Annotated in this window: 48 protein-coding genes (2 of these 48 only partly in view); 30 read left to right on the forward strand and 18 right to left on the reverse strand. The window is 44.1% G+C overall.

Annotated elements, in window-relative coordinates:
* A protein-coding gene (locus tag RDV49_RS03975) for a Cof-type HAD-IIB family hydrolase (RefSeq protein WP_003008677.1) crosses the window boundary here: on the reverse strand, positions 1-728 show its 5' portion. It extends 82 nt beyond the left edge of the window; 728 of the gene's 810 nt are visible here — the first part of the coding sequence; its start codon is at positions 726-728; its stop codon lies beyond the left edge, outside the window.
* Positions 729-740: 12 nt separating this feature from the next.
* Positions 741-1,484 carry a DeoR/GlpR family DNA-binding transcription regulator gene (locus tag RDV49_RS03980; protein ID WP_003008675.1) on the reverse strand — a complete coding sequence of 248 codons (744 nt, stop codon included), beginning with the start codon at positions 1,482-1,484 and terminating at the stop codon, positions 741-743.
* A 176-nt stretch (positions 1,485-1,660) separates the two neighbouring features.
* Between RDV49_RS03980 and RDV49_RS03985 the strand changes: the two genes are divergently transcribed.
* The 10 genes from RDV49_RS03985 to RDV49_RS04030 all read left to right on the forward strand — a co-directional run bounded on the left by RDV49_RS03985 (position 1,661) and on the right by RDV49_RS04030 (position 16,641).
* Complete coding sequence (locus RDV49_RS03985; RefSeq protein ID WP_310744365.1) at positions 1,661-2,230, forward strand: sugar O-acetyltransferase; 570 nt, start codon at positions 1,661-1,663, stop codon at positions 2,228-2,230.
* Positions 2,227-2,991: a nucleoside phosphorylase gene (locus tag RDV49_RS03990; RefSeq protein ID WP_003008671.1), complete on the forward strand. Its 765-nt coding sequence runs from the start codon at positions 2,227-2,229 to the stop codon at positions 2,989-2,991. Before RDV49_RS03985 ends, RDV49_RS03990 begins: the two co-directional genes overlap by 4 nt.
* 31 nt (positions 2,992-3,022) lie before the next feature.
* Complete coding sequence (locus tag RDV49_RS03995) at positions 3,023-4,405, forward strand: TrkH family potassium uptake protein (RefSeq protein ID WP_003008669.1); 1,383 nt, start codon at positions 3,023-3,025, stop codon at positions 4,403-4,405.
* Between the two features lie 9 nt (positions 4,406-4,414).
* Positions 4,415-5,080: a potassium channel family protein gene (locus RDV49_RS04000; RefSeq protein WP_003008667.1), complete on the forward strand. Its 666-nt coding sequence runs from the start codon at positions 4,415-4,417 to the stop codon at positions 5,078-5,080.
* Between the two features lie 122 nt (positions 5,081-5,202).
* Positions 5,203-5,961 (forward strand): CPBP family intramembrane glutamic endopeptidase, encoded by a 759-nt coding sequence (locus RDV49_RS04005; protein ID WP_003008666.1) that lies wholly within the window; start codon positions 5,203-5,205, stop codon positions 5,959-5,961.
* A gap of 147 nt (positions 5,962-6,108) precedes the next feature.
* Entirely contained in the window at positions 6,109-8,340 is a 2,232-nt protein-coding gene (locus RDV49_RS04010) for a glycoside hydrolase family 31 protein (protein WP_003008663.1), read from the forward strand.
* A 68-nt stretch (positions 8,341-8,408) separates the two neighbouring features.
* Positions 8,409-10,016 (forward strand): alpha-glucosidase, encoded by a 1,608-nt coding sequence (locus RDV49_RS04015; protein ID WP_003008661.1) that lies wholly within the window; start codon positions 8,409-8,411, stop codon positions 10,014-10,016.
* Between the two features lie 317 nt (positions 10,017-10,333).
* Positions 10,334-12,583: a 5-methyltetrahydropteroyltriglutamate--homocysteine S-methyltransferase gene (gene metE, locus RDV49_RS04020; protein WP_037608079.1), complete on the forward strand. Its 2,250-nt coding sequence runs from the start codon at positions 10,334-10,336 to the stop codon at positions 12,581-12,583.
* 113 nt (positions 12,584-12,696) lie between these two features.
* Positions 12,697-13,572, forward strand: a complete 876-nt coding sequence (gene metF, locus RDV49_RS04025) for a methylenetetrahydrofolate reductase [NAD(P)H] (RefSeq protein ID WP_003008657.1) — start codon at positions 12,697-12,699, stop codon at positions 13,570-13,572.
* 132 nt (positions 13,573-13,704) lie between these two features.
* Positions 13,705-16,641, forward strand: a complete 2,937-nt coding sequence (locus RDV49_RS04030; protein ID WP_037608076.1) for an ATP-binding protein — start codon at positions 13,705-13,707, stop codon at positions 16,639-16,641.
* 140 nt (positions 16,642-16,781) lie between these two features.
* Here the strand turns inward: RDV49_RS04030 and hutG are convergent, their stop codons facing one another.
* The 8 genes from hutG to hutU form a co-directional block, all read right to left on the reverse strand.
* Positions 16,782-17,774, reverse strand: a complete 993-nt coding sequence (hutG, locus tag RDV49_RS04035) for a formimidoylglutamase (RefSeq protein WP_003008653.1) — start codon at positions 17,772-17,774, stop codon at positions 16,782-16,784.
* A gap of 82 nt (positions 17,775-17,856) precedes the next feature.
* Complete coding sequence (hutH, locus tag RDV49_RS04040; RefSeq protein ID WP_003008651.1) at positions 17,857-19,398, reverse strand: histidine ammonia-lyase; 1,542 nt, start codon at positions 19,396-19,398, stop codon at positions 17,857-17,859.
* 215 nt (positions 19,399-19,613) lie between these two features.
* Positions 19,614-20,957 carry an APC family permease gene (locus RDV49_RS04045; protein ID WP_003008649.1) on the reverse strand — a complete coding sequence of 448 codons (1,344 nt, stop codon included), beginning with the start codon at positions 20,955-20,957 and terminating at the stop codon, positions 19,614-19,616.
* Between the two features lie 21 nt (positions 20,958-20,978).
* Entirely contained in the window at positions 20,979-21,557 is a 579-nt protein-coding gene (locus RDV49_RS04050; protein WP_003008647.1) for a HutD/Ves family protein, read from the reverse strand.
* 15 nt (positions 21,558-21,572) lie between these two features.
* The gene (locus RDV49_RS04055; RefSeq protein ID WP_003008645.1) at positions 21,573-23,246 is read right to left on the reverse strand and encodes a formate--tetrahydrofolate ligase; all 1,674 of its coding nucleotides are present in this window, start codon (positions 23,244-23,246) and stop codon (positions 21,573-21,575) included.
* 35 nt (positions 23,247-23,281) lie between these two features.
* The gene (locus RDV49_RS04060) at positions 23,282-23,911 is read right to left on the reverse strand and encodes a cyclodeaminase/cyclohydrolase family protein (RefSeq protein WP_003008643.1); all 630 of its coding nucleotides are present in this window, start codon (positions 23,909-23,911) and stop codon (positions 23,282-23,284) included.
* A gap of 12 nt (positions 23,912-23,923) precedes the next feature.
* On the reverse strand, positions 23,924-24,823 hold the full coding sequence (gene ftcD, locus RDV49_RS04065; protein ID WP_003008641.1) for a glutamate formimidoyltransferase: 900 nt from the start codon (positions 24,821-24,823) through the stop codon (positions 23,924-23,926).
* A gap of 82 nt (positions 24,824-24,905) precedes the next feature.
* Complete coding sequence (gene hutU / locus RDV49_RS04070) at positions 24,906-26,936, reverse strand: urocanate hydratase (RefSeq protein WP_003008639.1); 2,031 nt, start codon at positions 26,934-26,936, stop codon at positions 24,906-24,908.
* 199 nt (positions 26,937-27,135) lie between these two features.
* Here hutU and hutI point away from each other — a divergent pair, with 199 nt between their 5' ends.
* The 3 genes from hutI (at position 27,136) to RDV49_RS04085 (ending at position 33,558) form a co-directional block, all read left to right on the forward strand.
* Positions 27,136-28,383 (forward strand): imidazolonepropionase, encoded by a 1,248-nt coding sequence (gene hutI / locus RDV49_RS04075; RefSeq protein WP_037608072.1) that lies wholly within the window; start codon positions 27,136-27,138, stop codon positions 28,381-28,383.
* A gap of 291 nt (positions 28,384-28,674) precedes the next feature.
* Positions 28,675-31,059 (forward strand): phosphoketolase family protein, encoded by a 2,385-nt coding sequence (locus tag RDV49_RS04080; protein WP_003008634.1) that lies wholly within the window; start codon positions 28,675-28,677, stop codon positions 31,057-31,059.
* A gap of 390 nt (positions 31,060-31,449) precedes the next feature.
* Entirely contained in the window at positions 31,450-33,558 is a 2,109-nt protein-coding gene (locus RDV49_RS04085) for a surface-anchored 5'-nucleotidase (RefSeq protein ID WP_037608069.1), read from the forward strand.
* A 66-nt stretch (positions 33,559-33,624) separates the two neighbouring features.
* On the opposite strand, the gene RDV49_RS04090 is transcribed toward RDV49_RS04085, so the two are convergent.
* Genes RDV49_RS04090 through RDV49_RS04100 form a run of 3 tightly spaced genes read right to left on the reverse strand, consistent with a single transcriptional unit; the run spans position 33,625 to position 35,954 of the window.
* A complete protein-coding gene (locus RDV49_RS04090) occupies positions 33,625-34,032 on the reverse strand; it encodes a hypothetical protein (RefSeq protein WP_003008629.1) in 408 nt (135 codons plus the stop codon).
* Positions 34,013-34,915, reverse strand: coding sequence for a phosphodiester glycosidase family protein (locus tag RDV49_RS04095; RefSeq protein WP_003008628.1), 903 nt, complete (start codon positions 34,913-34,915; stop codon positions 34,013-34,015). The genes RDV49_RS04090 and RDV49_RS04095 overlap by 20 nt, the downstream gene beginning before the upstream one ends.
* Positions 34,902-35,954 carry a bifunctional glycosyltransferase family 2/GtrA family protein gene (locus tag RDV49_RS04100; RefSeq protein ID WP_003008625.1) on the reverse strand — a complete coding sequence of 351 codons (1,053 nt, stop codon included), beginning with the start codon at positions 35,952-35,954 and terminating at the stop codon, positions 34,902-34,904. Before RDV49_RS04100 ends, RDV49_RS04095 begins: the two co-directional genes overlap by 14 nt.
* Positions 35,955-36,257: 303 nt before the next feature.
* On the opposite strand from RDV49_RS04100, the gene rpsF reads away from it, so the two are divergent.
* The 4 genes from rpsF (at position 36,258) to RDV49_RS04120 (ending at position 38,126) form a co-directional block, all read left to right on the forward strand.
* On the forward strand, positions 36,258-36,548 hold the full coding sequence (gene rpsF / locus RDV49_RS04105; RefSeq protein ID WP_003005040.1) for a 30S ribosomal protein S6: 291 nt from the start codon (positions 36,258-36,260) through the stop codon (positions 36,546-36,548).
* Positions 36,549-36,568: 20 nt separating this feature from the next.
* The gene (locus RDV49_RS04110) at positions 36,569-37,066 is read left to right on the forward strand and encodes a single-stranded DNA-binding protein (protein ID WP_003008622.1); all 498 of its coding nucleotides are present in this window, start codon (positions 36,569-36,571) and stop codon (positions 37,064-37,066) included.
* 41 nt (positions 37,067-37,107) lie between these two features.
* The gene (gene rpsR / locus RDV49_RS04115) at positions 37,108-37,347 is read left to right on the forward strand and encodes a 30S ribosomal protein S18 (protein ID WP_000068664.1); all 240 of its coding nucleotides are present in this window, start codon (positions 37,108-37,110) and stop codon (positions 37,345-37,347) included.
* Between the two features lie 257 nt (positions 37,348-37,604).
* Positions 37,605-38,126, forward strand: a complete 522-nt coding sequence (locus RDV49_RS04120; protein WP_003008620.1) for a GNAT family N-acetyltransferase — start codon at positions 37,605-37,607, stop codon at positions 38,124-38,126.
* A 34-nt stretch (positions 38,127-38,160) separates the two neighbouring features.
* Here RDV49_RS04120 and RDV49_RS04125 read toward each other — a convergent pair whose 3' ends face one another.
* Together RDV49_RS04125 and RDV49_RS04130 are read right to left on the reverse strand one after the other, a co-directional pair.
* Positions 38,161-38,838: a DUF1129 domain-containing protein gene (locus RDV49_RS04125; protein WP_003008618.1), complete on the reverse strand. Its 678-nt coding sequence runs from the start codon at positions 38,836-38,838 to the stop codon at positions 38,161-38,163.
* Positions 38,839-38,865: 27 nt separating this feature from the next.
* Positions 38,866-39,810: a magnesium transporter CorA family protein gene (locus tag RDV49_RS04130; RefSeq protein WP_003005422.1), complete on the reverse strand. Its 945-nt coding sequence runs from the start codon at positions 39,808-39,810 to the stop codon at positions 38,866-38,868.
* A 121-nt stretch (positions 39,811-39,931) separates the two neighbouring features.
* Between RDV49_RS04130 and uvrA the strand changes: the two genes are divergently transcribed.
* The 7 genes from uvrA (at position 39,932) to nusB (ending at position 47,552) form a co-directional block, all read left to right on the forward strand.
* Positions 39,932-42,757 (forward strand): excinuclease ABC subunit UvrA, encoded by a 2,826-nt coding sequence (gene uvrA / locus RDV49_RS04135; RefSeq protein WP_003008614.1) that lies wholly within the window; start codon positions 39,932-39,934, stop codon positions 42,755-42,757.
* Complete coding sequence (locus RDV49_RS04140) at positions 42,754-43,821, forward strand: M24 family metallopeptidase (protein ID WP_003008612.1); 1,068 nt, start codon at positions 42,754-42,756, stop codon at positions 43,819-43,821. The genes uvrA and RDV49_RS04140 overlap by 4 nt, the downstream gene beginning before the upstream one ends.
* Before the next feature lie 56 nt (positions 43,822-43,877).
* Positions 43,878-44,861: a TIM44-like domain-containing protein gene (locus tag RDV49_RS04145; protein WP_003008610.1), complete on the forward strand. Its 984-nt coding sequence runs from the start codon at positions 43,878-43,880 to the stop codon at positions 44,859-44,861.
* 8 nt (positions 44,862-44,869) lie between these two features.
* Entirely contained in the window at positions 44,870-45,976 is a 1,107-nt protein-coding gene (locus tag RDV49_RS04150; RefSeq protein WP_003008607.1) for an SPFH domain-containing protein, read from the forward strand.
* Between the two features lie 165 nt (positions 45,977-46,141).
* On the forward strand, positions 46,142-46,702 hold the full coding sequence (gene efp / locus RDV49_RS04155) for an elongation factor P (protein WP_003005479.1): 561 nt from the start codon (positions 46,142-46,144) through the stop codon (positions 46,700-46,702).
* A gap of 36 nt (positions 46,703-46,738) precedes the next feature.
* Complete coding sequence (locus RDV49_RS04160; RefSeq protein WP_003005404.1) at positions 46,739-47,128, forward strand: Asp23/Gls24 family envelope stress response protein; 390 nt, start codon at positions 46,739-46,741, stop codon at positions 47,126-47,128.
* Positions 47,121-47,552 carry a transcription antitermination factor NusB gene (gene nusB, locus RDV49_RS04165; RefSeq protein WP_003008602.1) on the forward strand — a complete coding sequence of 144 codons (432 nt, stop codon included), beginning with the start codon at positions 47,121-47,123 and terminating at the stop codon, positions 47,550-47,552. The genes RDV49_RS04160 and nusB overlap by 8 nt, the downstream gene beginning before the upstream one ends.
* A 234-nt stretch (positions 47,553-47,786) precedes the next feature.
* On the opposite strand, the gene RDV49_RS04170 is transcribed toward nusB, so the two are convergent.
* Positions 47,787-48,752: a LacI family DNA-binding transcriptional regulator gene (locus RDV49_RS04170; protein ID WP_003008599.1), complete on the reverse strand. Its 966-nt coding sequence runs from the start codon at positions 48,750-48,752 to the stop codon at positions 47,787-47,789.
* On the reverse strand, positions 48,733-50,187 hold the full coding sequence (locus RDV49_RS04175) for a sucrose-6-phosphate hydrolase (protein ID WP_003008597.1): 1,455 nt from the start codon (positions 50,185-50,187) through the stop codon (positions 48,733-48,735). The genes RDV49_RS04170 and RDV49_RS04175 overlap by 20 nt, the downstream gene beginning before the upstream one ends.
* A gap of 377 nt (positions 50,188-50,564) precedes the next feature.
* On the opposite strand from RDV49_RS04175, the gene RDV49_RS04180 reads away from it, so the two are divergent.
* The 5 genes from RDV49_RS04180 (at position 50,565) to RDV49_RS04200 (ending at position 55,494) form a co-directional block, all read left to right on the forward strand.
* The gene (locus RDV49_RS04180; protein WP_003008594.1) at positions 50,565-52,484 is read left to right on the forward strand and encodes a sucrose-specific PTS transporter subunit IIBC; all 1,920 of its coding nucleotides are present in this window, start codon (positions 50,565-50,567) and stop codon (positions 52,482-52,484) included.
* A 159-nt stretch (positions 52,485-52,643) separates the two neighbouring features.
* Positions 52,644-53,543, forward strand: a complete 900-nt coding sequence (gene scrK / locus RDV49_RS04185; protein WP_003008590.1) for a fructokinase ScrK — start codon at positions 52,644-52,646, stop codon at positions 53,541-53,543.
* Positions 53,544-53,638: 95 nt separating this feature from the next.
* Positions 53,639-54,049, forward strand: a complete 411-nt coding sequence (locus RDV49_RS04190) for a peptide deformylase (protein ID WP_003008588.1) — start codon at positions 53,639-53,641, stop codon at positions 54,047-54,049.
* A gap of 219 nt (positions 54,050-54,268) precedes the next feature.
* A complete protein-coding gene (locus tag RDV49_RS04195; protein ID WP_037608065.1) occupies positions 54,269-54,784 on the forward strand; it encodes a phosphatase PAP2 family protein in 516 nt (171 codons plus the stop codon).
* 83 nt (positions 54,785-54,867) lie between these two features.
* Positions 54,868-55,494: a GNAT family N-acetyltransferase gene (locus tag RDV49_RS04200; RefSeq protein WP_003008580.1), complete on the forward strand. Its 627-nt coding sequence runs from the start codon at positions 54,868-54,870 to the stop codon at positions 55,492-55,494.
* Positions 55,495-55,515: 21 nt separating this feature from the next.
* Here the strand turns inward: RDV49_RS04200 and queG are convergent, their stop codons facing one another.
* Positions 55,516-56,655, reverse strand: a complete 1,140-nt coding sequence (queG, locus tag RDV49_RS04205; RefSeq protein ID WP_037608062.1) for a tRNA epoxyqueuosine(34) reductase QueG — start codon at positions 56,653-56,655, stop codon at positions 55,516-55,518.
* Between the two features lie 115 nt (positions 56,656-56,770).
* Here queG and manA point away from each other — a divergent pair, with 115 nt between their 5' ends.
* Positions 56,771-57,671, forward strand: partial view of a mannose-6-phosphate isomerase, class I gene (gene manA, locus RDV49_RS04210; protein WP_037608060.1) — the 5' portion only. It continues 44 nt past the right edge of the window; the window shows 901 of its 945 coding nt (coding positions 1-901); it begins with the start codon at positions 56,771-56,773; its stop codon lies off the right edge, out of view.

The following is a 57,671-nucleotide window of genomic DNA, read 5'->3' on the forward strand; positions in this document are numbered from 1 at the left end:
ACCTCTTGAGGAGCGTTGCCCATAGCGACACCGATGCCTGCTTTTTTGAGCATAGGAAGGTCATTGAAGTTGTCCCCCAGGGTGAGGACTTCTTCTAAGCTTAAGTGGTAGTGATTGGCAAGCTCAACCAGAGCATCCTCTTTAGAGACGTGCTTAGCCGTAACTTCTAGGTAGTTGGCTTTGGAGAGATAAAAGGCGGTAGAAGGGAAGTCGTTGGTAGAAATAGTGTGATAGAGGGCTTGGATCTCTTCTGCATTTCCAATTAAGAGCAATTTGTGGAGGGGCTTTGTCGTATCCAGCAAAGGATCCAATAGGGGGAGAATATGAGGTTTTTCCCCTGTAATCCGGGCCTCCTCTTGGCTCCATTGGTCGAGATGATCGGTCATCCAGTCTTTTCCACTATAGAGGTTGATCGAAACTTGAGGGAAGTGTTGGTTGGCCCAGTCGATAAAGTTCCGGGCCTCCGTCTTGTCCAAGGGATGCTCGAAAAGAACTTGTTCTCCTTTTTGAATCAAGGCCCCGTTGTAGCAGGCCATAGGACAGTCTTCTATGTCGAGCTCTTTGGCAATGGGTGCCATCCCTTTTGGAGAGCGAGCAGAGGCCAGCACGAAAGGAATCTTTTCACGCTTTAAATCCGGGATCAATGATGCTAACTGTGGATCGATCTGATGGTGGTCATTTAAGATGGTGCCATCGATATCGCTGATGATGAGACGAATGTGAGACATAAAGATTACCTCCTAATAGAGAATAGTGGTTTCGTTGCCGACTTGTTTAAGGATTTCCGGGCTTGGTTTTTGGTCGGTAATCCAATAATCAAATTGCTTGAGACGAGCAAGATAGTAGTTGGCATTTTGGGAGAACTTGCTGCTTTCTGCCACAAGGATCTTGGTACGAGTTCGTTCAAAGACGAGAGACTTGACTGCAACGTCTTCAGCATCTTCAAAGGTGACTTCGCCATTGGCTAAGCTACTTGCTCCAAAAAAAGCGAGATCAAAGCGAAGATTGTCCAGTATTTGTGCTTGATTCGCGTCATAGTAGAAGCGGTTTTTAGGGTAGAATTTCCCTCCTAAAAGATGAAAGTCAACCTGGGAATGGCTACTGAGCTGGATGGCATTGTCAAGGGAATGCGAATAGACTGTGACTTCCTTATTAAGCAAGCCAGCAAGCAGGGTCATCGAGGTGGAAACGTCGAGAAAGATCACTTGTCCATCTTGGATCAATTGCAGGGCCTTTTGAGCCATGGTAGTCTTTTCCTTGTTAGCCTTTTGACTACGGTCTAGATAAGAAGGGCCAGGTTCTTTGTTTAAGGGAAGGAGCCCACCGTGGGTCCTGCGGACCAGCTGGCGTTGGCTAAGGAGAGCGAAGTCTCGACGGATGGTATCTTTTGAGACCTTGAAATAGTCGACCATTTCTTTAGCCGATAGCTGTTTTCGCTCTTCTAAGAGTTCTAATATTTTTTCGAGTCGTTGTTCCTGATACATGAGCTCGCTCCTTGTTTCTGTTCTTGCCTATATTCTACATCATTTATTAAGTTAATAAAAGTGTTTTTAATTGTTTTTAAGTATTTGTGATTTTTTTCTTACAAAGCCTTATTCTGACGTTTGTTTTAAAGGGGGAATTCTGCTATAATATGTCAAAATAACGTGGAGGTTTCCTTATGGCCAGTGAATATGAAAAAATGATTGCGGGTGACTATTATAGACCTGCGGACCCTGAATTACGGGCTTTAGCCCAAGCCTCTCGGGAGAAACAAGAAGCTTTTAACCAAGAGGTGGATCCTAAAAAAGGGGCAGCTATCATCAAAGAGTGGTTTGGATCAACCGGTGAAAACCTCTATCTCAATCGTCAGGTTCTTGTGGATTATGGGGTCAATATCCATCTGGGAGAAAATTTCTATGCCAATTACAATTTGACCATGTTGGATATCTGTCCCATTACGATTGGAAAGAATGCTATGATTGGTCCCAATTGCCAATTTTTGACGCCCTTGCACCCGCTGGATCCAGATGAGCGCAGTTCTGGTCTGGAGTATGGCGCACCGATTAGGATAGGGGACAATTTCTGGGCAGGAGGAGGCGTCACCATTCTTCCTGGTGTGACACTGGGCGACAATGTGGTCGCTGGCGCAGGAGCAGTGGTCACAAAATCCTTTGGAGACAATGTGGTCCTTGGAGGAAACCCAGCCCGTGTCATCAAAGAAATACCCGTCAAAAAGGAGAAACGATGATCCATACGCACGAAATTCCTATTTTAGAGTTTGACGACAACCCACAGGCAGTCATTATGCCGACTCATGAGGGGATCGATGTGCACTTGCCTGAAAAATGCGTTTATGCTTTCTTAGCGGATGAGATCGATCGCTTTGCGAAAGCTGTCGGAGCTGAGCAAGTAGCTAGCTTTGTCTCAGCTACCAAGGTCTATCCGGTCTATGTTATGGAGGACCAAGGAGAGGAGATCTGCTTGGCTCAAGCGCCAGTTGGATCTGCCCCTGCTGCTCAATTCATGGATTGGTTGATTGGCTATGGGGTGAAGAAGATTATATCGGCAGGTAGCTGTGGGGTCTTGGTGGACATAGAAGAAAATGCTTTTTTAATCCCGACCAAGGCCTTGCGAGATGAGGGAGCCAGTTACCATTATGTAGCGCCTTCCCGTTATATCGAGGTGGATAGTCGTGCACTGACCGCTATTGAAACGGTCTTGAAAGGAAAAGAAATTCCTTATCAAGAGGTCATGACCTGGTCGACCGATGGCTTTTATAGGGAAACGCCTGACAAGGTGGCCTATCGGATTGAAGAAGGGTGTAGTGTGGTGGAGATGGAGTGTGCATCGCTTGCAGCAGTCGCCCAGCTTCGTGAGGCAATTTGGGGCTTGCTTCTCTTTACCGCAGATTCTCTTGCAGATCTGGAAAATTATGACCAGCGTAACTGGGGCTCTGAAGCATTTGAGAAGGCCTTAGAATTATGCCTAGAAATGGTTCATTACTTGTAGGTCTATTCTCTTTTTATGATACAATGAAGCTATGTTAGTGAAATCATATTTTAAACAATGGCGGGCCAAATTGACTCGCTTGTCTCCAGCAAGGCGGATCTTTCTCAGCTTTGCCTTGGTTATCCTGATAGGCTCTCTCTTACTGAGTTTGCCCTTTGTCCAGCAAGTAAGCTCAACAGCAGGCTACATCGACCACCTCTTTACCGCGGTCTCTATGGTCTGTGTGACAGGGCTCTTTACCCAGTCGGTGGCTTCGACCTATAATGGCTGGGGGCAATTGATTTGTATGCTCTTGATTCAGATTGGAGGCCTAGGGATTTTGACCTTTATTGGTCTCTTCTTTATGGAAAGTCGCCAAAAGCTCAGTTTCAAGGACCGGCAGACTATTCGGGACAGCTTTAGCTTTAGCAATAATCAAAGCTTGACCCGTTTTGTCCGCTCCATCTTTATTACCACCTTTACCATCGAAGGTGTCGGGGCCTTGCTCCTCATGACTCGCTTTATTCCTCGCTTTGGCTGGGGCCATGGGATCTTTAACTCCATCTTTGTCGCAGTTTCCGCCTTTTGTAATGCGGGCTTTGATAATTTTGGGGGCGATAGTATGATGAGTTTCCAGACCGATTGGTTGGTCAATCTGACCTTATCTGCTCTGATCATTACTGGGGGCTTGGGCTTCATGGTCTGGTTTGACCTAGCCACCAAGGCCCGTAACCAATCAGGACGACGGACTCTTCGCTTTCATACCAAGGTGGTTCTCTGGTTAACAGCTGCTATCCTTCTGTTTGGGACAGTGACCAGTCTCTTGACAGAGTTTGATAATCCAGCAACGATTGGGTCCCTGCCATTGGGAGAGAAGATTTTGGTCAGCTTCTTCCAAACTGTCAGTATGCGGACAGCTGGCTTTGCCTCACTGGATTATACTGCAGTCCGACCAGTAACGCTCTTTGTCTATATCCTCCAGATGTTTCTAGGTGGGGCACCAGGTGGTACAGCAGGAGGGATGAAGATCACCACCTTCTTGGTCTTGATCCTCTTAGCTCGCAAGGAATTGCTCGGATTGCCACATACCAATTTAGGAAAACGAACGATCGCACCTGACTTGGTGCAACGTTCTTTGGGCACAGCAGTGATTTTCCAGTTGACCTTTATCCTGGGTCTCTTTGGCCTTTGTCTTGTGACGCCGGATGGTCAACGTTTTCTGTACCTGGTCTTTGAGGTGGTATCGGCTTTAGCGACAGTGGGCGTGACGGCTAATGTGACCTCGACCTTAAATGGAGCAGGGCTGGGCATCATCATGCTGCTCATGTTTATTGGGCGGATCGGCCCCTTGACCCTTATGGTCAGCTTGAACAATTACAAGGCCAAAAAGGCAGATGCCTTGCAATATGCCAAGGCAGACATCATTATCGGATAGGAGAGACTTATGGCAAATCGAACCATTGGAATTCTGGGATTAGGGATTTTTGGACAGAGTGTCTTAAAAACCCTGCAGGACCAGGATGTGGATATCATTGCAATTGACGATCATGAAGATGTGATCAACCAGTATGAATCTATGATTACAACTGGGATTGTTGGAGACATTACGGAAATGGACCTCTTGGATGCGGCAGATATTGGGAACTGTGACACAGTCGTCATTGCGACGGGAGAAAACTTGGAATCAAGTGTCCTGGCGGTCATGCACTGTAAGGCACTTGGCGTCGAGCACGTCATTGCCAAGGTCAAGAATGAAGTGACCAAGGAAGTCCTTGAGAAGATTGGAGCTGATTTGGTCATCCTACCAGAGGTAGAAGCGGGGATGTCTCTAGCTAAGATGATCCTCTTCCAACACGGGATTGAAGTCTTCCAGTTGGATGAAGCAGTGGTGGTGGCTGAGTTTACGGTTCCAGCTAGCTGGGTGGGAAAAAGCCTTCAGGACTTGGCTGTCAGAGAGGAGTACCATCTCAATATTATCGGCTATCGAGATGCGGAAGACCAACCGCTTCATATTCAGATTGGTCCCGACTTTATCTGGCCTGAAGGGGTGCGCGTGATGGCGGTGACAGACAACCAATATTTAGATAGAATCCAAGATTTGTTAGACTAATAGTGTAATGGAAACGGCCGAAAGGTCGTTTTTTTCTTCTCTAGGTTAACTCTTCTTTAAGCGTTGATTGCTAAAGTAAGAGAAACAAAAATACTTCCATTATGGGAATAGAAGGATGAAAGATGACATTTTTTAACAGGATACGACCCAAACAGCCCTTAAAAGAGCTCAAATGGTTTGATATTGGTATTGTGACGGCCATTCTCTTTGGGCAATTCATTGTCCGCTCGACCCAGCTGTTTTTTGCCAGTTTTCAGCCAGTCGCGCAGACTGCAGTAGCCACAAGCAGTAGCAATACTGCAAGTGAAGGAGCTGCTTATTCCAGCAATATGACCTTGCAGTTGATCTTGCTGGCTCTAGCTCTTCTTTACTTGCTACTCCGTCGCTTTGATTTTAAACAATTGCCGATCCGCTTCAAGTGGTCCACCTTGATCTGGGTGCCTTTGCTCTTTGCAGCGATGGGACTTTTTGGGGATGTGATCTCAACGGTTTCGGGTGAATACAATTACCTAAGCCCGAGTCTTTGGCCCTTTATCGATCCCATGCAGATCCTCCATAAGTTCATGGCTCTGAGTCCCATGGCAATTGCTTATGGTTTGCTCAATGGATTTTATGAAGAATTTTTCTTTTTGGGCTTAATGACTTCGGTGAGTGAGAAGAGCAAGTGGAAGGCACTGGCCTTTTCAACCCTGATCCGTTTTTCTTTCCACACCTATCAAGGGCTTCTCTGGGCCTTTGTGATTGGCGTCATTTATGGACTCTTTTATTACGTCATGTACAAGAAGGTCGTCAAGAATCTCTTGCCATTTTTCCTCATGCATGCCTTGGCAGATATGTTTGGCTCGAGTCTCAAGTATCTCTTGATCCATTGGGGAAGTTGATCTTATAAAATTTTAGGAAAGGCTCTGTCAAGTGTTGACAGGCCTTTTTTTGAGTGCTATAGTAAAATCGTAAGCGCTTACCTAGCGAAGTGAAGCAGATGAAAAGAGGGCGAGTCGGATGCCCTATAAAAAGAGGAGGACAGACAAATGGCAGGACCAGTGATAAAGGGAGAAAACTATCGGATCTCCGTATTAACGGAATCCTTGGTGCGCTTGGAATACTCAGAGGATGGTGTTTTTGAAGATGGTCAGACGCAAGTTGTACAACATCGAGATTTTGGACCTGTTGCTTGTGAGGTTGTAGAGACAGAAGCTGTTCTCGACCTTCATACAGAGCATCTCCACCTCTATTTTGAAAAGGGACCTTTTGCACCGGATCGGCTTTTTATTGAGCTCAAGGGTCAGTATGCAGTCTATGGGAGCAGGTGGCACTATGGAGATCAGCCGGAGACCTTAAAGGGGACCAGTCGAACGCTTGACGAGGTCGATGGGGCTATGGAGTTGCAAGATGGGATCTTGAGCAAGGCCGGTTATGCTCTTTTAGACGATTCCGCTTCCTATTTGTATGATGACGAAAGCGGTTTTAGAGCACGGCCCTATCCAGAAGTGGATCTGTATTTCTTCGGTTATGGGCGCGATTATCTAGGTGCCTTAAAAGATTTTTACCATCTGACAGGACAGCCCCCACTCTTGCCACGTTATGCTCTGGGAAACTGGTGGAGTCGCTATTGGCCTTATACCAGTCAGGAGTATACAGATTTGATGGATCGGTTCAAAGCAGAAGGGGTGCCTCTTGCAGTCAGTGTGATCGATATGGACTGGCACAAGACGGCGATTCCTGCTCGCTTTGGAAGTGGTTGGACTGGCTATAGTTGGAACCGGGATTTGATTCCTGATCCAGCTGCCTTCTTAAATGGCCTGCATGAGCGTGGTTTAAAGGTGACCTTAAATGTCCATCCGGCAGATGGAATTCGCGCTTTCGAAGATGCTTATCCCATGGTCGCAAAACGCTTGGGACTGGATACTGAAAAAGAAGAAGCGGCTAGCTTTGACTTTTATAGTCCAGCCTTTCGCGAAGCTTATTTCGAAGATGTCCACCATCCTTTGGAAGATCAAGGAGTCGACTTTTGGTGGATTGATTGGCAACAGGGAAGTCATGGCAAGATGGATCCCCTTTGGTTGTTAAATCACTATCATTATCTAGACAATTGTCGAAAAGGCCAAGCTGGTCTCATCTTATCGCGTTATGGGGGTCCTGGCAGCCATCGGTATCCGATTGGTTTTTCAGGGGACACTATTGTGACTTGGGAATCCCTAGCCTTTCAACCCTATTTTACCAGTACAGCTTCCAATATCGGCTACACCTGGTGGAGTCATGATATCGGTGGCCATATGCGGGGCTACTATGATGAAGACTTGGCTCTTCGTTGGTTGCAGTTTGGGGTTTTTAGCCCGATTAATCGACTTCATAGTTCTTGTAATGCCTTTAACAGCAAGGAACCGTGGTTTTACTCGCCTGAGACCTGTCGCTTGATGAAGCAGTATTTGCGCCTGCGCCATGGCCTACTACCTTATCTCTACACCATGAATGTGGCGACGCACGAAGAAGGCCTGCCTTTGGTTCAACCCCTTTATTACCACTATCCAAATGAAGAAGAGGCTTATGAAGCGAAGAATCAATATTTCTTTGGCAGTGAACTCATGGTGGCGCCAATTACCGAAGCGCTGGATCCTGTCTTTCATAGTGCTTCTGTGAGCGTTTGGTTCCCAGACGGCGTTTGGTACGATTTCTTCCATGATTGGAAGTATGAAGGAAGAGGCAAGCTCACGGTCTTTAGGACCAGCCAGGATATTCCAGTCTTTGCACGTGCGGGAGCTATCATCCCTATGGATGCACAACCACAGACAGGAGTGGACCTTCCAGAAATGCTGGACTGGCATCTCTTCCCAGGTGACAATCGTTCCTTCGTACTCGTCGAAGGAGAAGGAGCTAGCAAGGTTGAAACCCGCCTAACAGTCGATTGGGATGAAAGAAAGATTAGGCTGGATCTATCAGGTGATCTAGCCTTGCTTCCTGAAAAGAGACAGCACCGTTTCTTGCTCCATACCTTTGAGACGGACCCTATCATAGTGGACAATCAAAGTCAGGAAATTGCGATGGGTGAGCTGCAATCGCATCCTATTGCCAAAGAAGGTCGGATGTTTGAGCTCTTAAAATCTGCCAACCTGGCCTACGATAGGAAAAACGAATTATTTGCGGCTTGTTCAAGAGCCAAGGATTGGAAACAGCTGATGAAGGTCATCACGCCTTTGGAGGAAGGCTTGCGCCAACGTCTCTTTGAAGTGATTTATTCCAGTGAAGAGGGAGAAGACTTGTAAACTCTTGCAATATCACCCCTATTTTTGTATGATGAAAGTGATTTCACAATCATAAAGGAGAAGAAAAAATGGAACAAAAATGGTGGCATAATGCCGTAATTTACCAAGTTTATCCAAAAAGTTTCAAGGATAGTAATGGCGATGGCATCGGGGATCTCAAGGGGATTACGAGCAAGCTTGACTATTTGGAAAAGCTAGGGATTACAGCTATCTGGCTCTCACCAGTCTACAAGAGTCCCATGGATGATAACGGCTATGACATCTCGGATTACGAGGATATTGCCTCCATCTTTGGTACCATGGAAGATATGGAAGAATTGATCGCAGAAGGTCATAAACGCAAGATCAAAATCATCATGGACTTGGTGGTCAACCATACGTCTGATGAGCATGCTTGGTTTATCGAGGCGCGTGAAAACCCAGACAGTCCAAAGCGGGATTTCTATATTTGGCGCGATGAGCCCAATGGCATTATTTCTGCTTTTAGTGGCTCTGCTTGGGAGTTCGATGAAGCTTCAGGCCAATACTACCTGCATAACTTTAGCAAGAAGCAACCAGACCTCAACTGGGAAAATGAGGAGCTCCGTCATCAGATCTATGACATGATGAATTTTTGGATTGATAAGGGAATTGGCGGCTTCCGTATGGATGTGATCGATATGATCGGTAAGATCCCAGATCAGGAAATCATCAGCAATGGTCCCATGCTCCATCCTTACTTGAAGGAAATGAATCAAGCGACCTTTGGCGATAAGGATCTGCTCACGGTGGGAGAAACTTGGGGGGCGACTCCAGAGATTGCCAAGCAATACTCCAATCCAAAAAATCAAGAATTGTCCATGGTCTTCCAATTTGAACACATTGGCCTTCAATACCAACCGGGTCAACCAAAGTGGCACTACGCCAAGGAATTGGATGTGACTAAATTGAAGGAAATTTTCACTAAGTGGCAGACGGAATTAGGAGAAGAGGAAGGCTGGAATTCCCTCTTTTGGAACAACCACGATTTGCCACGGATTGTGTCAACTTGGGGGGATGATGGCGACTATCGTGTCAAATCTGCCAAGGCTTTAGCGATTCTGCTTCACTTGATGAAGGGAACTCCGTATATCTATCAAGGGGAAGAAATCGGGATGACCAATTATCCATTTAAGAGCCTTGAGGATGTAGAAGATATCGAGTCAATCAACTATGCTCATGAAGCCTTAGAAAAAGGGGTTCCGCTTGAAGTGATCATGGATCAAATCCGCCATATTGGTCGGGACAATGCACGGACACCGATGCAGTGGAATGATGAAGCAGAAGCTGGCTTTACGACAGGCCGTCCATGGCTTGCGGTCAACCCAAACTACAAAGAGATCAATGTGGAGGCTGCCCTAGCAGATCCAGACTCTATTTTCTATACCTACCAAGCCCTCATTGCTTTGAGAAAAGAGCACCCTTGGCTTGTGACAGCTGATTATGAATTGGTGGACGCAGCAGACAAGGTTTTTGCCTACAAGCGGGTAGAAGGAGAGCACGCCTATTTGGTGGTTGTCAATCTCTCCAGTCAAGAGCAAGACTTACCGCTCGTCAATGGGGTTGAAGAGGTTCTCATTGCCAATACCAAAGTAGAACAAGTCCTCGAATCAGGCAGGTTGGCCCCTTGGGATGCCTTCTGTGTTAAATTAGCCTAATGAAGCAAATGAAAAAATAGGGGAAATTACTTCCTCGTAGAAGCAGGTCTTTCTCGATAGAGAAGGCCTTCTTTACTTTTTAGGGGCTGTTTTTCTAGCAGAATCCGCTCAAAATCCGCTCAAAAATGGTTCAGGGACGCTTGGGCTATAGGAAATATTTATAAGAAGTCCTAGTTTTTGATTTTGATTTCTGCTCTCAAGGCCCATTAAATCTGTGTTATAGTTTTTGGCTATATCAAAATTCGTGTAAAAGCAATTATACAAGACGGCTATCTTCTGATATGATAGTGTCAATTAGAATTTTTGGAGGACACAACATGTCAACTACAATTATCGGTTTCCCACGTTTGGGTGAATTCCGTGAATTAAAATTTACAACTGAAAAATACTTTAGAAAAGAAATCTCAGCAGACGAGCTCTTGGCAGCTGCTAAAGACTTGCGTGCAAAACACTGGAACATTGTTAAAGAACAAGGCATCTCAGAGATTCCTTCAAATGACTTCTCACACTACGACAATTTCCTTGATGCAGCCTTCCTTTTCAACGTCGTGCCTGCATCTGTTCAAAACTTGGATTTGACAGACCTTGAACAATACTTCGCTTTGGCGCGTGGTTACCAAGGTGAAAAAGGGGATGTCCGTGCCCTTCCAATGAAAAAATGGTTCAACACCAACTACCATTACATCGTTCCTAAATTTGAAAAAACAACAGAAGTGAAATTGGCTGGTCACAAGATTTTTGATGAGTACCAAGAAGCCAAAGAATTGGGCATCAACACTCGTCCAGTAGTCGTTGGACCATTCACTTTCCTTCAATTATCTGACTTTGAAGATGGTGTGAAAGCTGAGGACTTCGTAGACAGCTTGGTTGCTGCTTACCAAGAAGTCTTTGCCAAATTGGCTGAGCTTGGTGCGACTCGTATTCAACTCGATGAGCCAGCTCTTGTCAAAGATTTGTCAGCTGAAGAAAAAGCTCTCTTCTTGAACCTCTACAACAAACTCTTGGCTGACAAGAAAGGTCTTGAAGTCTTGATCCAAACTTACTTTGGTGATGTTCGTGATGTCTACAATGACCTTGTAAACTTGCCAGTAGATGGTATCGGTCTTGACTTTGTTGAAGGGAAGAAAACACTTGAATTGGTGAAAGGTGGCTTCCCAGCTGATAAGACCCTTTATGCTGGTATTGTGAATGGGAAAAACATCTGGCGTAACAACTACGAGAAGAGTCTTGCAATTCTTGAACAAGTTCCAGCTGAAAAGGTTGTCTTGACGACTTCTTGCTCCCTTCTTCATGTGCCATTTACAACGGCTAACGAAGATTTTGAACCAGCTATTTTGAACCACTTCGCCTTTGCGGTTGAAAAATTGGGTGAATTACGTGACTTGGATGCCATCCGCAATGGTCAAGGAGCAGAAGCTCTTGCTGCCAACAAAGAACTCTTTGCAACAGAACGCGTTGGAGCAAATGCTGAACTTCATGCTCGCATCGCAGCTTTGACAGAAGCAGACTACACTCGCTTGCCAGCCTTTGCAGAACGGGAAGAAATCCAAAAAGAAGCCTTCAAGCTTCCAGCACTTCCAACCACTACCATTGGTTCATTCCCTCAAACTAAGGAAGTACGTGCCAAACGTTTGGCCTTCCGTAAGGGTGAATTGACTCAAGAAGAATATGATGCCTTCCTTGCTGAAACGATCGACGAATGGATCAAATGGCAAGAAGAAGTTGGATTTGACGTGCTTGTACACGGTGAATTCGAGCGGAACGACATGGTTGAGTACTTCGGTCAAAACTTGTCTGGTTACCTCTTCTCTAAGAATGGTTGGGTACAATCATACGGTATGCGTGGGGTGAAACCACCAATCATCTGGGGTGATGTGACTCGTCTTAACCCAATCACTGTGAAATGGTCTAGCTACGCACAAAGTCGTACGGACAAACCTGTTAAAGGGATGTTGACTGGACCTGTTACCATCCTTAACTGGTCATTCCCACGTGAAGATATCTCTATCAAGGATTCTACTCTTCAAATCGCTCTTGCCATCAAGGATGAAGTTCTTGACCTTGAAGCTGCAGGCGTGAAGATCATCCAAATCGACGAGGCTGCTCTTCGTGAAAAATTGCCACTCCGTCGTAGCGACTGGTACGAAGACTACCTTGACTGGGCGATTCCAGCCTTCCGTTTGGTACACTCAACTGTTGCACCAGACACACAAATCCACACTCACATGTGTTACTCAGAATTTACAGATATCATCCCAGCTATCGACAACTTGGATGCAGACGTCATCTCATTTGAAGCTAGCCGTTCAAACCTTGAAATCTTGGATGAGTTGAAAGCCAAAAACTTCCAAACAGAAGTTGGACCTGGGGTTTACGATATCCACTCACCACGTGTCCCACAAGACGGTGAAATCGATCACACTATTGAAGCAATCTTGGCAAAAGTACCAAGTGGCAAAGTTTGGATCAACCCTGACTGTGGTTTGAAGACTCGTGGAATTAAAGAAACAAAAGAAAGCTTGATCAAACTCGTTAATGCTGCTAAAGAAGCGCGTGAACACTTGTAAGAAATGTTTCGAGGACCTTCTATCATCGTGTAGAGGGTTTTCGAATCGTTCCCTTATCCTAGAAATAGTGGCTCAGAGTTCTTGATCAAAGAAACAAAAGAAAAGGATAGAATATGTCACAACACACACCGTCTCTGTCATTTGAAGTTTTTCCTCCAAATCCTGAAGTAGGCAATGCCAAACTCTTACGTGCTTTGGCAAATATGCAGGAGCTAGCTCCTCACTTTATTAGTGTGACCGCTAGCAATAATAAATACAATATCAAAGAGACGACGGTTGCTTTAGCCAATTACATTCAAAATGAATTGTCTATTCCGACGATTGCTCACTTGCCAGCCGTCTATTTGAGCAAGGAAAAAGTGGCCGATACTCTTCATGAGTTAGATGAAGTAGGAGTTCATCGGATTTTGGCTCTGCGTGGGGATATTATCCCTGGTGTGGAACCTTTAAAAGACTTTCGTTATGCAACGGATCTGATTGAATTTATTAAAACAGAAGCTCCCCATTTTGAGGTGATTGGTGCTTGCTATCCTGAGGGACATCCGGATTCTCCAAACCAAATTTCAGATATTCAAAATCTTAAAAAGAAGGTAGATGCAGGGTGCTCTAGTTTGGTCACTCAACTTTTCTTTGACAATGAGCGTTTCTATGATTTTCAAGATAAGTGTACTTTAGCTGGGATCAATGTTCCTATTCATGCAGGAGTGATGCCGATTCTCAATCGCAATCAGGCCCTTCGTCTCCTTAAGACTTGTGAAAATGTTCATATCCCACGGAAGTTTAAAGCGATTTTAGACAAGTATGAGCATGATCCAAAGTCTCTTCGCGCAGCTGGCTTGGCTTATGCAGTCGATCAAATTGTTGATTTGGTTACTCAAGATGTGGCAGGTGTCCATCTTTACACCATGAACAATGAAGATGTCGCTTACCACGTCTACCAAGCAACAAAGGCTTTATTTGCTCATCAACCGAATTTTGAAGTGAATTAATCAACACTTTTAGTAGGAAGTGTAGAGATTGAGAAAGAATCGTTCTCAGTCTCTTTTTATTTGGATAAATTACTTGCTAAAAGCCAACTTTTTTTTTATAGTATTAATATGAAGTTTTTGGAGGCGCTTGCAATGAAGAAAAGTCTGAAGTTGAAGTTATTTGGACCCCCTAAGGTTGTTTTCAATCAGAAAACTATTCGGTTTTCTTTCTCGAAGATGGAGGCCTTGCTTTATTACTTGGCAGTCATGGGCCAGGTCAACCGAGATGAAATCGCCGGTATTCTTTGGGGAGATAAGGAAAACCAAGTAGCTCGCAAAAACTTACGGAATACGGTTTACCAAGCCAATAAAATTTTTGAAGGAGATATCATTGTCTCTCCAAGTCGGAGCAGTTTGGCCCTTAATCCTGATTTGAGCCTTTCTTTGGATGTCAAACTCTTTGAAAGAGATCCACTAAGTGCCTTGGATCTTTATCGGGGAGACTTTTTAGAGGGCTTCTATGTCAAGGATGATGAAGACTTTGATCAGTGGGCTTCTCGCAAACGGGATGCTTATAGGAAGCTCTATGTCGAAAACTGCTATCAAAAAATTGAGCAGGTCGGTTTTGCAGATCCTAGTATAGAACTCTTGCTCCATCATTTGGTAGAGCTGGATGAATTTGAAGAGAAAAATTACCAGCTCTTGATGGAGTATTATAGCTTCCATCATCAGCTAGGAAAATTTTTCGAGACCTATTATAAGCTAGTCGATTTATTGGATCGCGAGCTCAGTGTGCGTCCCAGTCGAGCGATTGAGGAACTTTATCACTCTGTTTTGGAAGCCAAACGAACTCATAAACTGAGTCATCGCATAAATATCCATGAACTTCCCTTTTTTGGTCGGAAGCAAGAACTCTCGCAGCTCGAGGAATACCTCTCTTTAGTCGAGACGGGTGAAGCGGTAGGGCCTTTTCTCGTGATGGGGCAATCTGGAACAGGCAAGAAACGTCTCTTACGGCAGTTGGTCTTGATGTCCAATCGCAGTTTTAATTTTATCAAGGTGGAAGGAAAAGCTACCAGTCAGCGCTATGAAGGAAGCGCCTGGAATGATCTCAGACAAGCGCTAGAGAAACTGGGGGATGAGATGGGAATTTCCCTTCTGGAAGAGGAGGATGATCTCATTTCTGTATGGAATCAGCTTCAGAGCCTTAGCAAAGAAAAACCGCTCCTGATCCTGCTTGAAAACGCCCAGTGGATCGATGCAGTGTCTCTAGAAAAAGTGAAACAACTAGAGGAGCGAAGAAACCAGGAGAAATGGCAACTGATTTTTACAGCTGAAGAGCCTCTGCCAGCTTCCTTCGTCAACTTCTTGGGGAGCTTGAAGGTAGAGAAAAGGCTGTCTCAACTAGAGTTGACCAATTTTGCCCCAAGTGAAAGTCGTGCTCTCTTGAAAGGGGAACTGGGAGCAATAGAGCCTGCAGTGATGGAGCAGATGGTCGAATGGAGTGAAGGCAGTCCGTTCTTTCTGTCCAGCTATATCGAAGAGTGGAAAGAAAATGAAAATTTAGAACCCTTGCCTGATATCATTCAAGCCTATCTTTCTCAGGAGCTTGGGGATATGAGCAGTGAGGAAGAGGCTCTTCTACACTACCTATCTTGTTTTCATAAGCCAATTTCTCTGTCTATCTTAGCAGAATTGACGGCTACAGAGCTTCCTGTTTTGACAGAATTAATCGAGCCTTTATCTGAAAGAGCGATCGTCTCAATCGTAGAAGAAGGAGAGGCTCTCATGGTTCAATTCTGCAAGCAATTGGTAGCCATGTACTTTTACCATCTTCTTTCGCCAGCTAGACGGCGGCTCTTCCACCAACAAATTGCGCAAAAATTGGAAGAAACTTTAGAAGATTCGACGGACCTTCTTCTTTATAAGGAAATTGCCTACCAATACAAACAATCCCAAAATCTTTTGCGTTCCATATCTTTTGAGTTGACCTATTTAGAAGAAATCCTTCAGCTGGAGCATGAGCTGTTTCCGATTTATTCCAAGGTAGATGAGGGGTTCCTATCAGATGGTACAAATAGCCATTTGGACATTTTTGGAGAGCTATCCCGCATTCGCCAAGAATTAGATAACCTCTTTTCAAGGCACCAAAGAGATAGAGAATACAAGCATTTACAACTGCGTTACTTGTACCTAGAAGGTCGCTATTTTATTCGAAGTGGGGAGTATCAAAAGGGGATTCATGATATCCAAAAAGTCATCTCCTATGCGCGGGAACTCAAGCAATCCGACTTCCTCTTAGAGGGTTATCGGCAAATCATTTATTATTGCATTCAAACGGAAAATATCTCTGAGATGGCCTATTATACAGATTTAGCTTTAGAAGATGCCATCCAAGCTAATAATCATGAGGTCATCGCGATCCAGTTGCGTTTGAAGGGCTTGTATCACCTGATGGTTGGGGATGAGGAGCAGGCAACCCGGCATCTGTATCGCTCTATTGATTGCTTTAGTTTGACCAATAGCATGCAGGCCAAGTATGCCATTCAAATTGCAGCTTCTTTGGCCTACCTCGCTGAAATCGAGCAAGTGAGAGGGCATTTCCAAGTAGCGGTCACCCACTTAGAAGAGGTTCTGCGTTTGGTGGGAGATCAAGCTGTTGATTCCGTCCGCGTCGTCTTTGATATTGATCTTGGGATCGCCTATTATTGGAAGGGAGATTTGATTCAAGCTCGCCTCTGTTTTGACAGAGCTCAGAAGATTTTGTCCAGTGTTCGTTTCCCTTGGAAGGAAGAATTGCTCGAATTTTACCAATCCTTGATTGCTTGTCAGCAAGGGGATCAGGAGAAGGTTGCGGATTATCTGGCTCGAAAAGAAAGGACGATGAATCCATCTGCCAATTCGCGGGATAAGGGGATGGTTCATTATCTATTGGCTTTCTTATCTAATCAAAAGGAGAAGGGAGAAGAGCTAGCTCCTGCCCTGAGCACCTTCTTGAAAGAAGATAAGAATTACTACAAGAAGGTGGCAGAACAACACTTGAATCCTTACAGAGATCGTCAGTTTCTTAAGAAATTAAAAGACCTGTAGTGTCTCTTATCTAAATCATAAGTGAAGGATAAGAGGCCATGCCTCCTTTCAGGCAAAGATCATTGTGCTGAAAATGAAAAAAGCATAGAAATACCCAAGCAATGAGTGTTTCTATGCTTTTTACGTGTGTAGAAATCTTCTTAGTTCAGTTTTTGTTGCGCCAATATTTGGGTCAAGTAAAAGATAAAGGTCGCAGCAAGATTTGAAGTATGATTGTCAATGTCATGAGGAGGAGAAACTTCCACGACATCAAATCCGACTAGTTTGCCACTAGCAGCAATGTGTTGGAGAAGCAGGAGGGCTAGTTTAGGATCGACACCAAGTGATTGGATGGCGCTAACACCAGGAGCAGAGCCGACCGCAAAGCAATCCATATCAATAGACAGATAGATCGCGGTTTGGTTTTCTAAAAATTGATCGATTCGATCCAGAATGGCTTGGTGGCTCATCTGGAAGAGATCTTGGCCAGTTAAAAAATCAATGCTTGGTGTTTTAGCAACGTAATTAAAGAGGAAGAGGTTATTATTGTGCTCTTGGATCCCCAGGATGAGGTAAGGGAAGTCCTGACCTTTTTCTTTAGCATGATCAGCCATTTGACGAAAACCTGTTCCAGAATTGGGACCGGTTTGGTCGTAAGGTCGCAAATCAAAGTGGGCATCCAGATTGATCACAGCCAGTTGTTCATCTTTTTCTAAACTGGATTGAATCCCTAGATAGTGGCCGTAAGCAGTTCCGTGACCGCCTCCTAGGACAATGGGTTGGATCCCTAATTGGTACATGCGCTGGATCGCTTGTGAGAGGCTTTCTTGGAGTTCTTCTAGTGAATGGTTAGGCCCGTCAATATTTCCCACATCATACACTGTCACATTGGTTCCCCAGTGCCATGGAAGTTTAGCGATTTGAGAACGGATGGCTGTAGGACCCTCGACTGCTCCTACACGCCCATTATTGATATAGACTCCTTTGTCACTCTTAAAGCCGATGATCCCAAAGGTCATACCCTCAAATGGAGTGAGGGTCTCGTCGTTTAGGTCTAAAAATTTGGTGACCATTCCCCATTTGGCCGTGTAGGGATTGTCCTCGATGCTACCTTGGTAGTAGCTGTAGGTCATTGGATAGTAGTTTGTGAGCAAGCTTGTCGCCTCCCTTATTTTTCTGAAAGCAGGCAGAGGCTGAGAAGATCGCCAGCCTCTGTTTTGCTTTATTCTTACTGTATCAGTATTGAATGCTTAAGTCAACTGCTTTTTCGATGGTTGCTAAGAATTCTTCGCTTTCGACAACAGCAGATGCTTTATTAAGTTCTTCAAAGATTTCGATATCTTTGTCAAATTCAATGAAGTTCAGTTTTTGACGAATCAGCTCATAAGCTGGTTTTGTACCTTTACCAAGTTCATGATTTTCTGGCTTGAGATCCAAGGCTTGGCAAGCTGCCATGATTTCAGTAGCAACGATGCGACGTGAGTTTTTAAGAATTTCTGCTGCTTTACGAGCGGCAGTCGTTCCCATGCTGACGAAATCTTCTTGGTTTTCACAAGATGGAATAGAATCGACACTAGCAGGGTGAGCCAAAATTTTATTTTCCGATGCAAGGGATGCACAAGCATACTGGGTAATCATGAAGCCTGAGTTGAGTCCAGGGTGTTTGACCAAGAAGGATGGTAATTTACTGAGTTGGCTGTTGACCAAGCGTTCCACCCGACGTTCAGATACGTTCCCAATTTCAGAAAGGGCAATGCCTAAGAAGTCAAATGGTTGCGCCATTGGTTCACCGTGGAAGTTACCTCCTGAGATGACGTGTCCTTCTTTGGTAATGATTGGGTTATCTGTGACAGAGTTGATTTCGATTTCAACTTTTTCTTTTACGTAAGCAATAGAATCCTTGCTGGCTCCATGGATTTGAGGGATACAGCGAAGTGTATAAGGATCTTGTACCCGTTGTTGAGTCGCAACAGTGGTATTCTTGCTTCCTTCAAGAAGGTTACGGATGTTGCGAGCAGTTGCCAATTGTCCACTTTGTGGGCGGATGGAATGAAGGTCTTCTTCGAATGGACTGGTAATTCCATTGTGAACTTCCATTGAGAGAGCACCAGCGATATCAGAGAGTTTGAGCAATTGGATACCATCATAAGTCGCAAGAGCACCGATACCCGTTAGGACGGTTGTACCGTTGATCAAGGCAAGCCCTTCTTTAGCAGCTAATTGGATCTTCTCAATTCCAGCACGATCTAAGGCTTCTTGACCACTGAGAAGTTCTCCTTTGTAGTAGGCGCGTCCAAGACCCAACATTGGTAAAACCATATGAGCAAGTGGTGCTAAGTCTCCAGAAGCTCCGAGAGAGCCTTTTTCAGGGATATAAGGAGTGACTCCTTTGTTGAGCAATTCTAACAGTTTTTCAACAGTTGACAGACGAATGCCAGAATAACCTTTCAAGAGTGAGTTGATACGGATCAGCATGATGGCACGAACGGCATCTTCAGGAAGTGGATCACCGAAGCCAGATGAGTGAGTTCGGATCAGGTTTTCTTGCAGTTGAACAGTATCTTCTGGAGAGATGCTGACATTACAGAGGGAACCAAAGCCAGTGGTTACACCATAGACGACTCGTTTTTCACGGACAATGTCATCAACGATTTTACGGGATGCGATAACGGCTTCTTTGGCTTGTTCATCAAGCTCACATTGGGCACCGTGCCGAGCTACAGCGATGACTTCTTCGAGTGTTAAGCTATTACCATCTAAATGAATCAATTGAGTCATATAAAACCTCCGATTATGAATAGTTGTTCTGTGGAAGTAGTGTTGTTTACTTCGGTTTGAATACCAAACATGGGCCCATTGTCTATTGATCATAAAAATTGAAAAGTGTCATAGAGAAAAGGGCTCAGGTTTGACATTCGTGGAGTCCTAGATGGGTTAGGGAGCAAAACTGAGCTTTGCTCCCGTCTCTGTTCCCATCTACTGTGTAAAGAAAATTAGTGAGGAAGGGTTTTCGATTTATGTAGTTTATCGCCGTGGAAAACAAAGTAAAGTCCACTTGCAATCACGAGACCGATGGCCCCCCAAACAAAGTTCATTAGGTTGTCCCCTGCAATCATCAAGATACTGATCACAACGGCTAGAACTGGGATAACGGGACCAAATGGTACTCGGAAGGTAACCTTTTTGTCTGGGTACATTTTTCTGAGTTTGATGGCTGCCAAAGCTGTTGGAATGTATTGGAAGAAACGGAAGACAACACTAAAGGTTGCTAAGGATTCAAAAGAGCCAGATAACAAGAGTAAGAAAGCGAAGATACCAGAAATGATAATGGCAATGACAGGGGCATTCTTAGAGTTTGTTTTTCCAAGCCCTTCTGGCAAGAGTTTTTCAGTTGCTAATGCGGCACCAAAACGAGGGACCATGATGGATTCACCGATGTTTAGACCGGCGATTGAAATGAGGGCTCCGTAAGAAACGAGTGGAGCTCCGATAGGGCCAATCATTTCGACAAATGCGTCTTGTACCGGTGCACCGGTTTGCATAATGCGACCACCAAGCATGGCGATTGTTCCAGCGATGATCAACATGTAGAGAACAGATACAATACTGATAGAACCTAGAATAGCGCGGGGAACGTTCTTTTCAGGGTTGCGCATTTCCCCTGCAACGATAGACATGGTTTCAAATCCGATGAAACCGTAGAAGATGTAGACGGCTGTACTAGAAATAGAACTGAAGAGGTTTGTTCCACTTTCCAATTGAAGGAAAGGTGTGAAGTTGCCTTTGCTCACGCCACCGGAAATGAAGAAGATGGCAAAGAGTGAGAAGAGGACAATTGGAATTAATTTTGCAACAGTAGCTGTCAGAGTAAACATCTTAGAGGTTTTCAGACCGGCAATGTTCATCAGACTCAAGAGAATCAGCATACCGATACTGATCGGAAGGTTGTAGCCTTCAAATGCTGGGAAGGTGATGATGAAGATCTTAGCAAAGCCGGCTAACATGGCAGCCCAAGCGATAACAGTAACGGCCCAACCGAGAATCCCAACGTTAAAGCCAACGAAGTCTCCGAAAGCGGCTTTTGAGTATTGCATGGCTCCACCGTTTTTGTCGAAGTAGCCAGCCGTTTCAGCCAGACAGGCTGATAGTAGCATGACGAGAATGGCAACCCCGAACATGACAGCTAGAGAAGCTGGTCCGAGGCCAGAATAAATTTTTTGAGGGAGGAGGAAGATACCAGATCCGATTACGGCGTTGATACCGTAAAGAGTGGCACCGCTAAAGCTGAATTTCGCTTTTTCTTGTTCCTCAATCGACTGTTTATGTGCTCCGTTCATAATGTTTCTCCTTTGTGAACATTATTGTAGTCCAGTCCAGATAGCAATCGGTTGCTCCCCAGACTGATGGGGTAAAAACGTGATTGTCATCTCTTGAAGAGGAGATGCTTGTTCGATCACCAGGAGCTCGTGAGTTTGGAGAGTTTGAGAATGATTGTTTCCCCATTCGAGTGTTAGTGGACAGAGAGCGTAGATCAATTGATAGCGACTCTGACTTTTGACACTCTCTTTTGGGGATATAGCACTCATATGCCCCTGATAAGAAGGTTTGTAAATCAAATTAAAGTCTTGACAAGTCCCTTGGCTAGATACAGGATCTCCCCCATCAAAGAAGTAGCTTTGAAAGGGGTTCAAAACCACTTCTTTATGGTGATGGGTGAGCCTAATGGAGGCATTCAAGGGCATCAAGATTCGGTGGTAGCCCGTGAGATCGGTAAAGTTACTTTTTTCGACCTCTACCGTTGCAGTAGAGAGGCGGAAGTCAAAGGTCCGATCTGGATAGCTTCCTCCCTCTGGGGAGAGAAAGAGTTGGGTGGTTTGGCCACCGGACCAGGTAGAAATTTGATAATCTGCGGGGGTAAGATGAAGGAGAGTCACCATAGGACGCCTTCTTTCTTAAAAGAGACCAGTGATATTGCCGTGGGCATCGATATCAATCTTTTCACTGGCAGGAACTTTAGGTAGGCCAGGCATGGTCATAATGGTACCAGTGAGAGCTACGATGAAGCCAGCTCCGGCAGCCACCTTAAGGTTACTGATTTTAACTGTGAAATCTTTTGGTGCTCCCATCTTCTTCGCATCGTCTGAGAAGGAATATTGGGTTTTGGCCATACAGATTGGGTAGTTTGAGAAGCCAAGAGCTTCCAATTCTTTGAGTTCGCGTTTGGCCGCTGGTGTTAAGCTAATGCCTTTACCACCATAGACTTTTGTGACGATCTTAGTCAATTTTGTTTCAATGCTGTCTTCTTCGTCATAGACATAAGAGAAGTGGTTTTCTTCTTGAGCCAGTTGAATGACTTTTTCAGCCAAGTCACGACCACCAGCTCCACCTTTTGCCCAGACATCTGAAATGACCACATCTACATTGCGTTTCTTACAAGATTCATAGACAGCTTCTAGCTCTGCTTCTGTATCCAGCGGGAATTTGTTGATGGCAACGACCACTGGTAGACCATAGACTTCTTGAATGTTGGCCAAGTGTTTGTCTAGGTTTGGTAGACCATCGATCACGGCTTGGACATTTTCGGTAGCCAAGTCTGCTTTGGCAACTCCACCATGCATCTTGAGAGCACGGATGGTTGCGACGAGGACAACGGCAGCAGGTTTGAGCCCGGCCATGCGGCACTTAATATCGATGAATTTTTCAGCACCGAGGTCTGCTCCAAAACCAGCTTCTGTCACGACATAGTCTGCATATTTGAGGGCTAGTTTAGTAGCCAGCACACTGTTACAGCCATGGGCGATATTGGCAAATGGTCCACCGTGGATGATGGCAGGAGTATGTTCTAAAGTCTGCACCAAGTTCGGATGAATGGCATCTTTGAGGACAGCTGCCATGGCCCCTCCAGCCTTGAGGTCTTTGGCTGTGACCGGTTGTCCTTGGTAGTTGTACCCGATAATGATGCGATCAAGACGTTCTTTGAGATCAAGGATATTTTCTGAGAGACAGAGAATGGCCATGATTTCAGAAGCCACGGTGATGTCAAAGCCATCTTCACGAGGAACTCCGTTTGTTTTTCCTTGAAGGCCATCGACAATATGACGGAGTTGACGGTCGTTCATGTCGACCACCCGTTTCCAAGTGATGCGACGAGAATCGATGCCCAACTCATTGCCATGATGGATGTGGTTGTCAATCAAGGCAGCAAGGAGGTTGTTGGCAATCCCAATGGCATGGAAGTCTCCGGTAAAGTGAAGGTTGATATCTTCCATTGGAACCACTTGGGCGTACCCACCACCGGCAGCTCCACCCTTGATCCCAAAGACAGGGCCAAGTGAAGGTTCGCGGAGGGCAATGACGGCTTTTTCACCAATAGCTGAAAGAGCATCGACCAAGCCAACAGAGGTGGTTGTCTTTCCTTCTCCAGCAGGTGTCGGAGAGATGGCCGTCACGAGGATCAGCTTTCCATCTTCCTTATCCTTGAGTTGTTCCAGTTGGTTGCTATCAATTTTTGCCTTGTATTTTCCGTAGAGCGAAATATCGTCTTCGGTCAATCCAAGTTCAGCAGCGATATCGGTGATGGGCTTCATTTGGACAGAATTGGCAATTTCAATATCCGATAAAACCATAGAATCCCTTCTTTCTTTATTTTTATTTGCTAGGTTTAAGATAGACTTTCTAAAATGGTTTGGTAAATATTATCTGCAAGATCAGAACCGGTTTGGAGGAGTTTGAGTCCCTTACCGTGGTATTCTTGGACAAAGTCTTGGTCCTTGATTCCTGAAATGTTGATCAAGACATTAAGCCAAGCCCCTTGAAGGCCAGCTTTAAGATTCAGAGCAGCTACCCCTAGGTCACTCGCCGCATTGGTGTTGGACTTGCCAACAGCATCTTTGGTGGTTTCAAGAGCCTCAACGATGAGCTCCATCATAGAGAAAGGAGATACTGTCGCATGTTTCAAAGCTTTTTGCATGGCTTCACGACGAGCAGCTTTCTCTTCTTCCGTTTCTTTTGGAAGATCAAAGACAGCTGATACGACGTTGAAGGCTTCTGTATCCTTGTCGATGGCTTCTAGTAATTGGTCTTGGAGGTGAGCGCTTTTTTCGTGAACCGCTTTGATGTGGTCTTCAAATTCTGCGTATTTTCTCTTTCCAATGGTCAGTTCACAGACCATTTTTGTAAGGGAAATCCCATTTGCAGCGGATAGGGCAGCAGCAGAACCACCACCTGGAGCTGGAGCATCCGAACCAAGGACCTTGGCAAACTCCGTAATACTTAAGTCAACTAGTTTCATAGAACTCCCTTTCTAACCCAACAAGTGATTTTCCAAGACTTGTTTGCTGTAGTCAAAGTCTTCTAATTGTAAGTAGTATTCAGCAGAGTCGATCAAAGCCTTAGCAGGAGCCAGTCCAATGAGTTCTGTTCCGATGATGCGAACACCATAGCGTTGCGCTTCGAAACGAACGGTTTCCACAACACGATACAATGGGAATTGTTCCAAGTTGACCATGTTGATGGAGACTTGGGCGATGTTGCGATCTTCTAGCATGACACCGATCGCTTTACAGTATTTGTATCCACCGCTTGATCCACGAATGATTTTAGAAATCTTATTGGCAATCTCTAGGTCGTCTGTGTCAAGGTTGATATTGAAAGCAACTAGTGGCATACGGACACCGACAGCTGTAACCCCTGCAGTTGGGTGAATCTTGCGTTCACCGTAGTCTGGCTTCCAGTCTTCTTCCAACAATTTTTCTGGCATTCCTTCAAATTGTCCTTTACGCACTTTGGCCAAGTTCTTCCGTTCTGGGCGAGTTGCAGCATCTTCATAAAGGAAGATTGGAATACCTAATTCACGATTGATGCGTTCGGCTACTTTATTAGCGATCTCAACGCATTCAGCTGTAGTGATATCTTTAACGGGAACGAATGGACAAACGTCTGTTGCTCCCATACGAGGGTGTTCGCCTTCGTGCTTGGTCATATCAATGTTTTCAGAAGCGTATTTCACCAATTGGAAAGCCACTTCTTGAATGCTTTCTTCATCCCCAACGAGTGTAAAGACGCTACGGTTGTGACTGGCATCAGACGAGTAGTCTAGTAAAGTGACACCTGGAATACTTTTTGCTGTAGCTGCTAATCCGTCGATCACAGCCTGATTGCGTCCTTCAGAGAAGTTTGGAATACACTCAACAATTTTTGCCATATGATTACCTCTTTTTATAGGAGAAGTTGGGGAGGAAGAGTCTTTGTATTTCCTCCCCTTTCTCAGTTTTTATTTTTTGATGTTAAAACAATTTTTGAACGGCTTCTTTGACCAAATCTTCATCTGCCAGATACGGAATGGTGATGTGGTCTGTTCCTGCATGGAGACGGTTGTACTCGATCGCTGTTTCAATGGCATGGTTATTCCGTGCCCAGTTCCGGCGAGCAACCCCACCCATAGTGTCCCAGGCAATGGCAGATTTAATGATTTCATCGATCCGGTGGCTACCGTCTAGAACGAGACCAAATCCACCGTTGATGGCTTTACCGATACCAGTACCACCACCGTTGTGGAGGGCAACGAGACTCATACCGCGAGCAGCGTTACCAGCGTAACATTGAACCGCCATGTCACAAGTGACGTTCGAACCATCTTTGATGTTTGATGTTTCACGGAATGGAGCATCTGTACCAGATACGTCGTGGTGGTCACGTCCGATCATGACCGGTCCGATCTTGCCTTGGCGAATGAGTTCATTGAATTTCAAAGCAATGTTGACACGGCCCATACAATCTTGATAGAGGATACGTGCTTGTGTACCAACCACCAGTTGGTTCTTTTCCGCATCGCGAATCCAGTTGTAGTTGTCGCGGTCTTGGTAGCGACGAGTTGGATCGATCGCTTCCATGGCTGCATGGTCAGTTGCAATCAAGTCTTCGTGTTTACCGCTGAGGCAGACCCAACGGAATGGACCATAACCATAGTCAAAGAGCATAGGTCCCATGATATCTTCTACATAAGATGGCCAAATGAAGCCGTCTTTGTCATCGAGACCATTCTTAGAAATTTCCTTGATGCCTGAGTCGTAAACAGATTTCATGAAGGCATTACCGTAGTCGAAGAAGTAAGTACCTTTAGCTGTCAAGGCTTTGATCACTGCAAAGTGACGAGCCAAGGTTTCATCAACCAAACGGCGGAAGGTTTCTTTGTCTTCTGCCAGCAAACGTGTCCGTTCTTCAAAGCTAATGCCAACTGGGCAATAGCCACCATCATAAACGTTGTGGCAAGAGGTTTGATCAGACAAGAGATGAACATGGACTTGATGTTCGTTGACATATTCGAGCAAGTCTACGATATTACCATGGTAGGCAATCGAAGTGGATTCACCAGCTTCCAGTGCTGCTTGAGCCAATTTCACAGCTTCTTCTGCACTGTCTGTCACTTGGCTAATCCAGCCTTGAGAGTGACGAGTTTCGATCCGAGAGCGGTCTACTTCTGCAACGATGGCAACCGCTTTTGCGATTTCAGCTGCTTTCCCTTGAGCTCCGCTCATTCCACCGAGACCAGATGAAATAAAGAGTTTACCGGTCAAGTCGCCATCATCAGGCACACCGAGTTTGAGACGACCGGCATTGAGAAGGGTGTTGAAAGTACCGTGAACGATCCCTTGAGGACCAATGTACATCCAGCCACCAGCCGTCATCTGACCGTAGTTGGTCACTCCCATCTCTTCAGCAATTTCCCAGTCGCGCATGTTGTCATACTCACCGATCAAGAGACCGTTGGTAATGACGACACGAGGAGCTTCTGGTTTCGATTTGAAGAGGCCCAGAGGGTGACCCGATTCAACCACCAAGGTTTGGTCTTCTGTCATGACTTCCAAGTATTTCTTGATCAAGTTGTATTGCATCCAGTTGGCACAGACAGATCCTGTTTCCCCATAAGTGACCAATTCATATGGATAAAGAGCAATTTCAAAGCTCAAGTTGTTGTCGATCATGACCTGCATAGCCTTAGCAGCTGTGCATTTTCCTTTGTACTCATCAATTGGTTTTCCATAGATCCGATCTTTTGGACGGAAGCGATAGCCATAGATCCGACCGCGAGTTTTTAGTTCTTCCAAAAATTCTGGGATCAACTCTTGGTGGAATTTTTTAGGAATGTAACGCAAAGCATTTTTAAGGGCAATTTCAGTCTGAGCTTGCGTTAAGCGGAAGCCTCTATCAGGTGCACGACGGATGCCTTCTTGAAAAGTCGCCTTTTCAGGTAGGACATCAAAGTCAAGTTTGACAGACATAGCAGCTGCAATTTCTTTCTCGTCTATAAATGACATAGCAGAACCCTCCTTATAGTTGGACTGTGAATTTATATTTTCTTTATTGTATCGAAGAAACGTCAATAAAGAGTCAAAAAAAAATATAATTTTTAATAAAGCAAAAAAAAATGAGGGAAAAACTTTTTGACTTTTTTTTGACGCTTTTCCTGTAGAATTGTAAAATGAATAACAATGGAAATAGAAAGGAATGTTTCATATGTCTGCTGATATCCTATTAACCCACTTTAACCAATTGTTTTGTCCGAATGATCTGGGTCATCCTCTCTATGGCAAGGAGATGGCAGAAGCGCAAATCCTTTCCGATGCTTATATCGCTATTAAGGATGGAAAAATTCTTGCAGTTGGGACAGGTCAACCAGATCCAGAACTGATTGATGACCATACGGAAGTGAAATCCTGTGAAGGAAAAGTTGCGACTCCTGGCCTGATTGACTGCCATACCCACTTGGTCTATGGAGGTAGTCGTGAACATGAATTTGCGAAAAAATTAGCGGGTGTTTCTTACTTAGACATCCTCGCCCAAGGCGGTGGAATTCTGAGCACGGTTCGGGCGACACGGGAAGCTTCTTTTGACAATCTCTATGACAAGTCCAAACGACTGTTGGATTACATGTTGCGTCATGGGGTGACTACTGTCGAAGCCAAGAGTGGCTATGGTTTGGATTGGGAAACTGAAAAACGCCAGTTGGATGTTGTGGCTGCATTGGATCGGGATCATGAAATTGATCTGGTATCAACCTTTATGGCAGCCCATGCGATTCCCACAGAGTACAAGGGCCGTTCCCAAGAATATTTAGATCTCATTGTGGAGCAAATGCTTCCCAAAGTGAAGGAAGAAAAGCTAGCTGAGTTCTGTGATATCTTCTGTGAAAAAGGTGTCTTTACAGCAGATGAATCTCGCTATCTTCTTTCAAAGGCTAAGGAGATGGGCTTCAAGCTACGGATCCATGCCGATGAAATCGAATCCATTGGTGGTGTTGATGTGGCGGCTGAATTGGAATCTACTAGTGCAGAACACTTGATGGTGATTACCGATGAAGGCATTCAAAAATTAGCTGCAGCAAAAGTGATTGGAAATCTTTTGCCTGCTACAACCTTCAGCCTCATGGAAGATACCTATGCACCGGCTCGTAAGATGTTGGACGCTGGGATGGCCATCACCCTAACAACGGACAGCAATCCAGGGTCTTGTCCAACAGCCAATCTCCAGTTTGCCATGCATCTGGGTTGCTTCATGATGCGCCTAACTCCAGTAGAAATTCTCAATGCAGTGACCATCAATGCAGCCTATTCAGTAGATCGTGCTAAAACAATCGGCTCTTTCGATGTTGGCAAACAGGCTGACATTACCATCTTTGATGCACCAAATCTAGATTATCTCTTCTATTTCTTTGCGACAAATCTAGTGACAGATGTCTACAAGAAAGGTCAAAAAGTCATTTAACCTACTCCATTTCATTTGGGACTTTGCTGGTTTGCAAAAATCAGCAAAGTCTTTTTTTAAAACCTATCCCTGTAGGGAATGGAACCACTTTAGTGGGAAATTAAAATTTGACGTTCAAAGAATATTTTTCTTACTTTCTGATGTACAAAAAGGGAAATTCTTGATAGAATAGAAGTAATATTGAATATTTTCTTCAATATCATCTGTTTGTCGTGAAAACAGATTGTTTAAACTATTGATCAAACGAACAGGTTGTTCAACAGACCTGTCTAGAAATTGTGAGGAGACAAGATGACTGTCGATTATAACAGCAAAGCTTACTTGGATAAAGTAGACGCTTGGTGGCGTGCAGCCAACTACATTTCAGCTGCTCAAATGTACTTAAAAGATAACCCGTTGTTGAAGCGCGAAGTCGTTGAAAACGACTTGAAGGCTCACCCAATCGGACACTGGGGAACTGTACCAGGGCAAAACTTTATCTATGCTCACTTGAACCGTACCATCAACAAATATGACTTGGATATGTTCTACATTGAAGGACCAGGTCACGGTGGACAGGTAATGGTATCGAACTCTTACTTAGATGGTTCTTATACTGAATTGAATCCAAATATCCCTCAAAATGAAGAAGGTTTCAAACACTTGTGTAAGATCTTCTCATTCCCAGGAGGGATCGCTTCTCACGCGGCGCCTGAAACACCAGGATCTATCCACGAAGGTGGAGAACTTGGTTATGCCCTTTCTCACGCTGCAGGTGCTGTATTGGATAATCCAGATGTGATTGCTGCCACAGTTATCGGTGATGGTGAAGGTGAAACAGGTCCATTGATGGCAGGATGGTTGTCAAATACCTTCTTGAACCCAGTCAACGATGGGGCTATCCTTCCAATCTTCTACCTCAACGGAGGGAAGATCCACAACCCAACGATCTTTGAACGCAAAACAGACGAAGAATTGGCCCTCTTCTTTGAAGGTCTTGGATGGAAACCAATCTTTGCAGACGTAACCGCTATTTCTGACGACCACGAAGCTGCACACGCTTTGTTCGCTGAAAAATTGGACGAAGCAATTGAAGAAATCAAGAAAGTCCAAGCAGAAGCTCGTAAAGGTTCTGCTGAAGAAGCAACTCAACCAGTATATCCTGTCTTGATTGCTCGTATTCCTAAGGGTTGGACTGGTCCAAAAGCATGGGAAGGAACACCAATCGAGGGTGGATTCCGTGCGCACCAAGTTCCAATCCCAGTAGATGCTCACCACATGGAGCATGTCGATGCCCTTCTTTCATGGTTGGAATCTTACCGTCCAGCTGAATTGTTCGACGAAACTGGAAAGCTAGTTCCTGAAATTGCTGAAATTGCACCAAAAGGTGACCGTCGCATGGCGATGAACCCAATCACAAATGCTGGTGTGATCAAACCAATGAACACAGCTGATTGGAAGAAACATGCCCTTCAATTCAACACACCAGGTGAAATCATGGCTCAAGACATGATCGAATTTGGTAAGTATGCGGCAGACTTAGTAGATGCAAACCCAGATAACTTCCGTATCTTCGGTCCAGACGAAACCAAATCAAACCGTCTTCAAGAAGTCTTCACTCGTACAAGCCGTCAATGGTTAGGACGTATGAAACCAGACTACGATGAAGCCTTGAGCCCTGCTGGTCGTGTCATTGACTCTCAATTGTCAGAGCACCAAGCAGAAGGAATGCTTGAAGGATATGTCTTGACAGGTCGTCATGGCTTCTTCGCTTCTTACGAATCATTCCTTCGTGTTGTGGATTCTATGATCACTCAACACTTCAAATGGTTGCGTAAGTCTAAGACCCATACAACATGGCGTAAAAACTACCCAGCCTTGAACTTGATTGCAACTTCAACTGTCTTCCAACAAGACCACAATGGTTACACTCACCAAGATCCAGGTATCTTGACTCACTTGGCTGAGAAAACTCCTGAATATATCCGTGAGTACTTGCCAGCAGATACCAATAGCTTGCTTGCAGTGATGGATGAAGCCTTCAAGGGAGAAGATGTAATCAACTTGATCGTTTCTTCTAAACACCCACGTCCTCAATTCTATTCAGCAGCTGAAGCAGAAGAATTGGTTCGTGAAGGATACAAGGTGATCGATTGGGCATCAACTGTTTCAGCAGATGAAGAGCCAGATCTTGTTATTGCAGCCGCAGGTACTGAGCCAAACTTAGAAGCTCTTGCAGCCATCACAATCTTGCACAAGGCCTTCCCAGAATTGAAGATCCGCTTTGTCAACGTTGTGGATATCTTGAAATTGCGTCACCCATCCGTTGATGCGCGTGGACTTTCAGATGAAGAGTTCGACAAAGTCTTCACAACTGATAAACCAGTCATCTTTGCTTTCCATGGTTACGAAGGCATGATCCGTGATATCTTCTTCAACCGTCACAACCATAACCTTCGTGTACATGGTTACCGTGAAAACGGGGATATCACCACACCATTTGATATGCGTGTGATGTCTGAGTTGGATCGCTTCCACTTGGCACAAGATGCAGCTAATGCAGCTCTTGGAGATGCAGCAAGCGCATTTGCAGCGAAGATGGATGAAACAATCGCCTTCCACCATGACTACATCCGTGAAAACGGAGACGACATTCCAGAAGTTCAAAACTGGAAATGGGAAAACGTGAATAAATAAGAAAAGAGAGTGGGACAGAAATCGGTAATTCGTTAGAATTCGATTTCGTCGTCCCACCTCCGCACAGTTGAGTAGGGCTGTAAAAGCTGATGAAATCAGCGTAGTAGAGCCCACTCAACCACTGCGTCTTGCTCGACAATCCAAAAATAATTGAGAGGCTAGGACTTTTGTCCCAGCCTCTTTTGTGAGAAACAGCAAGTAACAAAAGGAAGAGGATGAGAATAGATGTTCGGAAATCAAGCGTTTTTCTAATAAAATTGTAAGAGTTTCTAGGAAAATATTGAAGTAAAACCGAAAAAATAGTAAAATGGAAGAGCTGATTGCAGCAAATCAACTGTTCTGCATTCTCCTTTTTGGAGAAGTGTTCTACATTAGAAAATGGAGTATTCTATGAAGAAAAAAATTATCTTGAAAAGCAGTATCCTAGCGGTCGCTGCGGGTCTTAGTGTTTTTGCGATCAATAGCGTTTTTGCAGACGAATTGCCCGTACAGTTCATGGGCGTTAATGACTTCCACGGTGCCTTGGAACAAACAGGGACAGCTCGTTTAGAAGGCGAAACTGTGAAAAACGCAGGAACAGCCCCACTTTTGGCAACCTATTTGAACGATTCGCAAAAAGACTTTGAAACGGAGAATGCCGGAACGCCTAATGCCAGCATCCGTGTGCAAGCGGGAGATATGGTCGGCGCTAGTCCAGCCAACTCTGCCCTCCTTCAAGATGAACCAACTGTAAAAGTCTTCAATGAAATGAACTTTGAATACGGAACCCTTGGAAATCACGAGTTTGACGAAGGACTTGGTGAATTCAACCGGATCATGAAGGGAGAAGCCCCAACACCTGGTCAATTCAATAAGATCGTCGATGAATATCCTCATGAAGCTTCTAAACAAGAAGTCGTGATTGCCAACTTGGTCGACAAGGATACCAACAAAATCCCATTTGACTGGAAACCTTATACCATCAAAGAAATCCCAGTCAATGACAAGACAGTTAAGGTCGGATTTATCGGGGTTGTTACGACAGAATTCCCAAATCTTGTCTTGCGCAAAAATCATGAACAATACCGTGTTTTGGATGAAGCAGAATCGATTGCTAAATATGCGCGTGAATTAAATGACCAAGGGGTTCATGCGATTGCTGTCTTGGCCCACGTTGCTGCCACTAGTAAGAATGGTGTAGCAGAAGGTCCGGCTGCAGAAATGATCAAAAAATTAAACCAAATCTATCCTGAAAACTCAGTGGATATCGTCTTTGCAGGTCATAACCACCAATATACAAACGGGATGGTTGGAAATACCTTGATCGTTCAAGGTACGTCTCAAGGGAAAGCCTACTCGGATGTCCGTGGAGTCCTAGATACAGATACAGCTGACTTTGTTAAAGCTCCAACTGCTAAGATTATTGCGGTAGATCCATCGAAAGGCAAAGCAAAAGATGCCAAGGTTCAAGCGATCATCGATGATGCCAATGCGACGGTTAAAAAAGTAACAGAAGCAAAAATCGGTACAGCAGACAAGGCTGAAAATATTACCCGTGAATTGAATGCACAAAAAGAAAGTGCTGTTGGAGATTTGGTCACAGCAGCGCAACTAGATATTGCCAAAAAATCAGGTTATCCAGATGTTGACTTTGCCTTCACCAACAATGGAGGAATCCGTGCAGACCTCGTGGTGAAACCAGACGGAACAGTAACTTGGGGTGCAGCTCAAGCAGTACAACCATTTGGAAATATCCTCCAAGTAGTAGAAATCACTGGGGACCAAATCTACAAAGCTTTGGACCAACAATATGATGAGAAAGAGCTTTACTTCTTGCAAATGGCAGGGATCAAGTACACCTATACGAAACCAGCTGATGCAACGGAAGAAAATCCATATAAGGTCGTGAAAGCATACAAGGCAGACGGGACCGAAATTGATCGCAACAAGACCTACAAGGCGATTATCAACGACTTCTTGTATGGTGGCGGAGATGGCTTCTCAGTCTTTCGTGATACAAAATTGATCGGTGCGATTAATCCAGATACTGAAGTCTTTATCCAGTACATCGAAGATGTGAATAAGGCAGGGAAGAAATTATCTGCTTCAATCTTGGGCAACAAGACCTTTGTGGAAAAAGTGGAAGAAGAAACACCAACTCCAGAACCACAACCACAACCTCAACCAACTCCAGAACCACAGCCAGCGCCAGTTGATCCAGTAAGTCCTGTAAATCCAGTTCATCCTGTAGCTCCAGTGTCTCCTGTTACCCCAACTCCTCAACCTGAACCCCCAGTAACTCCAGCGCAACCAGCTGCAATTGAAACAAAAGAAGTGGCAACAAACAAACCAGTTGCTGTCACTTATCATACGGGTGGACAAACAGAAGTAGCTGCTACACCAGCAACTGGTCTTCCAAAAACAGGTCAAGATGAATTGGCTTCAACCGTCCTTAGCCTCTTTGGCATGACCTCACTAGCTTTAGCAGGATTTGTAGCCAGAAAAAAACGTGAAGGCTAAGTCGTTCATCCGTTAACTTACCTTAAAAAACGTCCGTTCTATAAAGAAACGGACGTTTTTGATGTCTTAGGCTGTTTTCTCCACCCAGACACTGCGGACAAAGAAGAGGCTAATCAGAGCTAGTGCTAGAAAGGCAACTCCAATGTAATAATAGGGTTGATCCATTGTAGTAGATCGACCAGAGAGGTTAACAATCCCTCGGTAGAGGGCTCCGGCTGTGAGCGTAGCCACTCCTGAATTCCAAAGATTGAGGCTCAGGCGAGAGAAGCCTTTTACCATCAACTGTAGAAGCACTAGTAGGGCGCCACCCATCAAAGGAATCAAGAAGAGGTAGTGCATGAAGGCAGAGGTTTCGCCAAAACTAAAGTGTTCGTAGATACGACTTCCGACAAAGAAGAAAGCCGAGATAAGAATGTACCATAGGATGGTCTTTTTCAAGCGTTTTTTGATAGGATTAGTAACCGATGTAGACAATGTCACTCACCGCCCTTTCTGAGATAGTACCATTTGTTGTTGGTTTGTTAATAACTTGGCCATTGAAGTAAAGTGTAGAAGATCCACCCCCATCCAGGTTGTAAGCTGTTTTAACGCCATAAGACTTCATAACTTCGGCTAATTGGTAGAGAGATAGCCCTTCACTTTCTGAAGTCCGTCCATCTGACACGACGATAATGTAGTGATTTTCATCGATGATTCCAATCGCTGTCCGTGGATTAGACGCCATAGATTGCCCGACCTCTGAGTTGGTATCGACGGTAATTTCTCCATTTTCAACTAAGGAAGGACCGAAAGCGAGGAGATTGACGACCCCGTCTTTGACCAATTGATCCGCTGAGATCTCATCTTCATAGATAATTTTGAAGGATCCATCCTTGTAAATGGCTAGGTCACCATTGCTTGAATCTTCCCGAACGGTATCACGGAAGACCACTCCATTTCGGATGACGTATCCTGTACTGTTAGCCCCGTAATAGTCACCATTCACTGCTAGAATGACACTGTTGTTGGCAGCTGTGACAGAGGTCTTAGCCGTCACGTTGGTTCCGTAAGTATTTTGTGCAAAGGCTGTTTTGAGGTAGTCAGATGAGCTGACTGTGATATCTGCAATGTAAACCTGGGTATTTTCAACCGTTTTTTCTGTTAGGCTTACCTGGATATTGTCATCTGAATAGCTAGTATCAGTCGTTGTAGCCGATGCAGCTGCTTTTTTGGCTGCCTTGGTGTCCGTAGTCGTAGCTTTTACGGTTTGGATGGCATCGGATAAGACAAAGGTCTTGAGCATAGAGTAGCTAAAACTGCTGGTCAAAAGAAGGCCAAAGCAGGCAGCATAGGTGTAGGATTTTTTAAAGAATTTCATGGTGGGGAGCAGTCCTTTCTTTGAAGATCACTTTTTTCTGGATCACCCATGAGACCAGAAAGAGGAGGAAGCCGACGACAATCTTACTGATCAGGAGATTGAGCCCGAAAGCAGTATAGAAGAGTCGAATCAAGAGCGTATCGAGAATAAAGAGGCCAAGAGCTAGACCAAAGTAGCCACTTCCAGTTTTAGCGACACTGTCTTTATTCTTAAAGACCAGGTGCTTATTGGTTGAGTAGTTAAAGATGGAACTCGTCACACGAGCGATCCCATTCGCTAGGAGAATACGTAGACTAATGGGCACGGCCATCATCACGAAAAGGAAGAAGGCGTAGACCAGATAGTCAACGATAAAACTACTCAGAGAGGAGAGGGCAAACTTGAACATGTCCTTGTAGATCATGAGGCCATCTCGAATAGGTCGGAAGTGGGAGCCTTCGTTGTCATTGATGTAGACCGTCTCGATGGGAACTTCCACGATGGGGAAGGACTTGCTTGCTGCGAGGAGAACATTCATTTCATATTCATAACGCTGACCGTCAACCTCAAGCATGAAAGGCAAGAGATTCGTAGTGAAAGCCCGTAAGCCCGTTTGGGTATCGCTGACCGCCACCCCTGTTTGTTGCTTAAACAAGAAACGAGTCAATTTATTTCCGAAAGCAGAACGCAAAGGAACTTTTCCAGAGAAGGCGCGGGCTCCTAGAATAAGTGTTCCAGGATGCTCTTGAGATTGGTTAACAACCCTGAAAATATCCCAAATTTTGTGCTGACCGTCTGCATCAGCTGTAACAATGCTTCCATAGGTGCCTCTTTCTAGGATGTAGGCATAAGCAGTCTTGAGTGCTTGTCCTTTTCCTTGGTTGTGCTCATGAGTCAGAACTGTCGCAAGACCCTCTAATTTGTCAAAGATCACTTTCTTGTCAGCGTCACTCCCATCGTCGATGACGATGATGTGGAGATCGCTCTTAGCGTGAACCAAGCGAACCAGTTTGACAAGATTCAGATCCGGTTGATAGGCGGGGATGATAAGATAATTCATAATCGTTCCTCGTTTCTTGAGATTTGTTGTAGCTAGTATAAAGACTCAAGCTTAAAGCTAACTGATATCAGTTTTCTTTAAGGAAAGGAGAGGAAGAGTGGGAATAGTTTCTTCTATAAAATGTCATTTTTTAGGACATTTCTTTCTTTTTTCTCGAAGGGGACGTCCAGAATCATTTTTTAAATCCTAAAGATAATTCTTGCCTTTGTTCGCAAAGTCTGGTATAATAGTTTCTTGTGAGTAAACCTCACTTACCCCTTGCAAAGACAGGGGGTCATTAGTCCAAAAGGAGGAACATTATCAATGGCTAAATACGAAATTCTTTATATTATTCGTCCAAACATTGAAGAAGAAGCTAAAAACGCTTTGGTAGCACGTTTCGATTCTATCTTGACTGACAACGGTGCAACTGTTGTTGAATCAAAAGATTGGGAAAAACGTCGTCTTGCATACGAAATCCAAGATTTCCGTGAAGGACTTTACCACATCGTAAACGTTGAAGCGAACGACGCTGTAGCTCTTAACGAGTTCGACCGTCTTTCAAAAATCAACGGTGACATTCTTCGTCACATGATCGTAAAAGTTGACGCGTAAGAAATCATCCGAGGTGACTTATGATTAACAATGTTGTACTTGTCGGTCGTATGACCCGTGATGCTGAACTTCGCTACACTCCAAGCAATCAAGCAGTTGCTACATTCAGCCTAGCTGTCAACCGCAACTTCAAGAGTCAAAATGGAGAGCGCGAAGCCGATTTCATCAACTGTGTGATCTGGCGTCAGCAAGCAGAAAACTTAGCCAACTGGGCTAAGAAAGGTGCTTTGATTGGGATTACCGGTCGCATTCAAACACGTAATTACGAAAACCAGCAAGGTCAACGTGTTTATGTCACTGAAGTCGTAGCAGACAGCTTCCAACTATTGGAAAGCCGTGCAGCACGCGAAGGGCATGCAGGTGGTGGCTATTCATCAGGCAACGGTGGTTTTGCTGGAAATGCAACCCCAAGCTTTGGTGGATCTGAACCAAGCAATGCAGCGCCAAACTTTGGTCGTGAAGAAAATCCATTTGGAGCGAATCCAATGGATATCTCAGACGACGATCTTCCATTCTAAGAATGGGTTTAACGAATTAAAACTATAAAGGAGAATTAAACATGGCTCAACAACGTCGTGGCGGATTCAAACGCCGTAAAAAAGTTGATTACATCGCAGCAAACAAAATCGAATATGTCGATTACAAAGATACTGAGCTTCTTAGCCGTTTCGTTTCAGAACGTGGGAAAATCCTTCCTCGTCGTGTAACTGGAACTTCAGCGAAGAACCAACGTAAAGTAACAACAGCTATCAAACGCGCTCGCGTAATGGCTTTGATGCCTTTCGTAAACGAAGATTAAAAAAAAGACCCGTTAGGGTCTTTTTTTCATGAGCTTGAAGACAAGAGAGCGAATTAAGACCCTAACGGATCTTTTTTCACGAGCCTAGAAATGTAAGAGCGAGTTGAGGTCCAGTGGACCTCTTTTTCAGACCCTTTTGGATCTTTTTTGCGAGCATAGAAATATGATAGTGAGTTAGGTCCGTGTGAAGCTCTTTGACCTTTCCCAAGCTCTAATTATGCTATAATGATGGGGAGAAAGGTATCAAGGAGCGCAACATGAAGGAAGGTGTAATCATCAGGAGGATGATAAAGGCAGATATTGAGCACATCTCTCAAGCCTTTATCCACCAAGGGTGGCCAGGTAGAGAGGATATCTTGACTAGCTATTTTCAAGAGCAGGAGAATAGAGAGAGGGACGTATTAGTAGCTGAGTCGGATGGATTTGTGGCAGGCTATATCACTATATTGCCTGCTGCCAAGCACGGCCCTTTCGTGGGAGTCTATCCTGAACTATCTGATTTTAATGTTTTTGAACCATTTAGAAATCGAGGGATTGGGAATCAACTCTTAGAGGAGGCAGAAAAAAGAGTCCGGCTACTATCAGAGATTGTTACTTTAGGGGTTGGTTTACACTCGGGTTATGGCCCAGCTCAAAGACTGTATGTCAAACGGGGCTATATCCCAGATGGATCTGAGGTTTGGTTTAGTGATCACCCCTTAGCCCCTTACAGTTCTTGTGAAAACAATGATGACTTAGTCCTCTATTTTTCAAAAAGATTGAACAGGGAAATACAGTAAAACAAAAACGGATGAAAACTTCATCCGTTTCTTTTTAGCGACGAGTTGCGGGTGCTGTGCTCGAACTTTTAATATTAAAGCGTTTCTTGAGGTAGAAGCGAAGGACAAGTGCTAAAGCTCCTAAAACGATGGCAAGGACATCTGGAATAGTTGGGTTGAGAACCTGTGGGAGTAGGGAAGTAAAGGACAAGACAATGACCCAAAGGAACATGACTCCAACAAGAATCGGCATGGATTTCCAAAGAGAGGGACGCTCGCTGCGATCTTTGGTGCCATCCATATACTGATAGAAGAAGTAGTACATGAGATACAAGAGCAGGGCCCCTGTCAAACTTCCAAGAATCAAGGTGATCAACCCATAGCCAGTACGACGCGGTGCGACCAAGTTCATAAAGGCGCTAATCGCAGCAAAAACACCAAAGATAAAGAGGAAGGAATCCAAAATCATGAGAGAGGGAGCATCGTTTAATTTCGGATGCTCTTTTTCATAGCGTTCTTTCTCGCTGAAAGAATTCGCCCATACAGTTGGAGCTCCAAAAAGGGTCCGTGCCGGAATTCCTTTTCCTTGGTTTTCATGGATAGCTGGAAGAATTTCTTGGATGAGGCTTTCTGCTTCTTCCTCTGTCTTTCCGTTTTCAAGCAATTGGTGTTTGGCGATCCGGATAAATTCTTGATTTTTCTTACTAAGTTGATGAAGGTCGGTTTGAGACATAGTTACTCCTTTGATGTACAAGTTTGGTTAGAACCATTTTTTATGGATGAGGTAGACGACGAGAGACCCGGTCAGGGCAAAGGCGATGAAAATAATCAGCCAGAAGGCATGGGGTTCGCCATTGAGCGGAAGCTCATTGTCCTTGAAGTTCATCCCGTAGGCCGAAAAGATCATGGTCGGAATGGACATGACAATGGTGACGAGGGCTAGGGTCTTCATGATATTGTTCTGGTTGTTGGAGATGATCGATGCGAAGGTATCGGTCATGGAGTGCAGGATATTTCCATAAATATCTGCCATCTCGATGGCCTGCTGGGTTTCGATCAAGGTATCTTCCAACAGATCCTCGTCTTCTAGGTATTTCTTGATGTTACTAGTAGCACTGGTCAATTTCTTGATCACGCGCTCATTGGTTTTCAGAGAGGCCTTAAAGTAGACGATAGTTTTTTCCAACTCCATCAACTCAATCAGCTCTTCATTACGCGTTGATTTGTGCAATTGGCTTTCAATCTGTTCGCTTTTGCGATCCAAGGTACGAAGCGCAGACAAGTAAAGTTCGGCGTTACGATAGAGGATCTGAAAGATAAAGCGCGACCGCATAAAGGTATAGAAATTCCGCAAGCGTCGGTTGATAAAGATATCTAGAAGTGGCAATTTCTCCAAGCAGGTCGTGATGATAGCCTCTTCTGTCAGGATAATCCCTAGCGGAATCGTCACGTAGTAGGTCTGATTGTTCCGCTCTTCCTTGATGGGAACGTCGACGATGATCAAGGTATACTCATCTTCGATGGTCATACGGGACATTTCTTCCGCATCGAGTGGTGCCCGTAAGTCTGCAATATCAATATTAAAAGCAGAGGCGATTTCCATCGATTCACTTTGAGAAGGGTTAACAAGGTTGATCCAGCTACCGGGTTCCAGCGTCTCTATTTCCTTAAATTCAGTCGTTGTCGATAAAAAGACCTGTTTCATGGTGCCTCCCCTTGTTTTTTTACACCTTAACATTATATCAGAAAAAGGACGGTTTTGGATAAAAGAATACTAAAAAATTTGTTATAATGGAGGTTAACAAAAAGGTGATTAGAGTAAGAACATGCAAGATAAAATTGTCATTCATGGGGCACGCGCCCATAATTTAAAAAATATAGACGTGGAAATTCCACGGGACAAATTGGTCGTGGTGACGGGTTTGTCTGGTTCTGGAAAGTCCAGTCTGGCCTTTGATACCCTCTATGCAGAAGGTCAGCGCCGCTATGTGGAGAGCTTATCGGCCTATGCCCGGCAGTTCTTGGGAAATATGGAAAAACCAGATGTGGACTCCATTGACGGCTTGAGTCCAGCTATTTCCATCGACCAAAAAACGACCAGTAAAAACCCCCGTTCTACAGTAGGGACGGCAACAGAGATCAATGACTACTTGCGCTTGCTCTATGCACGTGTAGGGACGCCTTATTGTATCAACGGGCATGGAGCGATTACAGCTTCTTCGGTTGAGCAAATTGTCGATCAAGTCTTAGAATTACCAGAGCGCCAACGCCTGCAAATTCTAGCTCCCATTATCCGCAAGAAAAAAGGCCAGCACAAGAATATCATTGAAAAGGTGCAAAAAGACGGCTATGTCCGGGTGCGGGTCGATGGTGAGATCTATGATGTGACAGAGGTTCCAGAACTATCTAAAAGCAAGCAGCACACGATTGAAGTAGTTGTGGACCGAATCGTGATCAAAGAGGGCATCCGCTCGCGGCTCTTTGATTCGATTGAAGCAGCTCTTCGGATTGCGGATGGTTATGTGGTGATTGATACCATGGATGGCAAGGAATTGCTCTTTTCTGAGCATTATGCTTGTCCAGTCTGTGGCTTTACCGTTCCTGAATTAGAGCCCCGCCTCTTTTCTTTCAATGCGCCTTTCGGATCTTGTCCAGACTGTGATGGGCTGGGTATTAAGCTAGAGGTAGACTTGGATTTGGTGGTGCCAGATGATCGCTTAACCCTTCGCGAAGGAGCACTTGCTCCTTGGAATCCGATCTCCTCCAACTACTATCCACAGATGTTGGAGCAGGCCATGATCCATTTTGGAGTTGATATGGACCGACCTTTTTCCGATCTTTCTCAAGAAGAAAAGGACTTGGTCCTCTATGGTTCAAATGGCAAGGAATTCCACTTCCACTATGAAAATGAGTTTGGTGGGGTTCGGGATATTGAGATTCCTTTTGAAGGGGTCGTAAACAACATTCACCGTCGTTTCCGTGAGACCAATAGCGATTTTACCCGCAACCAAATGCGCTCTTATATGAACGAATTGACCTGTGCGACCTGCCATGGCTACCGTCTCAATGACCAGGCTCTCTCTGTTCGTGTCGGAGGAGAAAAGGGGATGCATATCGGGGAAGTGTCAGATCTATCGATTGCGGACCACTTAAAAGCCGTGGACCAGCTGGTCTTAACGGACAATGAAGCTACGATTGCAAGACCGATCCTAAAAGAGATTAAGGATCGCTTAACCTTCTTAAACAATGTGGGGCTCAATTACTTGACCCTGTCACGATCGGCTGGGACCTTATCAGGTGGAGAAAGCCAGCGCATTCGCTTGGCAACCCAGATCGGTTCCAACCTCTCTGGTGTCCTTTACATCTTGGATGAGCCGTCTATCGGCCTCCATCAAAGGGACAATGACCGCTTGATTGCCAGTCTCAAGAAGATGCGCGATTTAGGCAACACCTTGATCGTCGTCGAACATGATGAAGATACCATGAGAGAGGCAGACTACCTGATCGATGTTGGCCCAGGTGCCGGTGTCTTTGGGGGAGAGATCGTTGCAGCAGGAACTCCAAAGCAGGTGGCTCGCAACAGCAAATCCATCACGGGTCAGTACTTGTCCGGCAAGCGCAAGATTCCGGTTCCAACAGAGCGCCGTTCGGGGAATGGTCGCTATATTGAAATAACAGGAGCAAGTGAGAATAACTTACAAGACATCACAGCGCGCTTTCCTCTAGGAAAATTCATCGCAGTCACTGGAGTTTCCGGTTCTGGAAAATCGACCTTGATCAATGGCATCTTGAAAAAAGCCATCGCTCAAAAGCTCAACCGCAATTCGGAAAAACCAGGGAAATACAAGACGATTCAGGGGATTGAGCATATCGATCGCTTGATCGACATTGATCAAAGCCCGATTGGTCGGACTCCTCGTTCCAATCCAGCGACCTATACAGGCGTCTTCGATGATATTCGCGATCTCTTTGCTCAGACCAATGAAGCCAAAATTCGGGGCTATAAAAAAGGCCGCTTTAGTTTCAATGTCAAGGGCGGGCGTTGTGAAGCCTGCTCAGGAGATGGGATTATCAAGATTGAAATGCACTTCTTGCCAGATGTCTTCGTCCCTTGTGAGGTCTGCCATGGACGTCGTTACAATAGTGAGACCCTCGAAGTCCACTACAAGGAAAAAAATATTGCAGAAGTGCTGGATATGACGGTCAATAAGGCAGTTGAATTCTTCAAGCACATTCCAAAAATTGAACGCAAACTCAAGACCATCCAAGATGTGGGCTTGGGCTATGTAACGCTGGGGCAACCAGCGACCACCCTTTCAGGTGGGGAGGCGCAACGGATGAAGTTGGCTTCTGAATTACACAAGCGCTCTACAGGCAAATCCTTCTATATCTTGGATGAACCTACGACCGGACTCCATACCGAAGACATTTCTCGCTTGATCAAAGTCTTAGAGCGATTTGTGGATGATGGCAATACGGTCCTTGTGATTGAGCACAATTTGGATGTCATTAAGACAGCAGATCATATCATCGATTTAGGACCCGAAGGCGGTGTCGGTGGCGGAACTATTATTGCGACCGGAACACCAGAAGAAGTAGCAACAAATCCTGCTAGCTACACAGGACAATATTTGAAAGGAAAATTACAATGAATCAACGGATCAGCAACTTAAGAAACAAAATGAAAGCCCAAAACCTCAAAGCGGTATTGATTAACAATTTGAAAAATGTTTATTATTTGACCAATTTCTGGGGTTCAAACGGGACTGCTTTGGTGACAGAAGAACGCGTGGTCCTCTTTACGGATTCGCGCTACACCATCCATGCTCATGCGACTTGTTTCCCCTTTGTAGAGATTGTGGAAACTCGCGATGAGTTGACTGCAGCTGCAGAGATCGTTAAGGATCTTGGAATCAAAGAACTTGGTTTTGAGGACGAAGTGACGGTGGCCTACCATGCCCGCATGGCTTCTGTTTTTAGTGGCATCAGCCTTCAATCCCTAGCGAACTTTGTGATGGAATTGCGCTTGATTAAAGATGAAACTGAGATTGCGGCCATTAAAAAAGCTTGTAGCATCTCTGACCAAGCCTTCCATGATATTTTAGACTATATCAAGGTAGGGAAAACGACAGAGTTGGAAGCAGCGACTTTCCTCGACTTTAGAATGCGGGAGTTGGGAGCTTCTGGTGTATCTTTCGATATTATTTCAGCAGCTGGTGAACGTTCTGCGATGCCTCACGCGACTCCAAGTGATCGGGCCATTTCAGCAGGAGATGCCTTGACCCTTGATTTTGGTTGCTTGTATGACCACTATGTCAGCGATATGACACGGACCATCTATGCGGGTCATGTCAGCGACAAGGAAAGAGAAATTTACGAAACCGTTTTGAAAGCCAATCAAGCCTTGATTGCTGCGGCTAAAGATGGACTTGGCTTCCGTGATTTTGATAAAATTCCACGTGATGTGATCGAGGCAGCCGGCTATGGTCAATACTTCACGCATGGAATCGGTCATGGAATTGGGCTAGATATCCACGAAGAACCATACTTCAGCCAAACGTCTAAAGAAGCGATTCAAGCAGGGATGGTTTTAACAGATGAGCCTGGGATTTATATTGAAGGCCTCTCAGGTGTGCGGATCGAAGATGACCTCTTGATCACAGAAACAGGCTGTGAAGTCTTGACTCTTGCTCCTAAAGAATTGATTGTCCTATAAAATAGACAGTATTTTCTTAACCCCTGTGTAACAAACAAAGATAAGAAAAGAGGCCTATGAAAAAACGAAGTGTAATAGTTGGAATTCTTCTAGTAGTCCTGCTATTTGTATTTGCTCCTTCTGCCCATGCTGGTGTTGGTAATACAGATAGTGGTGGCAGTAGCTTGATTGATTCAGGTGGTGGTAGCAGTTGGTCCGATAGTGGCAGTAGCTGGTCCGATGGCGGAAGTAGTTGGTCTGGTGGCAGCAGCTGGTCTGGTGGATCCAGTAGCTACAGTTCTAGTTCTGGAACAGACTCTGGTGGTGTAGTGGCAGTTTTTGCTATCGTTGGATTGATTGGATTTATCTATAATATTGCAAAAGAGGCTAATGATAGTGATGAATCATTCTCTTCAAATAGTGGTCCAAAACGGACAACCGAAGAGCGGGCCGGTCGACCAATTGAAAACAACTATGAAGCGATTCGCCGCATCCGTAAACTGGATCCAATGTTTGATGAAGACCGCTTCTTGTCGCAAGTCAAGCTGGTTTATCTTCAATTGCAGTCTGCTTGGACAGAAAAAGATTGGAATTCCGTACGGAATTTAGAAAGTACGAGTCTTTATGAGCAGCACTTGACGCAGTTACAAGAACATATTCGTGCCAAAACAACCAATGTTCTAGAGCGCGTGCGTGTGGAAGATTCAAAGATCAAAGACTTTATCGAAAATCCAGAAGGTAATGACCGCATCGAAGTCATTCTGTCATCGACGATGAGAGATTACATCCGAAATGATGAAACGGGCCGTGTGATCGAAGGGGATCCAACCAAAGATCTCTTTACCGTTTACCGCATGGTCTTCCTCCGTGAACATGGAGCTCAGACAGAGATCATTAAGAATTCAGAAGTCGTTAGTGATCATTGTCCGAACTGTGGTGCGCCATTGACGATTGATTCAATCGACAAGTGTGAATATTGCCAAGCATCCTTGAAGCACAATCCAAAAGATTGGGTCTTGGATGTCTACGAAGTTGTGGATGAAATTGAATTCTACAGATAGGAGAATGTATGGGATTTATTAAAGCAGCCCTTTCAGCGGGCATTTCAAGTTTTCAAGATAGTAAATTTAAGGAAGCCATTACCTTGCCAGAAGCTGTTCCAGCAACAGCTTTGGCCATTAAGGGACAGCTCTTGACCAAAGATCCAGATGGGCGCTCTCGCCAGAGCAACCAAAATACAGGTCTATTGACAGATGGCTCTGTTGTCATTGTTCCTCAAGGCTATGTTGCTCTCTTGGTCAATAATGGAACTTTTCTAGGAGACCTTCTAGAAGCAGGAAGCCACGAATGGCAAGCCGGTGAAAATGCCTGGTTGTTTGAAAAGGGGGGCGTTAAAGGAACGTGGGATCAGTTCAAGAATCGTTTCTCATTTGGAGGCCAAGTGGTCACCCAACAAGAAATTATTTTTGTGCGGATGCAACCTTTTACAGGAAATAAATTTGGCACTCAAAATCCAGTCGAGTACTTTAGCGACCGTTACCAACAACTTCTTAGCATTCGTTTTTATGGTCTTTATGATGTTAAAGTAGCAGATCCTGTACTCTTTTACATCAGTGCAGTTAGTCGCCAAATCACTGCAGATAAGCCGTTTACCTTGGAAGATGTGGCTCAGGGCACCTTGCGCCAAAATCTGGCACCAAAAATTGCAGTGGCCATTTCAAAATATACGGCTGAAAATAAGGCGGATATTTACAATATCAATGCGGACCAAGACGTCTTCAATGAAGTAGCAAAACGCGAAGTCAATAAAACGTGGACAGAATTATATGGTATCGAATTAACCAATGTCCTCATCGAAGATTTGAGCTACGATGCAGACAGTATGGCCAAGGTCAATAAACTGGACAGTGAATTGGCAGCGATGAAGTACAATACCATTGAAATCGAAGAACGTCGTGCTCGCAATGAAGCCTTGGTCGCAGCTGCTAAAAATGAAGGTGGCAATGGCATGAACATGATTATGGGGATGAACTTGGGTCAAGCCCTTGGCAATGACCTTCAAAAACAAGCTTCTCCAGCGCAAGACAAGCCTCATACCTTCTACATTGAAGTAGATGGAAAATATGTCCATGTCACCAAAGATGCCGATGGCAATATTGTGCCTGTGGACCAATAAGGAATAGTGAAGATGGAGTTGGAGATATAGAGATTCTAAGGACTCGTTCCGGCAATCTCTCTCCGCCTTCTAGCCTTCCTAAAAAGAGAAAATTGCTGTTTGAGAAAAATCAAATAGTGTGTTACAATAAAGAGTAATCTATTTTTAAAAAAGAGGTAATAAAACATGATCGAAGCAAGTAAATTGAAAGCTGGTATGACTTTTGAAACAGCTGACGGAAAATTGATCCGCGTTTTGGAAGCTAGCCACCACAAACCAGGTAAAGGAAACACTATCATGCGTATGAAATTGCGTGATGTCCGTACTGGTTCAACATTTGATACAAGCTACCGTCCAGAAGAAAAATTTGAACAAGCGATTATCGAAACTGTTCCAGCTCAATACTTGTACAAAATGGATGATACAGCCTACTTCATGAACACGGAAACATATGACCAATATGAAATTCCAGTTGTGAACGTAGAACAAGAATTGCTTTACATCCTTGAAAACTCAGAAGTAAAAATTCAATTCTACGGAAGCGAAGTCATCGGTGTAACAGTTCCTACAACTGTTGAATTAACTGTTGCAGAAACTCAACCATCTATCAAAGGTGCTACAGTGACTGGTTCTGGTAAACCTGCTACAATGGAAACTGGTTTGGTCGTAAACGTTCCTGATTTCATCGAAGCTGGACAAAAATTGGTCATTAACACTACTGAAGGAACTTACGTTTCTCGTGCATAAGAGACATCTCAGGGTGTCAAATAGAAAGGAACTTCTATGGCAACTGAACAATTTGGTGACATCGTTATTGCACCACGTGTATTAGAAAAAATTATTGCGATTGCGACAGCAAAAGTAGAGGGTGTCTATTCGCTTGAAAACAAGAGTGTTTCAGATAGCTTATCCAAACGCTCCCTTGGACGTGGCGTCTACCTTCATACAGAAGAAGATGGTCAAGTTTCAGTAGACATCTATCTCTATTTAGAATACGGAGTGGCTGTACCATCTGTCGCTGTAGCCATTCAAAAAGCGGTCAAGTCAGCAGTTTATGATATGGCAGATGTAACCTTGGATGCTGTCAACATTCACGTTGTCGGTATCGCAACGGAAAAATCTCCAAAACCAGACTTGAAAGACTTGTTTAATGAGGACTTCCTCAATGACTGATGAAATTTTATTAGAATCACGTCGAGATTTGCGTGAGCGCGCCTTCCAAGCCTTGATGGCCTTGGAATACGATGGAGACATTGTTGAAGCTTGTCGCTTTGCTTATCTACATGACAAGGACCTAGCAGAAGACAAAGAAGTCGATCTTCCTGCCTTTCTCATGAATCTCGTGACGGGTGTCTATCAGTCAAAAGATCAACTAGACCAACAAATCGGTCAACATTTGAAAACCGGCTGGACTGTTGAGCGCTTGACCTTGGTAGAGAAAAACATCCTTCGTCTGGGAATTTATGAAATGACAGAGTTTGATACACCACAGATCGTCGCAGTCAATGAAGCGGTGGAATTGGCCAAGGCCTTTTCGGATGAAACCTCTTCACGATTTGTCAATGGTGTCCTCAGTCAATTTGTGACAGAAGAATAAGTAAAAAGGGAGTGGGAAAGAACTCCAACTAGTTAAAAGAGTTCGTTTTCCCACCCCCGCACAGTTGATTAGGTCATCTTTGGAGCTTAAAAGGCGAACAAAGATGCCAATCAACCACTGCGTCATACAGTTATTTCTATTAAATATAAAATAAATATAAAAGGCTAGACAATTTTTGCCCAGCCTTTTTTTGACGAATAACAACCCCTACAGTATAGAACTGTAGGGGTTGTTTTAGACACTTTTTCCAGAGTGGAGACTAACGGGCAAGAAATAACCGGTAGTCGCTACTTTTTTTCCTTCGATCTTTTGGAGTAAAAGATCCACCATGAGGATAGCAATGTCTTCGAGGGGTTGTTTGATGGTTGTCAGTTCAGGTGTATAGGTCTCGATGAACTGGGTTCCATCATAACCAATCACTTTCAAATCCTGAGGAATCTGAATATCTAATTCTCTAGCGACTTTCATGATCAAGATCGCCGTCAAATCATCGGAAGCAAAAATGGCATCTGGTTTGTGGTGGGTTAAAATCTGTTTGATTTCCATTTCTTTGCGAATAGGGGAGAAATCACTGGAAACATTAATGATCATGGACTCAGGTAGAACTGATGCAAATCCCGCATGACGCAAGCCTGTTGGGGAGTTGGAGTTGTCATTCCCTGTGATCATGATAATATTTTGTGCTCCGGTTTTTACTAAAGTTTCTGCTGCAAGCACCCCGCCAGCGTAGTTGTCTGAAGAGACAACCGGAATTTCTGGGGAGAGGTTGCGGTCAAAAGCAATGATAGGAGCAGTTACCCGGTTGTAATCTTCAATGCCCAAATTATGGCTTCCTGAAATGATGCCATCTACCTGGTTGGCCTCCAACATCTCAATATATTCGCGCTCTTTTTCGGAGTCGTGCTCACTATTGCAGATAATGGTTTTATAGCCGTGTTTGAAGAGTTGGTGCTCTAGTTTGTCGATTAACTCAGCATAGAAAACATTGCTGATGTTGGGAAAGATCAAGCCGACTAACTTGGCTGATTTTCCTTGGAGGCTACGAGCAACATTATTAGGTTTATAGCCCAATTCTCGCATGGCTTCTTGGACTTTTTGGATCGTTTTTTCAGACAGGTATCCTTTTTTATTGATAACCCGTGAGACAGTAGTAGGGCTGACACCGGCGAGTTTGGCGACATCAGTTAGCTTTGCGACCATAATCAAGTTCGTAGTAAGTTCCAGTAGGGGTTCCAGACTTGATCAAGATTCCATTTTGATCTGCATGTGGGTAGACCCGACCAGAAAATACTTTTTCTCCTTTATTGATAAAGATTTCAAATATCGAATTGTCAATGAAAATATTAGCAGTTGTCGCTTGGTTAGCGATTGTGCAGCTACGGCTCGTACCGAAATCTTGGGCATATTGCTCACCAGCCTGGCTACGATCGACTGTGACCAATCCTTTAGCCAGATCAAATGTGAGAGCTAAGCCCTTTCCTTCTGCATCGGCAAAGAGGACGATTTCGTTCTGGCTATCCTTTTCAAACTGCAATTCCAATTCATAGCAGTTCTTGGTTTGAGCCTTGTTGGCAAATGCCTCACTCTCAGCGCGCAAGTCCTTGATCGCCTCAACTGGGTATTGGTAGAGCTTGCCATCTTTGATGGTTAATTCTTTGACCAGTGAGAGAGCTCCTTGGTAGTCATAGGAATCCGTTGGATAAGAAACGTCTGGAAGACCTAGCCAGCTAACAGTATAGGCACGTCCATCGGGAGCATTAAATCCTTGAGTCGCATAGGCTTCAAAACCATAGTCGAGATTATGCAATTCAGATACATCAACCATTTTGGCCTTTTCTGGGTCAAAGCTTGCCCCAATCTTGTACATATTTGGATAGATATTGTCATAATCGAGAACTGATTTATCTAAGCCTTGAGGACAGTAGAGGAGAACGGGTTGGTCTCCAACAAAGACGAGGTTGGGACATTCCATCATATAAGCGGTCCGATCGTTTGCAAAATCCAAGTCACCGACTGCAACCCAGTTGGTATAGTCGTTATCTACAGCCTTATAGAGACGGATGAATCCTTTCTTCTCAAGGTCTTGACCGCCAACGATTGCGTAGAATTGACCCTTGAAATTAAAAATCTGTGGGTCACGGAAGTGATCCGTAGAGTCAGCCGGTTGATCAATCAAGATTTTGTCAATTTTTTCAATCTTTCCGTCTTTGTCCATCAAAGCACCGACTTGGTAAGGATGACGAACCCATTCTGCATCACGAACATTTCCAGTGTAAAATAGGAATAGTTTGTCATTAAACTGCATGGCTGATCCGGAATAAGCTCCATGGCTATCCAGATCTGTGTCTGGAAGAAGCGTTACACCAGTTTCTTTGAAATGAACCAAGTCTTCACTTTCTGTTTGGACCCATGATTTTAACCCATGGGCTGCACCAAATGGGAAATTTTGGTAAAACAAGATCCATTTTCCATCAAAGTAGGAAAAACCGTTAGGATCATTTAAGAGACCAGCTTTTGGCTCAACATGATAGTGTGTATGCCAAGGAGATTTGGCCATATGATCTTGGATGGCTTGCTTTTCCTCTGTTGTCCAGTCTTCGTAACGTCGGTAACGACGTTCAGTTGTCCATTCCATTTTAGTCCTCCGAATTTTTTCTTACTTCCATAGTACCGATTTCCTATTAAAAATGCAAGCGATAAATGAAAAAAATGGCAAAAAATGTCAAACGATTGACATCTATTTTGCACCTTGAGGAAAGGAGGAGAAGTTGAAAATCCATGAAAAAATGAAAGAAAATGAAAATAAAAGACTGAATCAAAGTGCTAAAAAGCGTAGCATAGGCATATCTTGAAATGAAAATAGTTTCATACTATCAAAAAGTGTCAAAATGTCCAAAAAAGTTTCAAAAAAATCCTGCAAAACGCTTGACATATTTTCAATACGTGGTACAATTAAAAACGTAGAAACGATTTAACCGTTTACATTACAAAAAATAAGGAGATTTTTGCAAAATGTCAAATACAGAAATTGCAAAGCAGGTCATCGATGCAATCGGTGGGGTTGAGAACGTTAGCAGTGTTGCTCACTGTGCGACTCGTCTTCGCGTGATGGTAAAAGATGAATCAAAAATCAACAAAGATGTTGTTGAGAACATTGAAAAAGTACAAGGTGCTTTCTTTAACTCAGGTCAATACCAAATCATCTTTGGTACTGGTACTGTAAACAAGATCTATGATGAAGTAGTAGCTCTTGGCTTACCAACATCATCAAAAGATGAAATGAAAGCTGAAGCTGCTAAACAAGGAAACTGGTTCCAACGTGCGATCCGTACCTTTGGAGACGTTTTTGTGCCAATTTTACCAGCGATCGTTGCAACTGGATTGTTTATGGGGATTCGCGGTGCTATTGCTCAAGACCAGGTTTTGGCTTTGTTTGGTACAACAGCAGATGCATTTAAATCTACTGATTTTTATACCTATTCAACAATTTTAACTGATACCGCGTTTGCCTTCTTCCCAGCCTTGATTTCATGGTCTGCATTCCGAGTATTCGGAGGAAATCCTGTTCTTGGGATTGTAATTGGTTTGATGATGGTTAGTCCGACACTTCCAAATGCGTGGGTTGTAGCGGAAGATCCTTCTAAAGCAGCAACATACTTTGGTATCTTCCATCATGTGGTTGGATTCCAGAACTCAGTTCTTCCCGCTTTCTTCGTTGGTCTAATTGGTGCGAAACTTGAAAAGTGGCTCCATAAGAAAATTCCAGATGTCTTAGATTTGTTATTGGTTCCATTATTCACATTGACAATCATGTCATTCCTCGCTTTGTTTATTATTGGTCCATTCTTCCACAGTATCGAAGAATATGTACTAAATGTAACTAAGTTTATTTTGAATTTACCATTTGGTCTTGCAGGTCTTCTTATTGGTGGCGTTCATCAGTTGATTGTCGTTACCGGCGTCCATCATATCTTTAATCTTCTTGAATCACAATTAATTACTGCAGATAAAAAAGATCCATTTAATGCAATTATTACAGCGGCTATGACTGCACAAGCTGGAGCTACTTTAGCAGTGGCAGTGAAATCTAAATCTCAAAAAGTGAAAGCTCTAGCATTTCCTGCAACTATCTCTGCCTTGTTAGGTATTACTGAGCCTGCAATCTTTGGTGTAAACTTGCGTTATGTGAAACCATTCGTTATTGCATTGGGAGCAGGTGCAGTAGGTGGTTGGATTGCATCTATGTTAAATCTTGCTGGTACAGGATTTGGTATTACAATTATTCCAGGAACGCTTCTCTATCTAAACGGTCAATTATTGAAATATGTATTTATGGTTGTATTTACAACTGCCCTAAGTTTCGGTTTGACTTATATGTTTGGTTATGAAGATGAAGCTTCATCAGTTCCTGCAGAGGACAAAGAAGCAGAAGCTATTATTGAAGAAGAAACAACTGGAGCTCTTCCAGCATCTCTTCAAGACGAAACCATTATCTCTCCGATCGTTGGTCAAGCTGTTGCTTTGTCTGATGTGAATGATCCTGTCTTCTCAAGTGGAGCGATGGGACAAGGAATTGCCATCAAACCAACTGAAGGCGTTGTCTATGCACCAGCTGATGCTGAAGTAACCATTGCTTTTGCAACTGGTCACGCTTACGGTTTGAAGACCGCTAATGGTGCTGAAATCTTGATCCACGTTGGGATTGATACCGTATCAATGAACGGTGAAGGATTTGATCAAAAAGTAGCTCAAGGTGATAAAGTGAAAGCTGGTGATGTCCTTGGTACATTTGATGCAGCGAAAATTGCCGCAGCTGGTCTTGAAGACACAACTATGGTGATCGTCACTAACACAGCTGACTATGCTTCTGTCACACCTGTTGCAACTGGATCTGTTGCGAAGGGTGATGCGATCATCGAAGTCAAAGCTTAATCGAAACAATAAGTTTTCAAGGACTGGTCTATCATCTCCAGTCCTTGAATTTTATTTCTCAAAAAAAGTGTGTTTTTTCTTTAGAGAAGAGAAAAAGATTGACTACAAAATATGCTATAATAAATACAGGATATTTTTCATAATAAAAAAGGAGCCAACATGACAAAATTATATGGAAGTTTGGAAGCTGGCGGTACAAAATTTGTTTGTGCGGTTGGTGATGAAAACTATAATGTTGTGGAAAAAGTACAATTTCCAACAACCAAGCCAATTGAGACGATTGATAAGTGTATTGAATTTTTCTCAAAATTTGAGGATCTAGTTGGGCTTGCGATTGGTTCATTTGGACCAATTGATATCGATCCAAATTCAAACACTTATGGTTTCATCACAACGACTCCAAAACCAAATTGGGCCAATGTAGATATCGTTGGGGCCTTCCGTCGTGCCTTGAATGTACCTATCTATTTCACAACAGATGTAAATAGTTCTGCCTATGGAGAAGTGGTCGCACGCAACAATGCGGGTGGTCATATCGAAAACTTGGTTTACTATACAATCGGAACAGGAATCGGAGCTGGTGTCATCCAACGTGGTGAGTTTATCGGGGGAGCTGGACACCCAGAAATGGGGCACTACTATGTTGCCCAACACCCAATGGATGTAGAAAAAGAATTCAAGGGTGTTTGTCCTTTCCACAATGGCTGTTTGGAAGGTTTTGCGGCTGGGCCAAGTCTCGAAGCTCGTACAGGTATTCGTGGGGAAAACATTGAACTCAACAGCAATGTATGGGATATTCAAGCCTACTACATCGCACAAGCAGCAGTGAATGCGACAGTTACCTTCCGCCCAGACATCATTGTCTTTGGAGGAGGAGTAATGGCTCAACAACATATGCTAGATCGTGTGCGAACGAAATTTACAGCTTTATTGAACGGTTACCTCCCTGTACCAGATGTGAGAGATTATATTGTGACACCTGCAGTTGCTGGCAATGGTTCAGCAACCTTGGGGAACTTTGTTCTTGCAAAAGAAGTGAGCGAGAAGCTTAAAAAATAAGTAGCAATTGTCTCTTAGAGGTTAGAAACAAGAGCGAGACCGAGACAGATTTGTCTCGGTTTCTTTCGTCTATCTATAAAGAAGAGAGGGAAGAAATGAAAAAGAATATTGTGAAGAATGTCTTATTCTTGGGTCAAAAGTCAGAAGAAGCGACACCTGAGGATCGCACCTTGGCTTTGGATTTGCAGGATACCTTAAATGCTCATCTCCTTGAGTGTGTAGGTTTGGCGGCCAATATGATCGGAGTGAAAAAGCGGGCGATTATCATTCGAATGGGAAATGAAAATCTGGTCATGTTTAATCCTGTTCTCCTTGAAAAGAAAAAGCCTTATCAAACAGAGGAAGGATGTTTATCTTTAGTGGGGAGTCGGCCAACAACTCGTTATGAGGAGATGACAGTGGCCTATCGAGATGTGAATTGGAAAGCAAAAACGATTCATTTGTCAGGTTTTCCAGCCCAGATCTGTCAGCACGAAATGGATCATCTAGAAGGCGTTATCATATAGAAGTGATGGATGGAGTCAATCTGGCTCCATTTTTTACTAGGAAAAAGTAATAGAAAAGTCGATTCTTGGAGACATAAAATTGATAAAAGCAAAAAAAGGAATAGCGGTTGTATAGAAAAAGAAGAAAGAAACAATAAAAAAGGAACCGTACTTGACAGGCTTTCTTAGGATCGCGTATACTAGTAGTACAAAAATGAGATGATAGACAGGAGTGCCAACATGAAGCCCAATCTTCAAGATTATCCGAAATTTTATCGTTGGCTAACCCTGCCTTTTACGAGAAAGCCACATCGTGTGCAGGTCCTTCAAAGGACGAATCGAATCTTGACGTTCGCCATGCCAGGCATCTACGGCCTGGTCTTTTGTTGGCTGTTTTTAAAGAAAACTTCAATGGGAGAAATCTGGCCTTTTATCTGGATCCCTGCTTCGGGTTTTGTCTTGTTTAGCCTCTTTCGTCATTGGGTCAATGTTCCGAGACCTTATGAAAAATGGGAGATTCAACCCTTATTAGAAAAGAATTCATCTGGTCATTCCTTTCCTAGCCGACATGTTTTTTCGGCGACCATTATCTCCATGTGTGTCTGTCAGTTGTCTCTTCCGCTAGGAATGTGCTCCATGCTCCTATCTCTTCTATTAGCCCTTGTTCGAGTTCTTGGAGGGGTTCATTATCCCAAGGATGTCCTCGTCGCTTGGGGGCTGGGACTCGTCTGGGGAGGACTCTTTTTGCTGGCTTGAATGAACAAATTGCTGAAAATTGACCTTTGTCTAACAGCGTATCATAGTGTATACTGGAAAGTGGACTTAGAATAGGAGAGAAGATGAAGTACAGAAAAGCAGAAAAAGCAGATCTGGATCAGGTGGTTCGAGTAGCCAGTACAGCCTTTGAGGACTATCTATTTTTAAAAGTTATCAAGGATTTGGTTCGGGATCCCAAGCAATACCCAGCCTTTGTTGAGGCAATGATGCGCATCCTGGTAAAGGTTTTTCTTAAGCACCATATTTGCCTTGTGGCAGAAAAAAATGATGAAATTTATGCAGTTGCCTTGTTGCAAAAGGGACCGATTCCTTTTCGGGCCTATCTCTTAAATGGGGGATTCGGTTTGCTCAAGTTTATTTCCTTGAAGAATATGTTGGCCTACTTTAAATTTATGGAGGACACGGATAAGGAATTGGAGCAAAATGTAGATTTTGATTGGTATTTGATGCTTCTCGCAGTCGCCCCTAAACACCAACGGCAGGGCTATGGCAGTCGCTTTATGACAGAAGGAATTGAACCTTTCTTGGAAGAAATCAAAGGGGAAAAACTAGCCTTTTATACCAATACCAAAGGAAATGTCTATTTTTACACGAAAAATGGCTACAAGGAAGTCTATTCAAGTGAGATTAGCTTTAACCAAGTTGAGATGGGCAGTTGGTATTTTTTGAAGGAACTAAAAAAACACTAAGGTTACAATCTTAGTGTTTTTTCATTGTAGCTGTGAATCTGCTTGAACACCGAATTTTTCAAAGAAAGCAGTTCGTTCTTCTATGATAGCATCGGTCGGATTCTTGATATTCCATAAGAGCTCAACAAGGTCTGGCGTGACTTCACGAAGCAGTTGCCCTAAGGACCAGATAGCCGTTGCAATATGGATCTGATTTTGTGAAGTCTCGATGATGTTCAGGAGTTTAGGGATGGCCGAGCGGTCATTGGCATTGGCTAGTGCGACGATGGCATTGCGCTGGAGGATATTCTTACCTCGCCAGCTTCCAGCAATGTTCCCGAATTTTTCCTTAAATTGTCCGTTGGACAGCTCGATAAAAGGAATCAACTCTGGATGAGCCAGATCTGGATCGATTTCTGTTGCTAAGGGATTATCTAGCCCTTTGTTATAAGGGCAGCTAATCTGACAGATGTCACAGCCATAGATGACCGTTTTAATTTTCTTGCGAAATTCTAGGTCCATCATGCCCTTGTCCTGAGTTTGAAAGGACAAACAGCGTTTGGCATTCATAGAGCCATCCCCGATTAAACAGGAGGTTGGGCAAGCATCTAAACAACGTCGACAGTCTCCACAACCATAGTCGACTGGTTGATCTGGTTCGATTTCGAGGTTGGTAATCAATTCCCCCAGAAACATGTAAGAACCGTATTCTTTTGAAATGACCAAGCCATTTTTTCCGATAAAGCCAATCCCTGCTCGTTGGGCGACGGCCGTATCAACCAGTGCTCCAGTATCGACCATGCCCTTGTATTCAAAATCTTGCGTCATTTCTTCAATCCCAGCAGCTAAGCGGTTGAGCTTGTCTTGAAGGACATAATGGTAGTCTAATCCCCAGCTGTTGGGCGTGAATTTTCCTCTTTTATAAGCCGTTTTTTGAGGTTGTTGCTTGAGTTTGTGGGGGTAGGCGACAGCGATTGAGATGATGGTCTTGGCGGAGGAGAGACTTAATTTGGGTTGGATGCGCTCTTCAATATTCTTATGCTCGAATCCAGAATTCCGTCCTTCCTCAACGGCCAAGCGGAGCGATTTTTCCAAATAAGCGAAGTCATCAGCGGTTGTAAAGCCAATTTTTGAAATCCCAATAGAATGCGCCAGTTGGATAATGTTTTCTTTTAGTGTCATTCCTTTCATTATACACAAAAATAAAGTTTCTGGCGAGAGAGGAAAATAATAGAAAGGGCTTTCAAAAGTTTTCTTTTTTTTGTATAATAGAAACATGAAATGCGAGGAGGATATTATGGGACAACCATTATTTTTACATTCAGTCATGCAGGAAAAAATTTGGGGAGGAACTCGTCTGAAAGAAGAATTTGGTTACGAAATTCAGAGCGACCATGTCGGTGAATTTTGGGCGATTTCAGCCCATCCGCATGGAGTTTCTAAAGTAGCCAATGGTCCATACGAAGGAATGGGATTGGATCAGCTCTATCAAGAGCATCGGGAATTATTCGGTAATCGTAAAGAGCCTGTCTTTCCTTTATTAACAAAGATTTTGGATGCCAACGATTGGCTCAGTGTACAGGTGCACCCAGATGATACCTATGCAATGGAGCATGAAGGAGAACTCGGAAAAACTGAGTGTTGGTATGTGATTGCGGCTGATGAAGGATCAGAGATTATCTATGGGCACAATGCCAAGTCAAAAGAAGAACTCCGCCAGCAAATTGAGGACAAGAACTGGGATGCCTTGCTGACAAAGGTTCCTGTCAAGGCTGGAGATTTCTTCTATGTGCCAAGCGGGACCATGCACGCCATTGGTTCTGGAATTTTGATTCTTGAAACCCAACAGTCGAGTGACACCACCTACCGGGTTTATGATTTTGACCGTAAGGATGCTCAAGGAAACTTGCGGGAACTTCACTTGGAAAAATCGATTGATGTCTTGAACATTGGAGAGCCTGCCAATAGCCATCCAGATACAGTTGTGATCGATGATCTTCGAATGACCACCTTGGTTGCCAGTGATTTCTTCACTGTTTATAAGTGGGAACTGACTGGAAAAGCTGATTTTCAAAAGACCGCTGATTACAGCTTATTGAGCGTCTTAGCTGGAGAAGGAAAATTGACGGTCGATGGAAAGGATTATCCTATTCAAAAAGGAAGCCACTTTATCCTACCGAGCGATGTTGAATCTTGGA

The sequence above is a fragment of the Streptococcus parasanguinis genome, assembly GCF_031582885.1.
Classification (GTDB): domain Bacteria; phylum Bacillota; class Bacilli; order Lactobacillales; family Streptococcaceae; genus Streptococcus; species Streptococcus parasanguinis_M.

Bases quoted from the DNA above. Each gene is read 5' to 3' on its own strand.
- RDV49_RS03980 (WP_003008675.1), bottom strand. From the start codon at position 1,484: ATGTATCAGGAACAACGACTCGAAAAAATATTAGAACTCTTAGAAGAG.
- RDV49_RS03985 (WP_310744365.1), top strand. From the start codon at position 1,661: ATGGCCAGTGAATATGAAAAAATGATTGCGGGTGACTATTATAGACCT.
- RDV49_RS03990 (WP_003008671.1), top strand. From the start codon at position 2,227: ATGATCCATACGCACGAAATTCCTATTTTAGAGTTTGACGACAACCCA.
- RDV49_RS03995 (WP_003008669.1), top strand. From the start codon at position 3,023: ATGTTAGTGAAATCATATTTTAAACAATGGCGGGCCAAATTGACTCGC.
- RDV49_RS04000 (WP_003008667.1), top strand. From the start codon at position 4,415: ATGGCAAATCGAACCATTGGAATTCTGGGATTAGGGATTTTTGGACAG.
- RDV49_RS04005 (WP_003008666.1), top strand. From the start codon at position 5,203: ATGACATTTTTTAACAGGATACGACCCAAACAGCCCTTAAAAGAGCTC.
- RDV49_RS04010 (WP_003008663.1), top strand. From the start codon at position 6,109: ATGGCAGGACCAGTGATAAAGGGAGAAAACTATCGGATCTCCGTATTA.
- RDV49_RS04015 (WP_003008661.1), top strand. From the start codon at position 8,409: ATGGAACAAAAATGGTGGCATAATGCCGTAATTTACCAAGTTTATCCA.
- metE (WP_037608079.1), top strand. From the start codon at position 10,334: ATGTCAACTACAATTATCGGTTTCCCACGTTTGGGTGAATTCCGTGAA.
- metF (WP_003008657.1), top strand. From the start codon at position 12,697: ATGTCACAACACACACCGTCTCTGTCATTTGAAGTTTTTCCTCCAAAT.
- RDV49_RS04030 (WP_037608076.1), top strand. From the start codon at position 13,705: ATGAAGAAAAGTCTGAAGTTGAAGTTATTTGGACCCCCTAAGGTTGTT.
- hutH (WP_003008651.1), bottom strand. From the start codon at position 19,398: ATGACTCAATTGATTCATTTAGATGGTAATAGCTTAACACTCGAAGAA.
- RDV49_RS04045 (WP_003008649.1), bottom strand. From the start codon at position 20,957: ATGAACGGAGCACATAAACAGTCGATTGAGGAACAAGAAAAAGCGAAA.
- RDV49_RS04050 (WP_003008647.1), bottom strand. From the start codon at position 21,557: ATGGTGACTCTCCTTCATCTTACCCCCGCAGATTATCAAATTTCTACC.
- RDV49_RS04055 (WP_003008645.1), bottom strand. From the start codon at position 23,246: ATGGTTTTATCGGATATTGAAATTGCCAATTCTGTCCAAATGAAGCCC.
- RDV49_RS04060 (WP_003008643.1), bottom strand. From the start codon at position 23,911: ATGAAACTAGTTGACTTAAGTATTACGGAGTTTGCCAAGGTCCTTGGT.
- ftcD (WP_003008641.1), bottom strand. From the start codon at position 24,823: ATGGCAAAAATTGTTGAGTGTATTCCAAACTTCTCTGAAGGACGCAAT.
- hutU (WP_003008639.1), bottom strand. From the start codon at position 26,936: ATGTCATTTATAGACGAGAAAGAAATTGCAGCTGCTATGTCTGTCAAA.
- hutI (WP_037608072.1), top strand. From the start codon at position 27,136: ATGTCTGCTGATATCCTATTAACCCACTTTAACCAATTGTTTTGTCCG.
- RDV49_RS04080 (WP_003008634.1), top strand. From the start codon at position 28,675: ATGACTGTCGATTATAACAGCAAAGCTTACTTGGATAAAGTAGACGCT.
- RDV49_RS04085 (WP_037608069.1), top strand. From the start codon at position 31,450: ATGAAGAAAAAAATTATCTTGAAAAGCAGTATCCTAGCGGTCGCTGCG.
- RDV49_RS04095 (WP_003008628.1), bottom strand. From the start codon at position 34,915: ATGAAATTCTTTAAAAAATCCTACACCTATGCTGCCTGCTTTGGCCTT.
- RDV49_RS04100 (WP_003008625.1), bottom strand. From the start codon at position 35,954: ATGAATTATCTTATCATCCCCGCCTATCAACCGGATCTGAATCTTGTC.
- rpsF (WP_003005040.1), top strand. From the start codon at position 36,258: ATGGCTAAATACGAAATTCTTTATATTATTCGTCCAAACATTGAAGAA.
- RDV49_RS04110 (WP_003008622.1), top strand. From the start codon at position 36,569: ATGATTAACAATGTTGTACTTGTCGGTCGTATGACCCGTGATGCTGAA.
- rpsR (WP_000068664.1), top strand. From the start codon at position 37,108: ATGGCTCAACAACGTCGTGGCGGATTCAAACGCCGTAAAAAAGTTGAT.
- RDV49_RS04120 (WP_003008620.1), top strand. From the start codon at position 37,605: ATGAAGGAAGGTGTAATCATCAGGAGGATGATAAAGGCAGATATTGAG.
- RDV49_RS04125 (WP_003008618.1), bottom strand. From the start codon at position 38,838: ATGTCTCAAACCGACCTTCATCAACTTAGTAAGAAAAATCAAGAATTT.
- RDV49_RS04130 (WP_003005422.1), bottom strand. From the start codon at position 39,810: ATGAAACAGGTCTTTTTATCGACAACGACTGAATTTAAGGAAATAGAG.
- uvrA (WP_003008614.1), top strand. From the start codon at position 39,932: ATGCAAGATAAAATTGTCATTCATGGGGCACGCGCCCATAATTTAAAA.
- RDV49_RS04140 (WP_003008612.1), top strand. From the start codon at position 42,754: ATGAATCAACGGATCAGCAACTTAAGAAACAAAATGAAAGCCCAAAAC.
- RDV49_RS04145 (WP_003008610.1), top strand. From the start codon at position 43,878: ATGAAAAAACGAAGTGTAATAGTTGGAATTCTTCTAGTAGTCCTGCTA.
- RDV49_RS04150 (WP_003008607.1), top strand. From the start codon at position 44,870: ATGGGATTTATTAAAGCAGCCCTTTCAGCGGGCATTTCAAGTTTTCAA.
- efp (WP_003005479.1), top strand. From the start codon at position 46,142: ATGATCGAAGCAAGTAAATTGAAAGCTGGTATGACTTTTGAAACAGCT.
- RDV49_RS04160 (WP_003005404.1), top strand. From the start codon at position 46,739: ATGGCAACTGAACAATTTGGTGACATCGTTATTGCACCACGTGTATTA.
- nusB (WP_003008602.1), top strand. From the start codon at position 47,121: ATGACTGATGAAATTTTATTAGAATCACGTCGAGATTTGCGTGAGCGC.
- RDV49_RS04170 (WP_003008599.1), bottom strand. From the start codon at position 48,752: ATGGTCGCAAAGCTAACTGATGTCGCCAAACTCGCCGGTGTCAGCCCT.
- RDV49_RS04175 (WP_003008597.1), bottom strand. From the start codon at position 50,187: ATGGAATGGACAACTGAACGTCGTTACCGACGTTACGAAGACTGGACA.
- RDV49_RS04180 (WP_003008594.1), top strand. From the start codon at position 50,565: ATGTCAAATACAGAAATTGCAAAGCAGGTCATCGATGCAATCGGTGGG.
- scrK (WP_003008590.1), top strand. From the start codon at position 52,644: ATGACAAAATTATATGGAAGTTTGGAAGCTGGCGGTACAAAATTTGTT.
- RDV49_RS04190 (WP_003008588.1), top strand. From the start codon at position 53,639: ATGAAAAAGAATATTGTGAAGAATGTCTTATTCTTGGGTCAAAAGTCA.
- RDV49_RS04195 (WP_037608065.1), top strand. From the start codon at position 54,269: ATGAAGCCCAATCTTCAAGATTATCCGAAATTTTATCGTTGGCTAACC.
- RDV49_RS04200 (WP_003008580.1), top strand. From the start codon at position 54,868: ATGAAGTACAGAAAAGCAGAAAAAGCAGATCTGGATCAGGTGGTTCGA.
- queG (WP_037608062.1), bottom strand. From the start codon at position 56,655: ATGACACTAAAAGAAAACATTATCCAACTGGCGCATTCTATTGGGATT.